Below are 46,176 nucleotides of genomic sequence, written 5' to 3'. Positions count from 1 at the left end.
CCCCCCCCCCCCCCCCGCCACTACCCTCAGACGTCGGCGTGGGCCAATGCGTGCAGCTTGCCTTCGCGCAGTTCCAGCACGCGGTCCAGCTTGCGCGCCAGGCTGCGGTCATGGGTGACCAGCACCAGCGAGGTATGCCGGGCGCGGTTGAGTTCCAGCATCAGCTCGAACACAGTGCCGGCGGTGCGGTCATCCAAGTTGCCGGTGGGTTCGTCGCCGAGCACGCAGGCCGGCTGGTTGACCAGTGCACGGGCCACGGCGGCGCGTTGGCGCTCGCCACCGGACAGCTCACCGGGCTTGTGCTGCAGGCGATGGCCCAGGCCGACCGACTCCAGCAGCTGCCTGGCGCGGTCATTGGCCGCGGCAACTTCACCACCGCCGAGCAGCACCGGCATCATCACGTTTTCCAGCGCGGTGAACTCCGGCAGCAGGTGGTGGAACTGGTACACGAAGCCCAGCGCGCGATTGCGCAGCAGGCCACGGGCGCCGTCGGACAGCGTAGACATCTGCTGGCCGGTAACGAACACCTCGCCCGCGCTCGGCGTGTCCAGCCCGCCCAGCAGGTGCAGCAGCGTGCTCTTGCCTGCACCGGAGGCACCGATGATGGCCACGGTTTCGCCGGCGCTGACCTGCAGGTCCAGGCCATCGAACACCGGCGTATGCATCCGGCCTTCGGCGTAGGTCTTGCCCAGCGCCTGCGCGCGGATCACTTCCTGCCCGGGGGAGAAAACCTCATTCATAACGCAGCGCCTCCGCGGGCTGGGTGCGGGCGGCGCGCCACGCCGGGTACAGGGTGGCCAGGAAGCTCATCAGCAGCGCCACCACGGTGATCACCACGATGTCGGCGGTCTGCATGTCGGTCGGCAGGCCAGTGATGTAATACACGTCTTCCGGCAGCAGCTTGACGTTGAACACTGCCTCGATGGCGCCGAGGATGCGTTCCAGGTTGAGGGTCAGGGTGATGCCGCCGATCACGCCGGCGACGGTGCCGATGATGCCGATCAGCGAACCCTGCACCATGAACACCCCCATCACCCCGCGTGGGGTCAGCCCCAGCGTGCGCAGGATGGCGATGTCGGCCTGCTTGTCGGTTACCAGCATCACCTGCGAGGACACCAGGTTGAAGGCGCCCATCGCGATGATCAGCGACAGCAGGATGCCCATCACCACTTTTTCCATCCGCAACGAGTGGTACAGGTTGGCGTTCTGCTGGGTCCAGTCACTGACCCGGTAGGCACCGCCCAGGCGCTGCGCCAGGTCCACCCCGACGGTGAGCGCCTGGTCCATGTCATGCAGCTTCAAGCGCACGCCGGTGGCGCCGTCGATGCGCAGCACGCGCTCCAGGTCCTTCATGTTGGCGAACGCGACGCCGCGGTCGATCTCGTTGTAGCCGGCTTCGAAGATGCCGCTGACGGTGAAACGCTTCATGCGCGGGATCGCGCCCATCGGCGTGCCCTGCACTTCGGCCAGCGTTGCCACCACCTGGTCACCGACGCCCACGCCCAGCCACGTCGCCAGCTCCTGGCCGAGGATGATGTTGTAACTGCCCTGCGTGAGGCTGTCGAAGCGGCCCTTCTTCATTTTCTCGGCAACCACCGAGACCTTCGGCTCCATCGCCGGGTCCACGCCCTGCACCAGCGCGCCCTGCACGCGGGGGCCGCTGATCATGGCCTGGATCTCGATGTACGGCGCGGCACCGGCCACGCGCGGATCCTGGTAGGCCACGTCCACGGCGCGCTGCCAGTCGCTCATCGGCTCGCCGTCGCGGGTGATGGTGGTGTGCGCGGACATCTGCAGCAGACGGTCGCGGATTTCCTTCTGGAAACCACTCATCACCGCCAGCGTGGTGATCAATACCGTCACGCCAAGCGCGATGCCGAGGATCGATGCCATCGAAATGAAGGAGATGAAGCCGTTGCGGCGCTTGGCCCGCAGGTAGCGCAGGCCGATGGACACGGGAATGGGTTTGAACATGCAGGTGCGCCAATAGATTCAGCGTATGGTGCCACCTACGGCGGCTTACGGGAAACCTGCCGTGCACGGACGGCCAGACGCAGTTCACGTCGTTGGCCGGGGGACAGCACATCCGGCCAGAAAAGCAGCACGCCGCGCCTTCTCCCCGGACCCTGCCAGCGCAGCTGCAGCCAAGGGCCGCGCACGTGCAGCGCGGGATCTTCCAGCTCCCTTCCGTCCAGCAGCAGGGGGCGAGGCGCGTCCTGCAACCACAGCACGCGACAAGGCGCACCCAGCCGCCGCCACAGCAGCAACGCCTGCACCAACCAGCACAGCAGCACGACCGGCGGCTGCAGCCGCACCGGCATCCCACTGGCGCCGATCAACCACGGTGCGGCCAGCAGCACCATCGCCTCGGCCACGGCCTGCAGCCGCGATGGGCGCCATTCAAGCCTTGAGGGTGCGGATCCGGTCGAGCAAGGGGACGGCGTGTGCATGCGGGCAGGCCTCGTAACCCATGAACCACCGCCACAACTTATCGTCCTCGCAATCGAGCAGGAACAGGAAAACCTCCCGCTCTTCGGCCGGGGCCGCAGCCCACTCGCGGTCGAGGTAATGCTCGAACAGCTGGTCCAGCTCACGCATGCCGCGGCGGCAACGCCAGCGCAGCTTCTTCAACAGGATCGCTTCGTCCATCGTCATTCCCGGATAACGCAACGCCGAGCAGGGCTCGGCGTCGCGGGGTACTTCACGGCAACCGCACCACTCAGGCGCGGCGGGCCATCATCAGCTTCTTGATCTCGGCGATCGCCAGCGCCGGGTTCAGGCCCTTCGGGCAGGTCCGTGCGCAGTTCATGATGGTGTGGCAGCGATACAGCTTGAACGGATCTTCCAGATCGTCCAGGCGCGCACCGGTGTCCTCATCACGCGAATCGATGATCCAGCGGTAGGCCTGCAGCAGGATCGCCGGGCCCAGGTAGCGCTCGCCATTCCACCAGTAGCTCGGGCAGCTGGTGGAGCAGCATGCGCACAGGATGCACTCGTACAGGCCGTCCAGCTTCTTGCGGTCTTCCGGCGACTGCAGGCGCTCGCGGTCCGGCGGTGCCGGGGTCTGCGTGCGGATCCACGGCTTGATCGACGCATACTGCGCGTAGAAGTGGGTCAGGTCCGGCACCAGGTCCTTGACCACGCTCATGTGCGGCAGCGGGTAGATCGGCACTTCGGCCTTGCCGCAGTCGGCGATGGCGCGGGTGCAGGCCAGCGTATTGGTGCCGTCGATGTTCATCGCGCACGAACCGCAGATGCCCTCGCGGCACGAACGACGGAAGGTCAGCGTCGGATCGATCTCGTTCTTGATCTTGATCAGCGCGTCCAGGACCATCGGACCGCACGCGTCGAGGTCGATCTCATACGTATCGGTACGCGGGTTGCTGTCGTCGTCCGGACTCCAGCGGTAGACCTTGAAGGTACGCAGGTTCTTCGCGCCGCTGGCGGCGGGGAAGTGCTTGCCCTTCGTGATCTTTGAATTCTTCGGCAGGGAAAACTCGGCCATGGCTGCTCTCGTTGGCTCAGGCGGCCCGCGCCGTCAAGGCGCGGATTGCATGGTAGGCGGGGGTCGCGATCAGTACACGCGCGGCTTCGGCGGCACCACGTCAACCTCGTCGGTCAGCGTGTACATGTGCACCGGACGGTAATCGAAGCTGCACTTGCCCTTGTCGTCGACCTTGACCAGCGTGTGCTTGTGCCAGTTGACGTCGTCGCGGTCCGGGAAGTCTTCGTGCGCGTGCGCACCACGGCTTTCCTTGCGCTGCTCGGCCGAGTTGATCGTCGCCACTGCATTGAGCAGCAGGTTGTTCAGCTCGTAGGTTTCGATCAGGTCCGAATTCCAGACCAGCGAGCGATCGCTGACCTTGACGTCCTGGAACGAATCGAAGATGCCGGCCATCTTCTCGCAGCCTTCCTTCAGCGTCTGGCTGGTGCGGAACACGGCGGCATCGGCCTGCATGGTGCGCTGCATGTTGTCGCGGATCACCGAGGTCGGCGTATCGCCCTTGGCGTAACGCAGCTTGTCCAGCAGGCCCAGTGCCTTGTCGCAGGCATCGGCCTGCAGCGGCTTGTGCGTAGCGCCCGGCTTGATCGTCTCGGCGCAGCGGTTGGCCACCGCGCGACCGAACACCACCAGGTCCAGCAGCGAGTTTGAACCGAGGCGGTTGGCACCATGCACCGACACGCAGGCCGCTTCGCCGATGGCGTACAGGCCCGGGATCACCGCATCGGGGTTGTCGCCGTCGATGCGCACCACTTCGCCATGGAAGTTGGTCGGGATGCCGCCCATGTTGTAGTGCACGGTCGGGATGACCGGGATCGGCTGCTTGTGCACGTCCACGCCGGCGAAGATGCGCGCGCTTTCGGCGATACCCGGCAGCTTGTCGTCGATCACGCCCGGGCCGAGGTGGGTCAGGTCGAGCAGGATGTGGTCCTTGTGCTCGCCGACGCCGCGACCTTCGCGGATTTCCACGGTCATCGAACGCGCGACCACGTCACGCGACGCCAGGTCCTTGTAGTGCGGTGCGTAACGCTCCATGAAGCGCTCGCCGCTGCTGTTGCGCAGGATGCCGCCTTCGCCGCGCACGCCTTCGGTGATCAGGCAGCCCGCCCCGTAGATGCCGGTCGGGTGGAACTGCACGAACTCCATGTCCTGCATCGCGATGCCCGCGCGCATGGCCAGGCCGCCGCCGTCACCGGTGCAGGTGTGGGCCGAGGTGGCGCTGAAGTACGCACGGCCGTAGCCGCCGGTGGCCAGCACCACGCCCTGGGCGCGGAACAGGTGCAGCGAACCTTCGGCCATGTCGATGGCCAGCACGCCGCGGCAGGTCCCGTCTTCGTCGAAGATCAGGTCCAGCGCGAAGTACTCGATCATGAAGCGCGCATCGTGCTTCAACGACTGCTGGTACAGCGTGTGCAGCATGGCGTGGCCGGTACGGTCGGCCGCCGCGCAGGTGCGCTGCGCCGCCGGGCCTTCGCCATACTTGGTGGTCATGCCACCGAACGGGCGCTGGTAGATCTTGCCCTCTTCGGTACGGCTGAACGGCACGCCGTAGTGTTCCAGCTCGATGATCGCCGGGATCGCCTCGCGGCACATGTACTCGATGGCGTCCTGGTCACCCAGCCAATCCGAGCCCTTGATCGTGTCGTAGAAGTGGTAGCGCCAGTCGTCCTCGCCCATGTTGCCGAGCGCGGCGGAGATGCCACCCTGGGCGGCAACGGTGTGCGAACGGGTCGGGAAGACCTTGGTCAGGCACACGGTCTGCAGGCCCTTGGCAGCCAGTCCGAAGGTCGCGCGCAGGCCGGCACCGCCGGCGCCCACCACGACCATGTCGTACTTGTGTTCGGTGATCTTGTAAGCGGACATCTACTCTGTATTCCTGTCTTGGTGCCTGGGTTCAGGCCGCGCCGAGCGCGATGCGGACCACAGCGAACACACTGACGATGGCACCGAGCACGGCGATGAACTTCACCGTGGTCTGCAGCGCGACGGCCAGCAGCGAATTATGGATGTAGTCCTCAAGGACCACCTGCAGGCCGATCTGGGCATGCCAGAACATGGCCACCAGGAACCCGACCACCAGGATCGCATTCCACGGCTTGGCGACGGCGGCCATGGCGGTCGCATGGTCGTCGCCCATCAGGCCGACCACGAACACCAGGAACCAGATCGACAGCACGACCAGCGCGGTGGCGGTCAGGCGCTGGTTGACGAAGTGTTCGGTGCCGGTCTTGGCGGCACCCAGGCCTCGCACGTTCTTCAGCGGGGTGCGGAAACGGCTCATGCGGCACCTCCGGCAAGCAGCACGTAGCCGAACACCAGGGCGGTGATCAGCAGCGAGCCGATCACCGAAATCCACGCGCTGCGCACGAACGAGGGAATGCTCATGCCGATGGCGAAGTCCTGGCACATGTGGCGGATGCCGTTGAGCAGGTGGTAGGCGAAGGCCCAGGTCCATCCGAACAGGATGAGCTGGCCGTACCAGGCACCGGCGTGGTCGGTGAAACAGGTCCAGGACGCGGGACCCATCATCAGGGCGAGCAGGCCGCCGGCAATGATCAGGGCGCCCACCGACAGGATGATGCCGGTGGCTCGATGCAGGATCGAGGCAACCATCTGGATCTGCCAGCGGTACACCTGCAGGTGCGGGGATAGGGGACGTTCTCTGCTCGCCATTCGCTGGGCTCGTTGTCTCGGCTGGGCGGCACAATGCCGCGTTGGCTCAATGCTGGATCAGAAATCGATGCAGCGTCCGTTTTTCTCCCAATCACCGTAGCGCACCGGATCAAGTCCGCCGCGGCCACCGTATTCCTTCTGCTCGGCAGGCATGCCTTCGGGCGCGGGCGCCGTCGGATCCAGCGGGGCTTCAGTTTCGGTGTCGGGAGTGGGGGTTGTTTGGCCTATCATCAGGATTCTCGCAACGCACAAATTCTAGACCTCGTTCACGTGCCTGACAACCTTTCCCCTGATTTAGTTGCATATGCCCTGCTGGAAGACCGCCAGCTGGTCTCCCTTTCCGGCCCCGATGCGGTGACGTTCGCGCAGGCGCAGTTCTCCAGCGATGTGGCCGCGCTGAGCGATTCGCATTGGCACTGGAGCGCGTGGTTGACCGCCAAAGGCCGCACGATCGCGGTGTTTCAGCTCATCCGGCTCAGCTCCGACGCGCTCCTGCTGGTCCTCGCTGACGGCGACGCAGATGCGATTGCTTCGCAGTTGCAGCGTTTTGTGTTCCGTCGGAAGGTGAAAATCACGCGCCGCGAGGATCTCCAGGTGCGGGCTGCTTTCGCTGCACCGCAGGCCGCGGTCGGCGCAACCGTGGCCGGTTCGCTGGAAGAAATGCTGGAACTGGACCTTGGCGGAACGAGTCTGCTGCGGGTGATGTGCATCACCCCGACGGAGGCCGACCTCAAGACGGCGGACGCCGATGCGGCATTGACCGCCGCGTGGCGCCAGGCCGACCTGCGGCTGGGCCTGCCCCGCCTGGTGCCGAACCAGCGCGAACACTGGACCCCGCAGCAGCTGGGACTGGATCGGCTGAACGGTTACAGCGTCCGCAAGGGCTGCTACCCCGGCCAGGAGATCGTCGCGCGCACGCATTTCCTGGGCAAGGCCAAGCGGGCATTGCAGCTGCTGCAGCTGTCGGCGCCCGCAGAGCCCGGCGCCAGCGTGGAGCAGGACGGCAGCGTGCTGGGCAGCATCGCCAGCGTGGCCGATGGGCTTGCACTGGCGGTGTTGCCGCTGGAAACCAGCGATGGGGCGCTCAGCGTGGGCGGCGCACCGGCGCAGCGGTTGCCGCTGCACGATGGTTTGGCGCGCTGACCGCGCTTGTAGTGCCGACCTTGGTCGGCGGCTTTTCCTGGTGAAGCGCGTGACGACCAACGGTCGTCACCCACCACCCAGCGGTCGTCACCCGCCACGGCCGTCACTACCGGAATCAGGCGCCCAGGCGTTCGCCGGTTTCCGCATCGAAGAAATGCAGCGCATTGGGCTGCACGGCCAGCTTCAGTGTTTCACCCACTGCCGGCAGCGCACGCGGCGCCACCCGCATGGTCAGCGCATGCTGGCCGCTGACCAGGTTCACGAAGATTTCGTTGCCTACCGGCTCGATGCCTTCGATGCGCGCATCGAAGGTCCATTCGGCACCGGCGTCGGCCGGCTGCAGGTGCTCCGGGCGCACGCCCACCGCGATCGGCTTGTCCAGCCAGCGCGGATCGATGGTCGCCTGGCCCAGCGGCGCCGTCCAATCGCCATCGCGCACCACCACACCGGCCGCACTGCCCTGCAGGGTGCCACGCAGCACGTTCATCGCCGGGCTGCCGAGGAAGCCCGCCACGAACAGGTTGGCCGGACGGTCGTACAGCTCCATCGGCGTGTCGATCTGTTGGATCACGCCGTCCTTCAGCACCACGATGCGCTGGCCCAGGGTCATCGCTTCGACCTGGTCATGGGTCACATAGATCATCGTGGTTCCCAGCTTGCGGTGCAGCTGTGCGATTTCGGTGCGCACGCTGTGGCGCAGCTTGGCATCCAGGTTGGACAGCGGCTCGTCCAGCAGGAACACCGCCGGCTCGCGCACCAGTGCGCGGCCCAGCGCCACGCGCTGGCGCTGACCACCGGACATCGCCTTGGGCAGCTTGTCCATCATGTCGGTCAGGCCAAGCGTCTGCGCCGCTTCACTGATGCGCTTGTCGATGGTGGCCTTGTCGTGGCCGCGCAGCTTCAGCCCGAAGGCCAGGTTTTCGGCCACGGTCATGTGCGGGTACAGCGCGTAGCTCTGGAACACCATGGCGATGTCACGGTCTTTGGGCGCCACGTCATTGACCACGCGCTCGCCGATGGTCAGCGTACCGCCACTGATTTCTTCCAGGCCTGCGATCATCCGCAGCAGGGTCGACTTGCCGCAGCCCGACGGGCCGACCAATACCATCAGCTCGCCATCGGCGACCTCGAAGGTAGCGTCCTTCACCGCGACCTGGCCGTTGTCGTAGACCTTGCGCACACCCTGCAACTGCACTTTTGCCATTTCACTCTTCCAGTCCGCCCGTCACCGGGGCTGTTGCACGTGGACTGCCTTCGGCCCTCCCGACGGCAGTGTTTTTGCCTCAGTGCCGCATGACGGCGCCAATGCAATCGAATACAGTTGCACATTCTGCCATGTAAACGTTTTCACGTGGCAGTATCCCTAGGTCGGAACGCATCATCTGCGTCACGATGTACGGACAGTACCCCGCCCGCCCGTGGTGGGTCGTATCGGCAGACGTCGGATGGCCCGTTGCAGCAGGCGGACAAAGCAATGCCAAACCTTCCCCGGAACCCAGCCAGGCAGCGATTGACAACGATGTCACCCGGATCTGAAACTCGAGCGATGCACGATACCCTCTTCCTGTTCGGCGCCACTGGCGATCTGGCCCAGCGCTATCTCTTCCCCTCATTGCTGCGCCTGCTTGGCGACGGCCTGTTGCCGGAAGACTTCAAGGTCCGCGCCCTGGCGCTCTCACCGCATGACACCGCGGCGTTCCGGGACATCCTGCGCCCGCGCCTGCAGCAGGCCATGCCACTGGCCACCGCCGAGGACATCGCCTCGCTGTTGCAGCGCATCGACTACCGTTCGGTGGACCTGCGCAACGCCGATTCGGTGGCCGAAGCGGTGTCCGACCTGGTCGACCGCCGCTGTGTCAGCTACCTGGCCATTCCGCCGGGCCTGTACATCTCCACCTGCGAAGGCCTGGCCAAGGGTGGCGCGCTGGCGGCACCGCACCGGCTGATGCTGGAAAAGCCGATCGGCAGCGACAGCGAAAGTGCCGAGCAGATCATCGGCACCATCGGCCAGTGGATCGACGAAGACCGCGTGTTCCGCCTGGACCATTACCTGGGCAAGGCGGCGGTGCAGAACCTGATCGCACTGCGCTTCGGCAATACGCTGCTGGAAGCAGTGTGGAACCGCAACTACATCGAATCGGTGCACATCCTGGTGTCCGAGAGCGAAGGCGTGGACGGCCGCGATGCCTACTACGCACGCTCCGGCGCGCTGCGTGACATGGTGCAGAGCCATATCCTGCAGCTGCTGTGCCTGGTGGCGATGGAGCCGCCGGCATCGCTGGAAGCCGATCGCATCCGCGATGAGAAGGTCAAGGTGCTGCGCTCGCTGCGTCCGCTGGATGCCAGGCACGCCGCGCGTGACAGCGTCCGTGGCCGCTATACCGCCGGCACCATCGACGGCCAGCCGGCGCAGGCCTATCAGCCGCCGGAAGGCAGCGACGTGGAGACCTTCGCCGGCGTCACCGCGCATATCGACAACTGGCGCTGGAGCGGCGTGCCGTTCCACCTGGTCACCGGCAAACGCCTGCCCGAGCGCACCAGCCGCGTGGTGGTGACGCTCAAGCCGGTCACCCACTGGCTGTTCGAACGCCCGCACCGTGGACAGGCCACGCCGAACCGACTGGTGTTCCAGCTGCAGCCACAGGAAAACATCGAACTGGGCCTGATGAGCAGCCTGGCCGGCCCGGAATGGGGCGCGCTGGAACTGCAGCCGCTGGAACTGGAGCTGTCCGTGCCGACCGGCCTGCACCGCCGCATCGCCTATGAACGACTGTTCCTGGATGCCTTCAACGGCAACCATGCGCTGTTCGTACGCGATGACGAAGTGCGCGCGGCCTGGCAGTGGATCGACAGCGTGGCCGATGCCTGGAAGGACGCCGCGCTGCCGCTGCAGCCCTACCCCGCCGGTACGTGGGGCCCGGACGCCGCGGCCGGCTTCCTGCCCGGCGATGTCGATGGCAGCACGGCCGGGGACAAGGCATGACGGTGCTGGCGCAGCCGATCCTGGTCGCCGACATCGGCGGCACCAACGCGCGCTTCGCGCTGGCGGACACGGCGCATGACACGCCCCTGCTGGAAGACAGCATCCGCGAATTCCCGGTGGTGGACTTCCCTTCGCTCGGTGATGCCGCCCGCCACTACCTGCAGGAAGTGGGCGCCGAAGCCAGCCGCGGGGTGTTCGCGGTGGCCGGCCGGGTGGACGGCGATGAAGCCCGCATCACCAATCATCCCTGGGTGATTTCGCGCAGCCGCACCGCCGCCATGCTCGGTTTTACCGAGCTGCACCTGATCAACGATTTCGCTGCCCAGGCGATGGCCATTTCGCTGCTGCAGCCCAAGGATGTGGTGCAGATCGGTGGCGCCAGCTGGAGCCCGCGACGCAGCGGTGCGCCGGCCAACTACGGCGTCATCGGCCCGGGCACCGGGCTGGGCGTCGGCGGGCTGGTGATCCGCCATGACCGCTGCTTCCCGCTGGAAACCGAGGGCGGCCATGTCAGCTTCCCGCCGGGCACGCCGGAAGAAATCCGCATCCTGGAAATCCTCTCGGAAACCTTTGGCCGGGTCTCCAACGAACGCCTGATCTGCGGCCCCGGCCTGGTCAACATCCATCGCGCCGTATGCGAGATGGCCGGTTTCGACCCGGGCCACCTGAAGCCGGCCGACGTCACCGCACGCGCCGGCGCGGGTGATCCGCAGGCGATGCGCGCGGTGGACCTGTTCTGCGCGATCTTCGGCGCCATCGCCGGCGACCTGGTGCTGATACAGGGCGCATGGGACGGCGTATTCCTGACCGGCGGACTGGTGCCGCGCATGCTGGAATCGCTGCAGCATTCCGGTTTCCGCCAGCGCTTCGAACACAAGGGGCGCTTCTCTTCGATCATGGGCCGGGTTCCGTCGCTGGCGGTGATCCATCCCAATCCGGGCCTGCTGGGTGCGGCGGCGTACGCCGTCGATGCCGAGTGCGCCGTCGCTGGAGCTGCTGCCTGATGCCTACCCCGTTCTCTTCTGATCGCGTCGAGTTCATCGCCCACCGCGAGGCCGACGGCTGGATCGAAGCGGTCGCCGCCGACATGGCGAAGATCCTCAACACCGACATCGCCGAACACGGCCGCGCGCGCATGCTGCTGTCCGGCGGCACTACGCCGGCGCCGGTGTACCAGGCACTGGCCGAACTGGACGTGCATTGGGACCGGGTGGAAGTGAGCCTGGCCGATGAGCGCTGGCTGTCGCCGCAGGATCGCGACAGCAACGCCCACCTGGTGCGCGAAAGCTTCCTGCAGCGCGCCGAAGGGGCTCATTTCGATCCGCTGGTGCGCATCGGCAAGCCGTTGCCGGAGTGCGTCTATACCGCCAACCTGCAGGCGCAGTACAGCCTGCCACCCAGCCTGGTGGCGCTGGGCATGGGCAATGACGGGCATACCTGCTCGCTGTTCCCGGGCTCGCGCGACCTGCAGCGCGCGCTGGAAAGCACCCTGCCCTATGCCGCACTGGACGCGACCGGTTGCCCCGGCTCGAACCAGTGGCCGCTGCGCATCACGCTGACCCCGCACGGCCTGCGTGCCTGCCGCCAGCGCCTGCTGCTGCTGCGTGGCAAGCAGAAACTGGAAGTCCTGCAGCACGCACTGGACAGCAACGATGTCCAGCAGTACCCGATCCTCGCCGCCATCGACCAGCCCGGCCCGCGCCTGCGCGTGCACTGGGCCGACTGATCCGACGTTCCCTCTCGCCACCTCTTCCACGCTGGTAGCCAATGAGTCTGCATCCGCAACTGCACGCCATCACCGAGCGCATCGTGCGCCGCAGCGCCGCTTCGCGCGCCGCTTACCTGGCCGGCATCGACGCCGCCCTGCGCGATGGCCCGTTCCGCAGCCGCCTGAGCTGCGGCAACCTTGCCCACGGCTTTGCCGCCTGCGGTGGCACCGACAAGGGCCGCCTGCGTGGCGGGGTGACGCCGAACCTCGGCATCATCACCTCCTACAACGACATGTTGTCGGCGCACCAACCGTTCGAGACCTATCCCGAGCAGATCCGTGAGATCGCCCGCGAATGGGGCGCGACCGCGCAGGTGGCCGGCGGCGTGCCGGCGATGTGCGACGGCGTGACCCAGGGCCGCGGCGGCATGGAGCTGTCGCTGTTCTCGCGCGATGTCATCGCCCAGTCCACCGCCATCGGGCTCAGCCACGACATGTTCGATGCGGCGATCTACCTCGGCGTGTGCGACAAGATCGTGCCGGGCCTGCTGATCGGCGCGCTGGCCTTCGGCCACCTGCCCTCGGTGTTCGTGCCGGCCGGCCCGATGACGCCGGGCATTCCGAACAAGCAGAAGGCCGAAGTGCGCGAGCGCTATGCCGCCGGCGAAGCCACCCGCGAGGAACTGCTGGAAGCCGAAGCGGCCTCCTACCACGGCGCCGGCACCTGCACGTTCTACGGCACGGCCAACTCCAACCAGGTGCTGCTGGAAGCGATGGGCGTGCAGCTGCCGGGTGCCTCGTTCGTCAACCCCGAACAGACCCTGCGCGGCGCGCTGACCCGCGAAGCGACCGTGCGTGCGCTGGAAATGACCGCGCTGGGCGATGACTACCGCCCCATCGGGCGGATCATCGACGAGCGCGCGATCATCAACGCGATCGTCGCCTTGATGGCCACCGGCGGCTCCACCAACCACACCATCCACTGGATCGCGGTGGCCCGCGCCGCCGGCATCGTGGTGACCTGGGACGACATGGACCAGCTGTCCCAGCTGATCCCGCTGCTGACCCGGGTGTACCCCAATGGCGAGGCCGACGTGAACCGCTTCGCGGCCGCAGGCGGCCCCGCCTTCGTGTTCGGCGAGCTGATCCGCGCCGGGCTGATGCACGGCGACATCGTCACCGTGGCACGCGGTGGCATGGCCGACTACGCGCGCGAGCCACGCCTGCAGGACGGCCAGGTGGTCTGGGTGGACGGCATCATCCGCAGTGCTGATGAAGACGTCGCGCGCGGCGTGGACAATCCCTTCGAAAGCCAGGGCGGCCTGCGCCTGCTGCGCGGCAACCTCGGTCGTTCGCTGATCAAGCTGTCGGCGGTGAAGCCGCAGTACCGCAGCATCGAGGCCCCTGCGGTGGTCGTTGATGCGCCGCAGGTGCTGAACAAGCTGCATGCGGCCGGCCTGCTGCCACAGGACTTCGTGGCCGTGGTGCGTTACCAGGGGCCGCGCGCCAACGGCATGCCGGAACTGCATTCACTGGCACCGTTGCTGGGCCTGCTGCAGAACCAGGGCCGGCGCGTGGCGCTGGTGACCGATGGGCGCCTGTCCGGCGCGTCGGGCAAGATTCCCGCGGCGATCCACATGACCCCTGAAGCGGCGCGCGGCGGCCCCTTGGGCAAGCTGCGCGAGGGCGACATCATCCGCCTGGATGGCGAAGCCGGCACCTTGGAAGTTCTGGTCGACGAGGCCGAATGGGCGGCGCGCACGCATGCGCCGAACACCGCACCGGCAGCCAATGATCTGGGACGCAACCTGTTCGCGGTCAACCGCCTGGTGGTGGGACCGGCCGACCAGGGCGCGATCTCGATTTCGTGCGGGCCGGCGGCCGCCGATGGCAGTGCGTGGGATTACGATGCGGAATATGAGCTGGGGCATGATGCCGCGGCGGCGGATGCGCCACATGAGGCGAAGGACGCCTGAGGCGCATTGCGCGGTGGGTTGGTCGGCTGGCGGTGGCGGCGGGAATGCCGCCGCCAGGACCCGCCGTGAACCCATCCATGGGGGCTCGCACTCGCGCGTCGTGCGCGAGAGCGGTCCTGCCGGCGGCATTCCCACCGCCACCTCGGACACACGTCGGCGCATCCACGCGCCGCAGACAAATAAAAAGGAAGAGCAGGGCATGAGCATTCAGCAGCATCAGGTGCGGGCGGCGGAAATGTTGACGGCGGCGGGGATCCTGCCGGTGGTGACGGTGCATACGCTGGATCAGGCGCGGGCGGTCAGTGCGGCGCTGCTGGAAGGCGGCCTGCCGGCCATCGAGCTTACCCTGCGTACGCCGGTGGCGATGGACGCGCTGGCGATGTTGAAGCGCGAGCTGCCGGGCGTGGTGGTCGGCGCGGGCACGGTGCTGACGGTGGAGCAGATGCAGCAGTCCATCGATGCCGGCGCGGATTTCCTGGTCACGCCGGGCACCCCGACGCACATGGCCGATGCGCTCGCCGCTGCGCCGCTGCCGGTGGTGCCCGGTGCGGCGTCACCGACCGAACTGCTGGCGCTCTACGCGCGTGGTTTCCGGGTCTGCAAGCTGTTCCCGGCCACGGCGGTGGGTGGGCTGGCGATGATCAAGGGCCTGGCCGGGCCGGTGCCGGACCTGAAGCTGTGCCCGACCGGTGGCATCACCGAAGACAGCGCCGCGGAGTACCTGGAGCAGAAGAACGTGGTCTGCATCGGCGGTTCGTGGATGGTGCCGGGCAACTGGATCGCCGACGGGGCGTGGGACAAGGTGCGCGATGCCGCCGCCGGTGCGGCGAAGATCGTGGCGCGGGTGCGCGGTCGCTGAGGGGTAGCGCCGAGCCATGCTCGGCGGGGTTAAAAATGTGACGACCAACGGTCGTCACCCACCACGACCAACGGTCGTTAACCCACCACCCATCGCGATCACATCGGGCGTGCCGGGTCCACCAGGCCGTACTGGCTGGCCATGCGGGCCAGTGCGATGTTGTCGTGGATTCCCATCTTTTCGAACAGACGCGCCTTGTGCGTGTTGATGGTCTTGGCGCTCAGGCTGAGCCGGCGCGCGATGTCTTCCTGACGCAGCCCCTGGGTCAGCAGCAGGGCCACTTCCAGTTCGCGCGGCGACAGGCTGTCGAATGGCGAGGCACTGCCTTCCACCGTGGACAGGGCCAGGTTCTGCGCGATGTTGCTGCCCAGGTAACGCCGCCCAAGTGACGCATCGCGAACTGCGCGCAGCAGTTCCTGCGCGTTGCAGCCTTTGCTGATGTAGCCCGATGCACCGGCTTCCAGCAGGCGCTTGGGCATCGGCCCGTCTTCCAGCACCGACACGATGACGACCCGCGTGGCCTCCTGGCCGCGCACGATCCGTTCGGTGACTTCCAGCCCGCTGACGCCCGGCAGGTGGAGATCGCACAGCACCACGTCCGGCTTCAGTTGCCGGATCTCGCGCAGCGCATCTTCGCCGCACTCTGCCTCGCCGATGACCTCCATATCGGTTTCGCCGGACAGGATCATCTTCATACCGGTGCGGACCAATGCGTGGTCGTCCACCAGATAGACACGAATCGTCATGCATCTTCCCCTTTCACTACCGCTTCCGACTTCCACGGTAGGTACCGGGAAGACGTCCCACAAGCGCAGTTCCCGACACCTTGTTCCGAATTGCGGCGGGAATCACATTGACCCGGCTCTGGCATTCCGGGGACCGCCATGATTGGTCCTTTGAGATCAATATAGCCTACTAACGGCCCGATCTTTATGATTCATTCACGCCACGGGAACATCTGTGCCTCCGCGCCAAGGCCGGCGCTGGCGGAACATCACCAGGTAACACCCCACCACCCAGACCAGCGCAGCGCACCAGCCGGCCAGGATGTCGGAAGGGTAATGCACGCCCAGGTAGACCCGCGACACGCTGACCAGCACCGCGAACAGCGGCGCCAGCACGGCAACCGGCCAGCGCCAGCGGGTGTTCCAGGCCAGCAGCACGGCCACGCAGGCGAAGGTCATCGACCCCATCGCGTGGCCACTGGGGAAGCTGTAGGTAGATTCCGGCGCGATCGATTCCCACAGGCTCGGCCGGTCACGCTGGAAGAACTGCTTGCTGCCCATGTTCAGCAGCGCCGAGCCGACGAAGCCGATGGCGGCAAAGGCGGCTTCACGCCATCGTTTGAACCACAACAGCGCCGCCACGATGACCACATCGGCCGGGATCAGGAACCACTCGTAGCCGAGCCGGGTGATGATCACCACCATCTGGTCCAGTACCGGCCCGTGCCAGCCATGCAGGCGCCACAACAACGGCGCGTCGAAATGGAAGGCCTCGAACTCGTGCACTTCATCGGCAAGCTCGACGAACACCGCCAGCGGCAACAGCACGCCGGCGAACAACAGCACGAACCGCCAGGCATTTCGCGAGAGCCAGTGCCGGACGCCGGCAGCCTCTTCCTCCGAGCCGGCCGTCATCCCCGACTTACCCGGCGCTTCGGACATAGTTCTGTTCGACGTAGTCGTCTATCAGCTTGACGAAATCCTGGGCGATGTTCTCGCCGCGCAGGGTGATCTTCTTCTCGCCATCGACGAACACCGGCGCGGCGGGCGCTTCCCCGGTACCCGGCAGCGAAATGCCGATGTTGGCGTGACGCGACTCACCCGGCCCGTTGACGATGCAGCCCATCACGGCCAACGTCATGTTCTCCGCACCGGGATGTTCGATCTTCCACAGCGGCATGCGTTCGCGTACGTGGTTCTGAACCACTTTCGCCAGCTCCTGGAAGAACTCGGAGGTGGTGCGGCCACAGCCCGGGCACGCGGTGACCAGCGGGGTGAACGCACGCTGCCCGGTGGTCTGCAGCAGCTCCTGGGCGACGATCACTTCCTGGGTCCGCGACTGGCCCGGTTCGGGCGTGAGCGAGATCCGGATGGTGTCACCGATGCCTTCCTGCATCAGCACCGCCAGCGCCGCCGCCGAGGCCACGATGCCCTTGCTGCCGATGCCGGCTTCGGTCAGGCCCAGGTGCAGGGCGAAGTCCGAACGCTGGGCAAGATCACGGTACACCGCGATCAGCTCCTGCACGCCACTGACCTTCGCCGAGAGCACGATGCGATCGCGTGGCAGGCCGAGTTCGACCGCGGTTTCGGCCGAATCCAGCGCAGACCGGATCAGTGCTTCGCGCAGCACGCGGCCGGCATCCCACGGCTGTTCGCGCTGGGTGTTCTCATCCATCAACCGGGCCGCCAGCGATTGGTCCAGCGAGCCCCAGTTGGCGCCGATGCGTACCGGCTTGCCGTAGCGGATCGCGAACTCGATCAGCTGCGCGAACTGCAGATCTTTCTTCTTGCCGAAGCCGACGTTGCCCGGATTGATACGGTACTTGGCCAGGGCTTCGGCACAGGCCGGCTCGGCGCTCAGCAGCTGGTGGCCGTTGTAATGGAAGTCACCGATCAACGGTACCTCGATGCCCATCATCGCCAGCTTGTCGACGATGCGCGGAATGGCCGCGGCGGACTCGGGGTTGTTGACGGTCAGGCGCACCATTTCCGAACCGGCCCGCCACAACTCGGCGACCTGCTTGACGCTGGACGCCACGTCGGCGGTATCGGTGTTGGTCATCGACTGCACCACCACCGGCTTGCCACCGCCCACCACCACGCCGCCGATGCGGACAGGCTGGGTCAGTCGGCGCGGCCAGGAGGTGGGCTCGGCGGGCGGTGTCGGTCGGGAAACGGCGTCATGCATCGCAATATTCTAGCGCTGCTGCGCGACCGTCGGGTGACTCCCATTCAGCCGCGGTGGCATGTGCGGCCGATTGTCGCAGGCGGTACACGCGGGCAACGCATACGATGGCCATCATGACATCCCCCGATGCCCCTTTCCTGCAGACCCTGTGCAGCCTGCGCTGGCTGGCCACCGCCGGGCAGGCGGCCACCATCCTGGTCGCCACCTGGGTGCTTGGCCTGCCCCTGCCGCAGGTTCCACTGTGGGCCGGCGTGGCCGTGCTGGCGCTGTTCAACACCTACGCCCAGCTGCGCGTCCACGGCACCGATACCGCCCCGGTGACCGCATTCGGGCACATCCTGGTGGATGTGACCGTGCTGACCTGGATGGTCGGCTGGAGTGGCGGCATCACCAATCCGTTCGGCTCGCTGTTCCTGATCCTGATCGCCCTGGCGGCGCTCGCCCTGCCAGCGCGCTGGACGCTGGCGGTGGCCGCTGCCTGCCTGATCGGCTACTGCGTCAGCGCAGCGTTCGGCCTGCCGCTGCCTGCAGGCGGCTACTTTGCGCCGGAAGTCCTGCAGCAATGGGGCGTGGTGGCGAATTTCCTGATTTCGGTGACGGTCGTGCTGGCGTTCTCCACGCGGCTGGCCATCGCCCTGCGCCAGCGCGAACACGAACTGTCGCTGCTGCGGGAGCGCTTCGCACGCAACGAAGGCATCGTCGCACTGGCCACCCATGCGGCCTCGGTCGCCCACGAACTCAATACGCCCCTGGCGACGATGACCCTGCTGGCCGACGACATCGCCGAACAGAACCAGAGCACCGACGTGCGCGACGACGTGGAAACCCTGCGCGAGCTGCTGGTGCAGTGCCGCGAACGGGTGTTGGCGCTGGCCGCGCCGGCGTCGCCGGATGCCCCCGGTCGCGGACCGTCCACCGCCCTGCAGGTGCTGGAACAGTGGCGCCTGGTGCGCCCGACCATCACCCTCACCCGCAACCCCGACGCCCCGCTGACCCGGCCACTGGATGCCGGCGTGGGCCACCTGCTGATGGTCCTGCTGAACAACGCCGCCGAAGCCGGCGAACAGGTCGGCCGCGCGGAAGTGGAGCTTTCGCTGCGCATCGAGGGCGATGATCTGGTCGGCGAGGTGCGCGACTTCGGTCCCGGCTTCGACACGCGCAAGGCGGTGCTGCCCGGCACCTTGTTCAGCTCCAGCAAGAGCGAAGGCATGGGCGTGGGACTGGCCCTGTCCCACGCCACCATTGAACGCCTGAACGGTGAAATGTGGATGCGTCCGGCGCAGGGCGCCGGCAGCCGCGTCGGCTTCCGCATCCCCCTGGTCCCCCGCGAGGAAACCCCATGAACAGGCCCTTCCCCACCCCGGCCTCGCTGCACGGTGATGGCCTGCTGGTCGATGATGACGAGCTGTACCTGCGCACCCTGCAGCGCAGCCTGGCGCGCAAAGGGCTGGAAACGCGTACGGCGCAGGATTCGGCCAGCGCATTGCTGCTGGCCCGGCAGCAGCCGCCGGCGTTCGCCCTGATCGACCTGAAGCTTGGCAGTGAGTCCGGACTGGCGCTGATCCAGCCGTTGCGCGCGCTGCGCGCGGACATGCGCATCCTGCTGGTGACCGGCTATGCCAGCATCGCTACCGCGGTGGAGGCGATCAAGCTGGGCGCGGACGATTACCTGCCCAAGCCGGCCACGGTGCCGATGATCCTGCGCGCACTGGGCGAAGAAGATGACGGTCCCGACGACGACGGCGAGCTGGACCTGCCCGATGCGATGACACCGATCAGCCGGCTGCAGTGGGAGCACATCCAGCAGGCGATGCATGAGACCGGTGGCAACGTGTCAGCCGCAGCGCGCCTGCTGGGCATGCACCGCCGTTCACTGCAGCGCAAGCTGGCCAAGCGGCCGAGCCCGGAGCCTTTGCGCTAGGCGGTAGCGCCGAGCCATGCTCGGCGAGCGCAGCGGCCGGGGCAACGGCAAGCGCGTGACGGCCAGCGGCCGTCACTACCGGGGGCCGCGCCCGGGTTTTACCTCAGCAGACCCAGCACTTCCAGGGTCAGCGGGTCGGTGATCTCCACCGCCTCGCCCTGCAGCGCCGGCAGCAGCTGGCCGGCAAGCTGCTTGCCCAGCTCCACGCCGAACTGGTCGAAGGCGTTGATGTTCCAGATCACCGACTGTACGTACACCGCGTGCTCGTACATCGCGATCAGCGCACCCAGCGCCTGCGGGGTCAGCGCATCGAGCAGGATCAACGTGCTCGGCCGGCCGCCGGGATAATCGCGGTGCGGATCGTCGCTGGACTGGCCATTGGCCAGCGCTTCGGTCTGCGCCAGCAGGTTGGCCAGCAGCGCTTGGTGGTTGACCGTGTAGGGATTGTCACTGCGGACGCAACCGATGAAATCGGCCGGGATCACGCTGGTGCCCTGATGCAGCGCCTGGAAGAAGCTGTGCTGCACATCGGTGCCCGCCCCGCCCCACCACACCGGCACGGTATCGCTGGCGACCGGCTGGCCATCACGCTGCACGCGCTTGCCCAGGCTTTCCATCACCAACTGCTGCAGGTAGGCCGGCAGCAACGCCAGGCGCTGGTCATAGGTCATCACCGCGTGCGTGGCATGGCCCAGCACGTTGCGGTTCCAGATATCGGTCAGGGCGTGCAGCACCGGCAGGTTGCGCTCCAGCGGCGCATCCAGTGCGTGCGCGTCCATCTGCGAGGCGCCTTCGAGCAAGGCTTCGAAACGCTCGAAGCCGATCGCCAGCGCGATCGGAAAACCGACCGCCGACCACAGCGAATAGCGGCCGCCGACCCAGTCCCACATCGGCAGCACGCGGCTGGAGGCGATGTCGAACGCCTTGGCGGCACGCTCGGGGTTGGCGCTGACTGCATACAGGCGTTCGCTGCCGCCCAGCCAATCGTGCAGGATCTGCCCGTTGAGCAGCGTCTCCTGGGTGCCGAACGTCTTGGAGATCAGCACGCCGGCGGTGCGCGCCGGGTCCAGCGTGGCCAGCGTGCGCTGCATGGCGGCGCCATCCACGTTGGACACGAAATGCACGCGCAGGCGGCTGCCATCCACCGGACGCAGGGCGTCGGCAACCAGCCGCGGACCCAGGTCCGAGCCGCCGATACCCACGCTCACCACATCGGTGACGCCGCTGCTTTCCAGCGCGCGCACCAGCTCGCCCATCCGCTGGCGGACCCCGCGCGCGGTGGCGTAGGCATCGGCAGCCACCGGCGCATCGACCACATCACCGCGCAGCGCGGTGTGCAGCGCGGCGCGGCCTTCGGTGAGGTTGACCTGCTCGCCGCGGAACAGACGCGCGATGGCGCCGCCGACATCGCGATCAGCGGCCAGCGACAGCAATGCCTGCAGCGCCGCGGCGTCGTATTTCTGCCGCGCGAAGTTGACGTACAACGGACCGACCCGCAGTGCCAGATCCTTTACCCGGCCGGGTTCGGCCGCGAGCAGGTCGGGGATGCGCGCGCCACGCAGGCGCTGGGCATGGGAGTGAAGCGTGTCGAGTCCGTTGTTCGTTGTCATGCGGCCTGGGTCGGGATGCTGTCGTTGGTATGGGAGATCTGGTTGTTGCCGTCCACATATACCAGCTTCGGCCGGAAGCTGTCTGCTTCCTGCTCGCTCATCGTGGCGAAGGCAGCGATGATGATGATGTCGCCGACCTGCACGTGACGGGCGGCGCCGCCATTGAGCGAGACCACGCCGCTGCCGGCTTCGGCACGGATGGCATAGGTGCTGAACCGGGCGCCGTTGGTGACGTCCCAGATATGCACCTGCTCGAACTCACGGATGCCCGTGGCCGCCAGCAGGTTGTCGTCGATCGCGATCGACCCTTCGTAGTTCAGCTCCGAATGGGTGACGGTGGCGCGGTGGATCTTGGTCTTCAGCAAGGACAGGTGCATGGCACAGGCAACGCGGTAAAGGAAAGTCGGGATTCTACCACCTGGGGGATTGGCGAAAGCGGCGTGCGACGCCAGTCAGACAGCGGTTCAGGTCCCGCCTGCCACGCACGATTCCCGCAAGCGCGACGGCTCAGCTTGCGGTGAACTGGGGATTCCATCCAGGAGCTGCCATGTTCGCCACCCTGAGCCGTGCCAAGGATTTCGACCAGCGTGTCCTCCGCTTCTCCGGCCCCACCCGGATCGGCGATGCCCCCGCAGAACCCCGGCGGAGACAGCTGCGCTCGGTTGCCGTACGCAACCTGGACCGACCGACGGCCGCGCCACAGCCGCGCCGCGTGGAGCGGCCGCCCGCGCGGCAGCCGGCCGCTGTGCCGGTCGCGGACAAGGCCAAGGCCAAGGCGGAAGAGCCGCTGCAGTTCCCCGCCACCGGCATCTATGCCGCGCACCCGATGCTGCGCAGGATCGCGAACCTGGAAGCCAGGCTGTCGCGGGCGGCCTGGGCCGAGGCCGAACAGGCGGACAAGGCAAGGTCGGTGGCCAGCGGCTTCCGCTACTGCGTGCGCGGTGCTGCCCGCGTTCCGGCGTCCGGCAGCGGGCAGGCCGATCCGCCGCCCGAGCCGACCCGCCTCGATCTGGAATCAACCAAGGCGATGGAGATCGCAGTGCAGATCCATGAAGCGCGGATAGCCTGCGGGCAGCCGGTCTACCCTGACAGAACCTGGTACCGCGAGGGCCTGGTCTGGCGGGCGCTGGAACAGCTGTAGAAAAAAGGGGTCAGGACCCCGTCTCGTCGCCTGGGGTCAGAACTCGAGGTTGTCGATCAGCCGGGTGCTGCCCAGCCGCGCGGCGATCAGCGCAACGCGTGGCCCGCCCTCGTGCGGTGGCTCGATCAGGTCCGGCGTACGCAGCGCCGCATAGTCCACCTGGAATCCCGCAGCCTGCAGGGCAGCGGCCGCATCGGCTTCGATGCGCTCACGCGACAGCCCGGTGATGTAGCCTTCGCGCATGCCCTGCAACACACGATGGATGGTCGTCGATGCCGGCCGCTGCACGCCGTCCAGGTACTGGTTGCGCGAACTCATCGCCAGGCCGTCGTCTTCGCGCACGATGTCCCCGCCGACGATCTGGATCGGGAAAGCCAGGTCGGCGACCATCTGGCGGATCACCGCAAGCTGCTGGTAGTCCTTCTTGCCGAAGGCGGCCACGTCCGGCTGCACCTGGTTGAACAGGCGTGACACCACCGTGCAGACACCATCGAAGTGACCGGGGCGATGCGCCCCTTCCAGCAGCCCGCTGATCCCCGGCACGCTGACATTGGCCGCCAGCTCCACGCCGAACGGATACATCGATTCCACCGTCGGCAGCCACAGCACGTCGCAGCCGGCCGTTTCCAGACCGCTGGTATCGGCCTCGGGCGTGCGCGGATAGCGCGTGAAGTCTTCGTTCGGCCCGAACTGGGTCGGGTTGACGAACACGCTGGACACCACGCGATCAGCGTACTGCCGGGCCAGCGCGACCAGCGAATAGTGGCCTGCATGCAGGTTGCCCATGGTAGGCACCAGCGCCACGCGCAGGCCTTCGCGCTTCCAGCCGCTGACGGTCGCGCGCAGCTGGGCAAGTTCTGTAATGGTCTGGATCATGAGGCGTAGGCGTGCTCGGTGTCGGGGAAGGTGCCGTTGCGCACGGCATCGGCGTAGGCGCGGGTGGCGCCGGCTACCGAACCGCCTTCGGCAAGGAAATCCTTGACGAATTTCGGCCGGCGATGGCCGCTGTCCAGGCCCAGCATGTCATGCATCACCAGCACCTGTCCGTCGCACTGCGGGCCAGCCCCGATGCCGATGGTCGGCACCGCAATGGCGGCGGTGACCTCGGCGGCAACCGGCGTGGGCAGGCATTCAAGCACCACCATGCTGGCACCGGCGGCGACCACGGCCTTGGCGTCCTCCACCAGCTGGCGGGCAGCATCGCCACGGCCCTGCACGCGGTAGCCGCCCAGGCGCAGCACCGACTGCGGGGTCAGTCCAAGATGCGAGCACACCGGGATTTCGCGCTCCACCAGGTGGCGGATGATATCCAGCTTGAAGCCGGCGCCTTCGATCTTGACCATCTCCGCGCCCGCCTGCAGCAACTGCAGCGACGCATCGAAGGCGCGTTCCGGGGTGGCGTCGGCGCCAAACGGCAGGTCGGCAATCAGCAGCGCACGCTGCAGCACGCGGGCCACCGCGCCGGTGTGGTAGACCATGTCGGCCACGGTCACCGGCAGGGTCGAATCGTGCCCCTGCACGACCATGCCCAGCGAATCGCCGACCAGGATCAGGTCGACCCCGTTGGCGTCGAAGGTACGGGCGAAACCGGCATCGTAGGCGGTCAACATGACCAGCTTCTGGCCATTGCGCTTGGCCTCGGCCAGCGCCGGGACGGTCCAGGGCTTGCTGTCTGCGTGGGTGCTCATCAGGAAATAACCGGGGGTGATAACGGCTCCATTATCTCCTTATCGGCACGATCCCGCTGGCCGTTACCTGCATCACTGCATCCCGCACGCGACCATGCCCGGGAATCACCAGGTCCGGCGCTACTTCAGCCAGCGGCACCAGCACGAACGCGCGCTGGTGCAGGTACGGATGCGGCACCTGCAGGCGCGGCAGGTCGATCACCTGGTCGCCATACAGCAGCAGGTCGAGGTCCAGCAGGCGCGGGCCCCAGTGCACGGCCGGATCACGCACCCGGCCGAAGCCGGCTTCCAGCGCCAGCAGGGCATCGAGCAAGGCGAGCGGCGGCAGCTCGGTCTGGACGCAGGCCACCGCATTGACGAACGGCGGCTGGTCCTGATTGCCCCAGGCCGGGCTGGCATACAGCAGCGAAGCGCGGGTCAGTTCGGTACCGGCCAGGCCATCCAGCGCCTCGATCGCCGCACTGACCGTGCTGGCGGCGTCACCGAGGTTGGCGCCCAGGCCGATCCATGCCCTGACCACCCCGCTTACTCGGCAGCCGGTGCGCCGGGAGCACCCGGGCGACGACGGCGGCGGCGACGCTTGCGCGGCTCCTCGCCCGCCTCTTCGACGTCATGCGTGTGCAGGTCGTCCAGCGCGCTTTCCAGCTCACGGCCGGACTGCTGCTGGGCTTCGCGCCAGAACGCCACGTCGCCTGCGTGTTCGCTGGAAGCCACCTGGCGCAGGATCAGGAAATCGAACGCCGCGCGGAACCGCGGGTGGGTCAACGTGCGGAACACGCGCTTGCGCTGGCGCGAGCCGAAGCGCGCCTGCAACAGCCAGATCTCCTGCATCGGCAGCGAGAAGCGCCGCGGCAGTGCGATGGTGGTCAGCTGGTGCAGGGTCACCCGGTCGGCGGCGCGACGCTGCGCTTCTTCCTCGGCCACACCCTGCTTGAGCAGCGTGGCCTGGGTGCGGCAGAACGCCGGCCACAGCAGCAACGCGAACAGGAACGACGGCGACACCGGCTCGTCGTTGGCCACGCGCTGGTCGGTGTTGGCCAGGCCTTCGATCAGCATGCGGCGCAGCGCGCCACTGCGGTTGGAACGCAGCGCCTTGCCACTTTCCGGGAACATCACATCGAACAGGCCGTAACGCTCCAGGCCTTCGAAGCTGGCCACGCCGTGTCCGCCCAGGAACAGCTTGAGCACTTCCTCGAACAGGCGCGCCGGGGCGGCCTCGTTGAGCAGGTTGGCAAGCTGCGGGATCGGCGCGGCGGTCTTTTCCTCGATCTGGAAACCGAGCTTGCCGGCCAGTCGCACGGCACGCAGCATGCGCACGGGATCTTCTCGGTAACGCTGTTCCGGATCGCCGATGAGCTTCATCAGGCGGGCCTGCACGTCCTCGAATCCGCCGGTGTAATCACGCACCGAGAAATCCTCGATCGCGTAGTACAACGCGTTGCAGGTGAAGTCACGGCGGATGGCATCGTCTTCGATGGAGCCGTACACGTTGTCGCGTACCAGCATGCCGTTTTCCATCTCGCGGTCGCCGCTGCCGTCATCGATGTTGGCGCGGAAGGTGGCCACTTCGATGATCTCGCGGCCGAATACCACATGCGCCAGGCGGAAGCGTCGACCGATCAGGCGGCAGTTGCGGAACAGCTGCTTGACCTGTTCGGGCGTGGCGTCGGTGGCCACGTCGAAGTCCTTGGGGTGGCCATTGACCAGCAGGTCGCGCACGGCGCCACCCACCAGGTAGGCGCCGAAGCCGGCATCGCGCAGGCGGTACAGCACGCGCACGGCGTTGGGGCTGATGTCCTTGCGCGAGATGGTGTGCTGGTCGCGCGGGATGACGCGCAGGCTTATCGGGGTTGTCACGGAGGGAATGATGTTGGCGCTTCCGGTTGAAGTTTCGGGATTGCCCAATGGCATCGAGATGCATATACTAGCGCGCCTGCCCCGGCAGTGACACTTCAAACGCTCCCTTCGTCTAGAGGTTAGGACGTGGCCCTCTCAAGGCTAAAACAGGGGTTCGAGTCCCCTAGGGAGCACCAGTCACTGCAGCAGGAAGCAAGAAACCCGCCATGAGCGGGTTTTTTTGTGCCTGTGCGTTGCGGGTCGAGGCCGGCCGCCGAAGGCCCGGCGCCGTGGCGCCGGACCCGCTCTGCACAGCTCAGCCTTCCATCTGTTCCAGTTCCTTGCCCTTGGTCTCGCGCACGTAGCGGAAGACGAAGAAGATCGACAGGAACGCAGCCACCGCATAGATGCTGTACGCACCGGCCAGGCCGATGCCGGCCAGCAGGATCGGGAAGGTCACGGTGATGGCGAAGTTCGAAGTCCACTGCGCCGCACCGGCCACGGCCAGCGCCGAACCGCGGATCTGGTTGGGGAACATTTCGCCCAGCATCACCCACATCACCGGGCCCCAGGACATGTTGAAGAACACCACGTAGACGTTGGCCGCCACCAGCGCCAGCCGTCCCATGCCATCGGACAACTGCAGCTTGCCATCGACCAGGCTGCCGCTGGAGAACGCCACCACCATCAACGCCAGCGACAGCGCCATGCCGACCGAACCCACCCACAGCAGCGGCTTGCGGCCGATGCGGTCGATCAGCACCACCGTCACCAGGCACGCACCGATGCTGAGCGCACCGGACAGCACGTTGATCAGCAGCGCATCGTTTTCGGAGAAACCCACCGCCTGCCACAGCACCGCGCCGTAGTAGAACACCACGTTGATGCCGACCAGCTGCTGCAGCACGGCCAGCCCGATGCCCACCCAGACGATGCCGCGCAGCTTGCCGGTGGCCTTGTCCTTGAGATCGGCAAACGAAGGCCGGTGCTGGTCCTGGGCCAGGCTGGACTCGATTTCAACGAGCTTGGCCTGCGCCTCCACCGCGCCGTACAGGCGCGTCAGCACCGACAAGGCGTCCGACCTGCGGCCCTTGGCCACCAGAAAGCGCGGGCTTTCCGGGATCACCAGCAGCAGCGCCAGGAACAGCAGCGAAGGAATGGCCTGCATCCAGAACATCCAGCGCCATGCCTGCTGTCCCAGCCACAGCACTTCGGTGGAGGCCCCGGCCGCGCGTGCCAGCAGGAAGTTGCTCAGGAAGGCCGCGAACAGGCCACTGATGATGGCGATCTGCTGCACCGTGGCGAGCTTGCCGCGATAGCGCGCCGAGGCCACTTCGGCGATGTACGCCGGGGCCATCACGCTGGCCGCGCCGACCGCGAATCCACCGATCACGCGCGCCGTGACAAACAGCCATGACGCGTGCGCGGCACCGGCCCCCAGCGCCGACAGCAGGAACAACACCGCCGAGATGATCAGCACGCTGCGCCGTCCCAGCAGGTCACCCAGCCGCCCGGCCAGGAACGCACCGATGGCACACCCCAACAGCATCGAAGCCACCTCGAAGCCAAGCGCGGCTTCGCTGGAATTGAACGCACTGCGAAGGCCGTCGACGGTGCCGTTGATGACGCCACTGTCAAAGCCGAACAGGAAACCACCAATGGTGGCCACGCAGCTGATCAGCACGATGAAGGCGGTGTTCTCGCCCTGCGTGCCGGAGGAAGCAGATATCGCTGTGGACATGGGTTTACCCGGTTGCGATGGACGCCTGCCGCTCAGCGCAGCAGGTACTGGTTGAGCAGGTTCTCATACGCTTCCTGCCGTCCGCTACGCTGGCCAGGCTCGCCGGCCTGCTGCGCGTGTGCACACAGATCCTGCAGAGTCAGCTGGCCATTGGCAAAGGCCGCACCGGCGCCACTGTCGAAGCTGGCGTAGCGCTCGCCGCGCCACTGCTCCAACGGCGACGCGGTGAGCAGGGCATGGGCGACCTCCAGTCCGCGGGCAAAGGTGTCCATGCCGCCGATGTGGGCGATGAACAGGTCCTGCGGATCGGTGGATTCGCGACGGACCTTGGCATCGAAATTGAGGCCGCCATCGCCGAAGCCGCCCTGCCGCAAGACCACCAGCATCGCGCCCACCGCGTCGTACAGATCGGTCGGGAACTGATCGGTATCCCAGCCGTTCTGCGGGTTGCCGCGGTTGGCATCGATGCTGCCCAGCAGGCCGGCATCGGAGGCTACCTGCAGGTCATGGGCGAAGGTATGCCCGGACAAGGTCGCGTGGTTGGCTTCGATGTTGAGCTTGAAATCCTGCTCCAGGCCATGCGCACGCAGGAAGCCCACCACCGTGGCGCTGTCGAAATCGTACTGGTGGTGCATCGGCTCCATCGGCTTGGGCTCGATCAGGAAGGTGCCCTGGAAGCCGATGCTGCGCCCGTAATCGCGCGCCGCCGCGAGGAACCGCGCAAGATGGGCCTGCTCGCGTTTCATGTCGGTGTTGAGCAGGCAGGCATAGCCTTCGCGCCCACCCCAGAACACATAGTTGCTGCCGCCCAGCGCCACCGTGGCATCCAGCGCCGCCTGCACCTGCACCGCAGCGCGCGCGACCACGGCGAAGTCCGGATTGGTCGCCGCACCGTTCATGTAGCGCGGGTGCGAGAACAGGTTGGCGGTCCCCCACAGCAGCTTGACCCCGGTCTGGCGCTGGCGCTCGCCGGCGATCCCGACCATGTGGCACAGGTTGTCACGGTACTCGCCGATGTCGTCCGCATCCGGCGCCAGGTCGACGTCATGGAAGCAGTAGTACGGCACGCCCAGCTTGGTGACGAACTCGAAGGCGGCATCGGCCTTGGCTTCGGCACGCGCCAGCGGCGTGGCGCCCTGGTCCCACGGATAGGCGCGCGTGCCAGGCCCGAACGGGTCGTGCCCTGCCCCACAGAAACTGTGCCAGTAGGCCACCGCAAAGCGCAGGTGCTCGGCCATGCTGCGTCCGCCGATCTGCTTGTCGGCGTCGTATACCTTGTAGGCCAGTGGATTGTCCGAGTCGCGGCCCTCGAAGGGAATACGACCGACACCGGGGAAGAACTCGCGCTGGCCAACGTAGAACGAAGAACTCATGGCAACATCCTCTGGGGGAAATCAGGGCAGGCGCTGGCGGTACAACGGCAGCGAGGCCTGCAGGTAATGGTTGAAACGCTGGTAGCCGCGCGCATACGCGGCACCGCGGACGGGATCGGGCTGCGCTGACAGGGCCGGGTCGAACACCACATGCGCATCGACCAGATCGGCCAGCGGCATGCGGGCGCCAGCGCAGGCCCAAGCCGCCTGCAGCGCCGCACCGAAGGCCGCGCCTTCCGCCTGCACCGGCACTTCGACCGGCAACTGGAACAGATCGGCGATCAGCTGGCGCCAGGCGCCGCTGTTGGCGCCGCCACCGGTGAGCACCACCCGTGCCCCCTGCAGGCCCGCCTCGCGCATCGCGTCATAGCCCAGTTTCAGGCTGTAGCTGGCACCCTCCATCGCCGCGCGATACAGGTTGGCCGGGGACAGGTTGTGCAGGTCCACGCCGTGCAGGGCGCCCTTGGCCAGCGGCAGGTCCGGGCTGCGCTCGCCGTTGAAGAACGGCAGCAGCACCAGCCCTGCCGCGCCGGGCTGGCTGGCCTGCAGCAGCGCCTCGGCCTGGCCGTGGTGCAGGCCAAGCAGGGTGGCCAGCTGGTTGGTGGCAACCGTGCAGTTCATCGTGCAGATCAGCGGCAGCCAGCCGCCATCGGAGGCACAGAACGCGGCCCAGCGCCCCTGCGGATCGATCTTCGGGCTGGCGCTCCAGGCAAACAGCGTGCCCGACGTGCCCAGGCTCATGCTCAGGCGCCCTTCGCGCACCGCACCGGTGCCGATCGCCGCCATCATGTTGTCCCCGCCGCCGACCGCCACCCGCACCCCGGCCGACAGCCCGAGGGCATCGGCTATTGCAGGCAGCAGGGCGAAGGTGGCATCCGCAGCGACCAGCGGCGGCAGCAGCGCGGCGAGATCGCGATCCGGATCGGTCGCCGCCAGCATCGTCGGCGACCACTGCCGCGTGCGGATATCCAGCCAGCCGGTGCCCGAAGCATCCCCGCACTCCATGAAGCGCGCGCCGGTCAGCCACAGGTTGAGGTAATCGTGCGGCAACGCGATGCCGTCCAACGCTGCGTAGGCCTGCGGCCGGTGCTGCCTGGTCCACGGCAGCTTGGAGGCGGTATAGCCCACCCGCAGCGGATTGCCGGACGCGGCGATACACGCGCTTTCACCACCGACGGCGGCGGTGATCGCATCGCACTCGGCGGTACTGCTGGTATCGCACCACAGCTTGACCGGTGCCAGCACCGAATCATCGGCGGCCAGCGCCACCAGGCCGTGCTGCTGGCCCGACACCGCCAGTCCCCTGACCCGCGCACGCACCGCTTTCGGCAGCCCCAGCACGCATTCCTGCAGGGCCCGGGTCCAACTGGCCGCGTCCTGTTCGCGACTGCCATCCTCGCCGCTGTCCAGCGCCAGCGAACGCGACTGCTGGCCCACCACCTGGCGTGCTGCCGGGTCGTAAGCCAGTACTTTCAGGCTCTGCGTCCCCGCGTCGATTCCCAGATAGACCGCCCCTTCCCCGCTGCTTTCCTGCCGCACCCGCCACTCCCACGTCGCGATGTCCACCGATGGACATCGAGTGTTGCCGCCCCGATCCCACGTGGCAATGTGCAGTGCATCAAATCCCACGGCCGGACCGCCTCCCGCACGGGGTCAGAGTCCTTTCGCTCCTCGAAAGGACTCTGACCCCTGCCTGTCTACCGCGTGGTTGCAGCACCCGGAACCTGTCAGAGGGTCGGGGGGGGGGGGGGGGGGGGGGGGGGGGGGGGGGGGGGGGGGGGGGGGGGGGGGCCGCCCGCCCCCCCCCCCCCCCCCCCCCCCCCCCCCCCCGACCCAGACACCGCGTCCACACAACCCGCCAGCCGCCAGCGGGTTCCACCGGTTCGACCACCCCCACCCCAACCTGTTCTAGAATTAGCGGCTTGAAAGACGGATCTACCTCCCCCCATGCCCTTTGTCGTCACTGAAAACTGCATCAAGTGCAAGCACACCGATTGCGTGGAAGTGTGCCCCGTGGACTGCTTCCACGAAGGCCCGAACTTCCTGGTGATCGATCCGGATGAGTGCATCGACTGCACCCTGTGCGAACCCGAATGCCCGGTCAACGCGATCTTCCCCGAAGACGACGTCCCGGCTGGACAGGAAGTGTTCGTGGGGTTGAACGCGGAACTGGCGAAGGAATGGCCGGTGCTGACCGTGCGCAAGGAACCGCCTGCCGATGCCGGCGACTGGGATGGCAAGCCGGACAAACTGCCGCTGCTGGAGCGCTGAACCCCGCGCACGGCAACGAAGAAGGGCGCCGGAGGGCGCCCTTCTTCGTTGCTGCCGCCAGCCCCGCCAAGGCGGGCGCGGGTCAGGGAGCCAGCTTGGCCTTCAACGCAGCGATCAGCTTGACCGGCGCATCGGCGGTAGCCGGCAGGCCACGCGGATCGACCGCCGACACGTACGAGCCGCCGTTGACCGCCACGACACGTACCAGGAAGTTGCTGCCTTCGAAGGCCACGTCGTAGGAACCCAGCAACTGGGCGCGGGTGGCGATGGTCAGCCCTTCGATGGCCTCCAGTGCGGTACCGACGTCGGTGAAGGCCTGGTCCTTGCCAGCGGTGACGTTGAAGCCGGACGCATTGTTGGCCGGCGCGGCCGGGGCCTGGCCCGCGGCAGCGGCCGGGGCCGGACGCGACGCCTGCGAGGCCAGCACCGAGCCGGTCTCACCGGTGGTGGCGGCCTTGCCGGCACCCGCCGGTGCGGTCAGGTCCGGCGGGACTTCCAGCGGGCGCACTTCCGGTGCCAGCGCGTAATCGCCGCGCGCACCCTTCTTGAAGCAGCCGGTGGTGGCCACGACGGTGCCCAGGGCAAGGATCGCGATGGACAGCACGCGGAAGGTGGAAACGGATTGACGCATGGGAATCTCCTGGAAAGCCACGAGGGGGTCAGTGGCTGGAAAGGGCTTCGAGCGCGGCGATGTCGCCGGCCAGATGCTCGGCCGCGGGCTGGTGTGCTGCCGACAGCGGCAGCAACGGCAGGCGCAGGTCATGGCCGATGCCGATCCGGCGCAACAACGCCTTGACCGGGATCGGATTCGGTTCGACACCACAGAAATCATGGAACGGCTGCAGGCGCGCGTCCCAGCTTCCGGTCGCATCATGATCGTGGGCGGCGGCAAGCTCGCACATGCGGCGGTAAGCACCCGGCAGCGCGTTGGAGCCTACCGAGATCAGCCCGTCCATCCCGGCCTGGATCGAGCGCGCGGCGGTGCCGTCATCGCCGCTGAGGATGGCGAAGTCGGCGCTGCGCAACGCCAGCAGCGCCTTCACCCGGCCGTTGTCACCCACCGCTTCCTTGATGCCGACGATGTTCGGATGGCCAGCCAGCTCGGCCACGGTTTCCGGCAGCATGTCGCAGCCGGTGCGGCCGGGCACGTTGTACAGCACCACCGGCAGGCCACCGTGGTCGGCCACGGCGCGGTAATGCGCGATCAGCCCGGCCTGGGTCGGACGCACGTAGGGCGGGGTCACCACCAGCGCGTGGGTCGCCCCGGCCGCGGCGGCGCGGCGGGTCTGTTCGATGGTCCTGGCGGTGCCGGACAAGCCGGTGCCGGCCAGTACCGGCACGCGGCCGGCGATGCGCTCGACCGCGCTGGCCAGCAGCTGGTCGTATTCCGTATCGGACAAGGTGGACGCTTCGCCGGTGGAGCCCGCCACGACCACGCCGTGCACGCCTCCTTCCAGCTGCAGGTGCAGCAGGCGCTGCCAACCATCGGTGTCGAGGGAGCCGTCGGCCCGGAAGGGGGTCGCCAGCGCGGTGATGAGGCCGGAAAGGGACAAGGCGTGCTGCTCGTGGCTGTAGGGGGGAGAAACCGGACGGCAGGGAGCACCGGCCGCCCTGCATGTTACTTGCGGCGCGAAAGCGCGGGCAAGTATGCTGGGCACCGGTGAATCCCCGCCCGTTGGGGGCATTCAGACTCACGCACGCATTACCCGGAATCGCCTTGACCGACACCACCCCGCGCCCTTCGCCCAGCGAAAACCATCTCCTGATCAACGCCTACACGACGCATCCGGAGTCCCCCCTGCTGCCCGTCACCCGCCGCATCGCTGACAGCGGCTGCAACCTGGTGGACGCACGCCTGTCCACGGTGGGCCGCGATGTTTCGGTCACCGCGCTGGCGACCGGCTCCTGGGATTCGGTGGCCAAGCTGGAGGCCATGCTGACCCGTCTGGAGCGCGAAGAAGGCCTCAAGCTGGTCTGGTACCGCACCGAAGCCAAGCAGGCACAGTCCAACCTGCTGCCCTACATCGTGGAAGTGATCGCCGCCGACAAGCCGGGGATCCTGTTCCAACTGGCCGATTTCTTCGACCGCCAGGGCATCACCATCGAAAGCCTGCAGAGCACCCGCTACCGCGCGATGCAGACCGGCGCGGAGATGTTCAGCGCGCAGGTCACCATCGGCGTTCCGGCGAACATGCACATCGCCGCGCTGCGCGATGATTTCCTGGAGTTCTGCGACCACCTGAACCTGGACGCGATCATGGATCCGATGAAGTTCTGACTGTTTTTTCGCACGTCCGTCACGGGCGTGCGATGTTTCATGAAACGGTAGCGTCGAGCGTGCTCGATGTACGCTCCACCCAGGCTCTGCAAGGACCCCATGAACAACGGCGACACCCTGGACCGCACCACCCTGTCCCTCCCGCTGGCACTGTCCGGCGGTGCCCACGCCACCCTCGGCGACTTCGCCGGCCAATGGCTGGTGCTGTACTTCTACCCGAAGGACAGCACCCCGGGCTGCATCACCGAAGGCCTCGATTTCAATGCCCTGCTGCCGCAGTTCGAGCAGGCCGGCGCGGTGGTCCTCGGTGTTTCGCGCGACTCGGTGAAATCGCACGACAATTTCTGCACCAAGCAGGGTTTCCGCTTCCCGCTGGTCAGTGACAGCGATGAGGCGCTGTGCAGCGCCTTCGACGTGATCAAGCTGAAGAGCATGTACGGCAAGCAGGTGCGCGGCATTGAACGCAGCACCTTCCTGGTTTCCCCGGAAAGCCGCATCGTGCAGTCCTGGCGCAAGCTCAAGGTCGCCGGCCATGCCGATGCGGTGCTCCACGCACTGAAGGCCGCCCAGGCACAGTGACTCCCATCGCCTACTTCGTCCGCCACCTCCCTGCCCGCGTGCAGGCCGGGGTGGTTTTCCCCTGCCCGTCCACCAGGAACCGATGATGACCCGAGGCAAGCGCATCTACGTGCTGGATACCAACGTGCTGATGCACGATCCCACCGCGCTGTTCAAATTCGAGGAGCACGATGTCTACCTGCCGATGCAGGTGATCGAAGAACTGGACAATGGCAAGAAGGGCACCTCCGAAGCGAGCCGCAACGCCCGCCAGGTAAGCCGTTTCCTCAATGAACTGGTACAGGCGTCCGGGCTGGACAACCTGGCCGAAGGCATCCCGCTGCAGCGACCGAACGGCCTGCAGCTGCGCGGCATCCACAGCGCCGGCAAGCTGCGCTTCCAGACCAGCCACTTCGACGCCGGCAAGAGCTTCGGCAAGGTCATCCCGGACAACGCCATCCTCGGCGCGATCCTCGCCCTGCAGGAGGAATCACCGGAGGTGCCGGTGGTGTTCGTGTCCAAGGACATCAACCTGCGGATCAAGGCGGCCATCGCCGGTATCGTGTCCGAAGACTACGAGAACGACCGCGCGCTGGATGATTTCAGCCTGCTGTATACCGGCGCCACCGAACTGCCGGAAGACTTCTGGAAGCGCCACGCAAACGACCTGCGCAGCTGGAGCGACAAGGGACGTTCGCATTACGAAGTGGAAGCGCACGAAGACGAGGACTGGTATCCCAACCAGTACGTCTACCTGCCCGGCGAGGACGAGGTGGAGCTGCGCGTCAGCAAGGTCACCGGTGACACGGTCAACCTGGCGCTGGTCGATGATTTCCGCCATGGCAGCCATGCGGTGTGGGGCATCAGCGCGCGCAACCGCGAACAGAACTTCGCGCTCAATGCGCTGATGGATCCGGACATCGACTTCGTCACCCTGCTCGGTACCGCCGGCACCGGCAAGACCCTGCTGGCACTGGCCGCCGGCCTGGCGCAGACCCTGGACCAGCAGCGCTACCGCGAAATCATCATGACCCGTGCCACGGTCAGCGTCGGCGAGGACATCGGCTTCCTGCCCGGTACCGAAGAAGAAAAGATGACGCCGTGGATGGGCGCGCTGACCGACAACCTGGAAGTGCTGACCCAGCCGCAGGAAGGCGGCTCGTGGGGCCGCGCCGCGACCAACGACCTGCTGGCCAGCCGGATCAAGATCCGTTCGATGAACTTCATGCGCGGGCGCACGTTCCTGTCGCGCTACCTGATCCTGGACGAAGCACAGAACCTCACCCCGAAGCAGATGAAGACCCTGATCACCCGCGCCGGGCCAGGCACCAAGATCGTCTGCCTGGGCAACGTGGAACAGATCGATACGCCCTACCTGACCGAAACCACGTCCGGCCTGACCTACGCGGTAGACCGCTTCAAGAACTGGCCACACAGCGCGCACATCACGCTGCGTCGTGGCGAACGTTCACGCCTGGCCGACTATGCATCGGAGGTGCTATGAACCGAGTGACGCGTGTGTTGTTGCCACTGGCTGCGGGTGCCCTGCTGGGCGCCTGCAGCACCGTGCAGGGCCCGCCCAGCATTCCCACGGCGGTCAAGACCGGACAGTCCTGGGTGGTGACCCGCCCGGTGGTGGCCGCGCAGGTACTGGACACCTGCTCGCGCCCCAGCCCAGGCCGCGATGCCGGCCGGGTGACCGGCTACTGGGCCCCCAGCCGCGTGCAGATCGAACAGCTGGAGGCCCAGCTGCCGCAGCTGGCGGGCCAGGTCAGCGCACCGCAGGACTTCGACCGGCAGTACGTGGGGATCGAGGCCGACGGCCGCGAGCTGATCTACGTCAATGCCTTCAAGCTGCCTGATGGCAGCGGCCTCAACCCGGCACGCGAGGCGATGCGCGCCTGCGATGGCGGGTCGATGTTCTGGGGCGCGGTGTTCGATCCGGAACTCGGCACGTTCTCCGAGTTCCATGCCAACGGCGGCAAACAGGGCTAGCAGCGGATGCCATCGAGCAGGCGGGCATGGCAGGGCCCTACAATCGCCCCATGAGCCCGAACACGCCCGCTTCCGCCCTCACCATCGCCGGATCCGATTCCGGCGGTGGTGCCGGCATCCAGGCCGACCTGAAAGCCTTCGCCGCGCACCGCGTGCATGGCCTTTCGGCGATCGCCGCGCTTACCGCGCAGAACACCCGCGGCGTCACCGCCGTGCATGTGCCACCGATCGCGTTCCTGCAGGCCCAGATCGCCGCCTGCTTCGATGATTTCGACGTGCATGCGGTCAAGCTGGGCATGTTGGCCAACGCCGAGGTGATCCACTGCGTGGCCGATGCACTGGAGAAACATCGCCCGCCGCACATCGTGCTGGACCCGGTGATGATCGCCACCAGCGGCGCGCGCCTGCTGGAAGACAGCGCGCTGGATGCGCTGCGTACGCGCCTGCTGCCGCTGGCCACGCTGGTCACCCCGAACACGCCGGAAGCCGAGCTGCTGGTCGGCCGGCGCATCCTCGACGGCGATGACGCCGAACACGCCGCGGCACTGCTGCTGGACCTGGGTGCGGGTGCGGTGCTGCTCAAGGGCGGCCACCTGCACGAGGGCAACCGGGTCATCGACCGCTTCTTCGACGGCGTGAGCAGCGAGACCTTCGTCCATGCCCGGCTGCCGGTGGACGCGCACGGCACCGGCTGTACGCTGGCGTCGGCGATCGCCGCCCAGCTGTGCAACGGGCTGAGCCTGGCCAACGCCTGCGAGGCCGCCATCGATTACGTGGCGCGCGCCCTGCAACAGGGCCATACGCCCGGCCGCAGCACGGTGCTGGTGCTGGATCACTTCGGCGCTGCGCCCCACGCATGACCCTGGACGCGCACAGCACGTCGCTGCGGGCGGCCGACGGACACGCCTTCGCCCTGCTGCACTGCCTGCCCGCGCAGCCGCGAGCGCGCCTGCTGTGGCTGCCTGCGCTGGGCGTGGCCGCACGCCATTACCTGCCGTTGGCCCAGGCGCTGGCTGCGCAGGGAATCGCGGTATACCTGCACGAGTGGCGCGGCAATGGCAGCAGTTCGCTGCGGCCTTCACGCGTGCAGGATTGGGGCTACCGGGAAATCCTCGAACAGGACCTGCCGGCCAGCCAACAGTTGCTGCTCCAGCATGACCAGCAGGACCGCGTGCTGCCGTGGATCGTAGGCGGCCACAGCCTGGGGGGGCAGTTGGCGTGCCTGCATGCCGGGCGCTTCCCCGCCGATTTCGAGCATCTGTGGCTGGTGGCGAGCGGAACGCCGTGGTGGCGCAGCTTCCCTGCCCCGCGCGGCTGGCTGCTGCCACTGGCCTACCGCTTCCTGCCCTGGCTGGCGCGGCGCAACGGCGTGCTGCCAGGCCGCCGACTCGGCTTTGGCGGCAATGAAGCACGCGGCCTGATCCAGGACTGGTCGCGCGTGGGGCTGAGCAACCGCTATGCCGCCGCAGGCATGGCCGAGGACCTCGAAAGCCAGCTGCGGCTCGTGCAGGGACAGGCGCGCGCCGTGCTGATGGCCGATGACTGGCTGGCACCCACGGGATCGATGCAGGCCCTGCTGGCCAAGCTGCCCGACGTGCAGGTCACGACCTCCGTGCTGGATGCCGCCATGCTGCGTACGCGTGCCGACCACTTCCACTGGATGAAGGCGCCGCAGGCGGTTGCACAGGCGCTGTTGCGTTCATTTGACTGAAATTCTTCACAAAGGCGTTGACGGATGCAGCGGTAATCCGCATAATTCCGCTCCTGTTGCAGGGCGCCCGTAGCTCAGTTGGATAGAGTACCTGGCTACGAACCAGGCGGTCGGGAGTTCGAATCTCTCCGGGCGCACCATCAACAGGAACACCAACCCGCCGTTGGTGTGAGTAACAGGAAAATCGCTGTCACATGCGCCCGTAGCTCAGTTGGATAGAGTACCTGGCTACGAACCAGGCGGTCGGGAGTTCGAATCTCTCCGGGCGCACCATCAACAGGAACACCAACCCGCCGTTGGTGTGAGTAACAGGAAAATCGCTGTCACATGCGCCCGTAGCTCAGTTGGATAGAGTACCTGGCTACGAACCAGGCGGTCGGGAGTTCGAATCTCTCCGGGCGCACCAATATTCGAAGAAACAGCAGGCCTCGGCCTGCTGTTTTTTTTTGCATGCGCCACCTACCGCTGCGCTCGCCGACCATGGGTCGGCGCTACCGGGCTCAGCGCATCGCGTGCCACCAGGCCTCCAGCGTGCCCGGCGTGCGTAGCCGTTCGCGCCACCAGCGCAGAGCCGCGCCATCTTCGCCCGTGCGCCATGCCAGCCAGAACGTTTCCTCCGGCTTGTGCTCTTGGACCTCACGAATCACCAGCTCACCCCGGTCCACCGCCGCACGCGCGCACGGCGCCGGCAGGAAACCAAAGCCGATGCCCTCGCGCTGCAGCCGCAGCTTGCTGGCCATGTCCGGCACGCTGAGGGTTTCCTGCCCCATCAGCAGGCCAACGGTGCGCGGCAACAGCCGACGCGCCGAATCGGAAACGGCGATCGCACAATGCTCCACCAGCTGCTCGCGACGCAGCACGCCAGGCACTGCCGCCAGCGGATGGCCCGGCGCGATCGCGAACACGAACTCGACACTGCCCAGCGGTTCCACCACGTAGCCCCCACCGCTGGGGCCCTCGCCCGCTGCGCCCACCAGCAGGTCCGCGCGACGATCCAGCAGCGCCTCCCAGGTGCCCGACAGGGCCTCGCCGATCAGCCGCAGGCGGGTCTGTGCCGCGACGTCACGGAAGGCCCGGATATCCGGGCCCAGCAGCCAGGTCGGGAACATCGAGTCCACCGCCAAGGTCAGTTCGGCCTCCCAGCCAGAGGCTACCCGGCGTACCCGCAGTTCCAGCTCGCGCGCCGCCCGCAGCAGGTGGCGGCCCTCATCCAGCAGCGCCCGGCCGGCCGGGGTCATCTCCGCGCGTGGCCCGACCCGATCGAACAACTGCACGCCCAGATCTTCTTCCAGCTTGCCCACGGTGTAGGAAATGGTCGAGGGCACCTTGTGCAGCGCCTTGCCGGCCGCAGCGAACGAGCCGCGACGGTCAATGGCATCCAAGATCTGCAGGGCGTCGAGGCTGAGCTTGAGCATTCGAAATTTTCGATGATGGCTTGCGAAACTATCCGTTTTTCAAAGTGCGAGGGCAAGCGGATACTTCTTCGCAACGGGAAACCACAGGCCTGCACGGCCGCCAGGTCCCACGTCGAAACCATCGAACAAGGAGCACCACCATGATCCAGATCCGTAAGAGCGCCACCCGCGGCAAGGCCGACCATGGCTGGCTGAACTCCATGCACACCTTCTCCTTCGCCAATTACTACGACCCGCGCTACACCAGCTTCGGCCCGCTGCGGGTGATCAACGAAGACAAGGTGATCGGCGGTCAGGGCTTCGGCACGCACAGCCACAGCAACATGGAAATCATTTCCTACGTGCTCGGCGGCGCGCTGGAACACAAGGATTCGATGGGCACCGGTTCGGTGCTGCGCTACGGCGATGTGCAGCGCATGAGCGCCGGCAGCGGCGTCAGCCACAGCGAGTTCAACCATTCAGCGGATGAGCCGGTGCATTTCCTGCAGATCTGGCTGTTCCCGGACCAGGAGAACATCGCGCCGTCCTATCAGGAAACCAACTTCAGCCCCGAGGACAAGCGCGGCCAGCTGCGCTTGATCGCCTCGCCGGACGGTGCCGCAGGTTCGCTGCTGATCCACCAGGATGCACGCATCTACGCCACCATCCTGGATGGCGCACAACGCCTCAACCACACCCTGGCGAGCGGTCGCGGCGCCTATGTACAGGTGGCGCGTGGCCAGCTGCAGGTCAACGGGATCACCCTGGAAGCGGGCGATGCGCTGCAGGTGCGCGACGAATCCCAGCTGACACTGGAAAACGGCAATGATGCCGAGGTGCTGGTGTTCGACCTGGCGCTGTAACGACCCGCATCGCCTGACCTCTCGTGGCCTGCAACACGGCACGGCGGCTCAGGCGGTCGCGCAGCATGGAGCCGACGAGGCGGCATCAAGAGCACAAAAAAAACGCCCGCAGACAGTATCTGCGGGCGTTTTCATATATGGCGGAGCGAGAGGGATTCGAACCCTCGATAGAGCTTTTGACCCTATACTCCCTTAGCAGGGGAGCCCCTTCAGCCGCTCGGGCATCGCTCCGGGGTGTTGCAACCGCTGGTGGAGAAGTACTCCGCAGCGGGGACGCGAATAATAGCTTTTTTCGCGGCCGGAGGTAAAGCCTTATTCAGCAGAATCTTCACTGCTGGTCGCAGCTTCATCACCGCGCTGGATGCGCTGGTAGATTTCCTCGCGATGCACGGCCACGTCCTTCGGCGCCGTGATGCCGATACGGACCTGGTTTCCCTTGACGCCCAGGACGGTCACGCTGACCGAGTCGCCAATCATCAGGGTTTCGCCAACGCGGCGGGTCAAGATCAACATTGTGGTAATTCTCCATGAAACCGTGTGGAAGGGTATCCCCCACCGGCCTGGCGCGCCGTAAAGGCCCGCCCCACTACGAAGGGAAAAAGATTGCCAATGGTACCGTCAGCCCTCCCGCAGCTTCAAGGCGCGGAAGGGCTGCGGTTCATCCCAGACGCGGACGGACCCAGTCGATCGCCGCAGCCAGGGCAGTCGCAAGGGCGGGCCCGTCCTCGCCACCACCCTGGGCGAGATCGGGACGACCACCGCCCTTGCCCCCGATCTGACTGGCAATGTGGGACAACAGTTCCCCGGCCTTGACCCGGCCCATTGCACTGCCGTTCACGCCAGCAACCAAGGCGACCTTCCCGTCCTGCGCACCGGCCAGCAGGATCACGGCATCACCCAACTGCTGTTTGAGACGATCCACCGCATCGCGCAGGGCTTTCGCGTCAAAGCCTTCCAACCGCGCGACCAGCACCTTCACCCCGGACACGTCCACGGCCTGGGTGGACAGGTCCGCGGTGGCACCGGCGGCGAGCTTGGCCTTCAGCGATTCCAGTTCACGTTCGAGCTGCTTCTGGCGCAGGATCTGGGTGCGGATCTTCTCCACCACGTCGCCCGCACTGCCGCCGAGCAGGCTGGCCGCTTCGGACAGGCGCGCTTCTTCGTCCGCGACGAAATCCAGCGCACCCTGGCCGGTGACCGCCTCGATGCGGCGCACGCCAGCGGACACACCGCCTTCGGAGGTGATCTTGAACAGGCCGATGTCACCGGTGCGGCTGACATGCGTGCCGCCGCACAGTTCGGTGGAGTAATTGCCCATTTTCAGCACGCGCACGTTTTCGCCGTACTTTTCGCCAAACAGGGCCATCGCGCCGAAATCGAGCGCTTCCTGCATGGCCATGTTGTGCACTTCCACGGCGTTGTTGATGCGCACCTGCTGGTTGACCTTGCGCTCGATGATCGCCAGTTCTTCGGCGCTGATCGGCTGGAAATGCGAGAAGTCGAAACGCAGGCGGTCCGGCGCGACCAGCGAACCCTTCTGCTGCACGTGGGTGCCCAGTACTTCGCGCAGGGCCGCATGCAGCAGGTGGGTGGCGGAGTGGTTGAGGATGGTTGCGCCACGGCGCTCGGCATCGACCTGTCCGGCCAGCACGTCACCGATCTTCAGGCTGCCCTCGGCCAGGGTGCCGACATGGCCATGGAACTGGCCGGCGAACTTCTGCGTCTCGGTCACGTCCACGCGCACGCCAGCGGCCGAGAGCACGCCGGTGTCACCGACCTGGCCACCGGATTCGGCGTAGAACGGGGTCTGTTCGGTCAGCACGATCACCGCATCACCGGCGGCGGCGGCCTGCACCGGACGGCCGTCCTTCAGCAGCGCCACCACGCGCAGGCCATCGGCCTGCAGCGCGTCGTAACCGAGGAACACGGTCGGCTTCAGGGTAGCGACCAGATCGGCCGGCAGGCTGACGCCGCCGCCGAACTTGCCCGCCGCACGCGCGGTTTCGCGCTGCTGTTCCATCGCCACGTCGAAGCCGGCGGTGTCCACGATCATGTCACGCTCGCGCGCGATATCAGCGGTGAGGTCCAGCGGGAAACCGTAGGTGTCGTACAGACGGAACGCATCCACGCCGGGAATGATGTTGTTGCTGGCCTTGCCCGCGATGTCTTCGAAGATCTTCATGCCGGCGTCCAGCGTTTCGGCAAAGCGCTCTTCTTCGGCCTGCAGGGCGCGGGTGACGGTGTCGGCGGTGGCCGGCAGTTCCGGATAGGCCACGCCCATCTGCTCGACCAGGGTCGGCACCAGCTTGCTGAAGAACGGCTGGCGCACGCCCAGCATCCAGCCATGGCGCAGTGCGCGACGGATGATCCGGCGCAGCACATAGCCGCGGCCTTCGTTGGACGGCAGCACGCCATCGACGATCAGGAACGAACACGCACGGATATGGTCGGCGATCACCCGCAGCGACTTGTTCTCCAGATCGGCCATGCCGGTCAGTTCGCTGGCCTTGCGGATCAGCGCCTGGAACAGGTCGATTTCGTAGTTGGTGTGCACATGCTGCAGGATCGCCGCCAGGCGCTCCAGGCCCATGCCGGTGTCCACGCAGGGCGCCGGCAGCGGCACCAGGCTGCCATCGGGCTGGCGATCGAACTGCATGAACACCAGGTTCCAGATTTCGATGAAACGGTCGCCATCTTCATCCGGCGAGCCCGGCGGACCACCGGCGATGTGGTCGCCATGGTCATAGAAGATCTCCGTGCACGGACCGCACGGACCGGTGTCGGCCATCTGCCAGAAGTTGTCCGAGGCGTACGGGGCGCCCTTGTTGTCGCCGATGCGCACGATGCGCTCTTCCGGGATGCCGACCATGTCGCGCCACAGCGCGTAGGCCTCGTCATCGGTCTGGTAGACGGTGACCAGCAGGCGCTCGGCCGGCAGCTTCCAGACCTGGGTCAGCAGTTCCCAGGCCCAGGCAATGGCGTCCTTCTTGAAGTAGTCGCCGAAGGACCAGTTGCCCAGCATTTCAAAGAACGTGTGGTGGCGGGCGGTGTAACCCACCTGGTCCAGATCGTTGTGTTTGCCGCCTGCGCGCAGGCAGCGCTGGACGTCGGCAGCGCGCACGTAGCTGCGCTTCTCCGCGCCCAGGAACACGTCCTTGAACTGGACCATGCCCGAATTGGTGAACAGCAGGGTCGGGTCGTTGCCCGGCACCAGCGGTGCCGATGGCACGATGGTGTGGCCCTTGCCCTTGAAGAACTCAAGGAAGTCGCTGCGGATCTGTGAAGTAGTGAATTTGGCGGATGCGGTCATGGGGGCTGGCAGTCTGCGTGCCGGAGGCGCCACCGCCTCCAGCCACACTGGCCAGGGTCGGGTTTCGGACCTCCGAAACGTTGAAGGGTAACAGGCCAGCGCCGCTCAGTCCTCTGCATCGAAGCGGGTGGCGCGGCGGATCGTGTCGCCGTCGAACCCGCGACGGGCCAGCAGGTCGGCGGCCTTGCGCCGCTGCGGCAGGTCCTGCGGTCCTTCCTCGCCAAACCGGCGGCGTACCAGGTCACGGGCGTTGTCGAGGAAATCGCCCTCGTAGCTGTCCATTGCGGCGCTTATGGCATCACTGTCCAGCCCATGGGTGCCCAGTTCGGCCTGGATGTGGCGCGGTCCATACCCGCCATTGGCGCGGTTGCGCACCAGGAACTCGGCGAAGCGCTCATCGTCCTGCCAGCCCTCGCTGGTCAGCTTGTCCACCGCGGCCTGCGCCAGCTCCGGCTCGATGCCGCGCGCGACCAATTTGCGGCCCAGTTCCTTGCGCGAATGATCGCGCCGCACCAGCAGGCCAAGCGCCCGCTGCACGGGCGTCAATTCGGGCCGGCGGCGTTTACGTGCGCCCGGTGGGGCATCGGATTCGTCGTGCATGCTCATCCTTCACTCAGCGCCGTCCCTGACGCCACGCCCTTGATCGGCGTGAAAATCCTGCGGGGCAGGACGACGTCACTGACGGCGCCGCCCTGCCCCACAGCATGTCTTACGCTTCGTCGGCGTCGTCTTCGTCGCCGGCTTCCTTCGGTGCTTCAGCCGGCTGGAACTTCTCGCGCAGCTCCGCTTCCAGGCGCTGGGCCACGGCAGGGTTGTCGCGCAGGTAGCCGCGGGCGTTGTCCTTGCCCTGGCCGATGCGCTCTTCGCCGTAGCTGTACCAGGCGCCGGCCTTCTCAACCAGCTTGGCTTCCACGCCCATGTCGATCAGCTCGCCCTCGCGGCTGATGCCTTCGCCGTACAGGATCTCGGTGATGACCTGCTTGAACGGCGGCGCCAGCTTGTTCTTGACGACCTTGATCTTGGTCTGGTTGCCGATGATCTCATCACCCTTCTTGATCGCGCCGATGCGGCGGATGTCCAGGCGCACCGAGGCGTAGAACTTCAGCGCATTGCCGCCGGTGGTCACTTCCGGGCTCTGGCCCGGCATCATCACACCGATCTTGTGGCGCAGCTGGTTGATGAACACCACCAGGGTGTTGGAGCGCTTGATGTTGCCGGTCAGCTTGCGCAGCGCCTGGCTCATCAGACGGGCCTGCAGGCCCGGCAGCTGGTCACCCATCTCGCCTTCGATTTCGGCCTTCGGGGTCAGCGCGGCGACCGAGTCGACCACCACGATGTCCACCGAGTTGGAGCGCACCAGCATGTCGGCGATTTCCAGCGCCTGCTCACCGGTATCCGGCTGCGACAGCAGCAGGTCGTCGACATTGACGCCCAGCTTGGCGGCGTAGATCGGGTCCAGGGCGTGCTCGGCATCGATGAAGGCTGCCGTGCCGCCCTTCTTCTGGCACTCGGCGATGGCCTGCAGCGTCAGGGTGGTCTTGCCCGAGGACTCCGGACCATAGATCTCCACGACCCGGCCCTTGGGCAGGCCGCCGATGCCCAATGCGATATCCAGCATCAGCGAACCGGTCGGGATGATCTCGACGGGCTCGACAACGCGATCGCCCATCCGCATCACCGAGCCTTTACCGAACTGCTTTTCGATCTGGCTCAGGGCGGCGGCCAGGGCACGCTTCTTGTTCTCGTCCATCGTCTTGGTCCTTGGGGAAGTGGTCATCTTTTTAATCGTGGTCAACTCGGGTTCGGGGGTGACTGTAGCGGCAGCGCATCGCACAGGATGAGACGCGCACCGGGCAAGTCGAACATTATCGCCGCAGACGTCAGCGGCAGCCGCCCCCGGGCATTCAACGGTTGGGTCGCAGCAGGCCGCAGTACAGGCCTTCAATGGCGAAATCCTGGTCCGGCAACACTTCGATAGGGGCGTAATCCGGATTGCGCGGCAGCAGGCGGATACGGTCCTTGCCGATCTTCAGCAGCTTGACGGTGATCTCTTCGTCGATACGCGCCACCACGATCTGCCCGGTACGGGCGTCGCGGGTACGGTGCACGCCGATCAGGTCACCATCGAAGATGCCTTCGTCGATCATCGAGTCGCCCTGCACTTTGAGCAGGTAATCCGGTGCCGGGGAGAAGAACACGCGGTCGAGCACGACGAAATCGTCCGAGCCGATGTCCGCGCCGATCGGCAGTCCGGCCGCGACACGCCCCAGCACCGGCAGGCGCAGCACGCTGTCATCCCGCGTCGGTTCGGCGACCTGCTTCAGCGGCGGCGCCTGCACCAGGCGGATGCCACGAGCCTGGCCGGGAACGCGGCGAATGGCGCCGGCCGCTTCCAGCGCTTCAAGGTGGTACTGCGCGGCGCGCACGCCCTTGAAGCCGAAGGCACGGGCGATTTCGGTCTGCGAAGGCGGTGCGCCTTCGGATTCGATGCGCTCGGCGATCAGCTGCAGGATGGCCTGCTGGGTTTCGGTCAGGTTCGTCGTGTCCATGTTAGTAGTAATACTACTAACTCTTTCGTGTCGCAAGTGCCGCGCAGGATTGCAGCGAACGGCTGAGCCCCTCGTGGTGGGTCGATGGAAGCGGTTTATTGGGTTTGGGCCGGGCGGTGGGGCTGGTCGGGGGACGGCAAGAGCCGCATCCTGCGGGCCTCGTTTCGCGCCATCCATGGC

Annotated in this window: 47 protein-coding genes and 5 tRNA genes; 21 read left to right on the top strand and 31 right to left on the bottom strand. The window is 66.7% G+C overall.

All coding sequences use genetic code 11. The features are described from left to right. Nucleotides 1-26: 26 nt before the first annotated feature. The 9 genes from lolD to H9654_RS17815 form a co-directional block, all read right to left on the bottom strand. Nucleotides 27-740: a lipoprotein-releasing ABC transporter ATP-binding protein LolD gene (lolD, locus tag H9654_RS13525; RefSeq protein ID WP_042614007.1), complete on the bottom strand. Its 714-nt coding sequence runs from the start codon at nucleotides 738-740 to the stop codon at nucleotides 27-29. Beyond that, nucleotides 733-1,974 carry a lipoprotein-releasing ABC transporter permease subunit gene (locus H9654_RS13520; RefSeq protein ID WP_191771258.1) on the bottom strand — a complete coding sequence of 414 codons (1,242 nt, stop codon included), beginning with the start codon at nucleotides 1,972-1,974 and terminating at the stop codon, nucleotides 733-735. Before H9654_RS13520 ends, lolD begins: the two co-directional genes overlap by 8 nt. Before the next feature lie 35 nt (nucleotides 1,975-2,009). Continuing rightward, nucleotides 2,010-2,450, bottom strand: a complete 441-nt coding sequence (locus H9654_RS13515) for a hypothetical protein (protein ID WP_191771257.1) — start codon at nucleotides 2,448-2,450, stop codon at nucleotides 2,010-2,012. Next, the gene (locus H9654_RS13510) at nucleotides 2,401-2,649 is read right to left on the bottom strand and encodes an FAD assembly factor SdhE (protein WP_101099873.1); all 249 of its coding nucleotides are present in this window, start codon (nucleotides 2,647-2,649) and stop codon (nucleotides 2,401-2,403) included. Before H9654_RS13510 ends, H9654_RS13515 begins: the two co-directional genes overlap by 50 nt. A gap of 70 nt (nucleotides 2,650-2,719) precedes the next feature. Next, nucleotides 2,720-3,505, bottom strand: coding sequence for a succinate dehydrogenase iron-sulfur subunit (locus H9654_RS13505; RefSeq protein WP_101099863.1), 786 nt, complete (start codon nucleotides 3,503-3,505; stop codon nucleotides 2,720-2,722). Nucleotides 3,506-3,574: 69 nt separating this feature from the next. Then, nucleotides 3,575-5,365, bottom strand: a complete 1,791-nt coding sequence (gene sdhA, locus H9654_RS13500) for a succinate dehydrogenase flavoprotein subunit (RefSeq protein WP_191771256.1) — start codon at nucleotides 5,363-5,365, stop codon at nucleotides 3,575-3,577. Nucleotides 5,366-5,396: 31 nt separating this feature from the next. Further along, nucleotides 5,397-5,783: a succinate dehydrogenase, hydrophobic membrane anchor protein gene (gene sdhD / locus H9654_RS13495; RefSeq protein ID WP_042614013.1), complete on the bottom strand. Its 387-nt coding sequence runs from the start codon at nucleotides 5,781-5,783 to the stop codon at nucleotides 5,397-5,399. Then, entirely contained in the window at nucleotides 5,780-6,175 is a 396-nt protein-coding gene (sdhC, locus tag H9654_RS13490; RefSeq protein WP_042614014.1) for a succinate dehydrogenase, cytochrome b556 subunit, read from the bottom strand. The genes sdhD and sdhC overlap by 4 nt, the downstream gene beginning before the upstream one ends. A gap of 57 nt (nucleotides 6,176-6,232) precedes the next feature. Further along, nucleotides 6,233-6,406, bottom strand: a complete 174-nt coding sequence (locus tag H9654_RS17815; RefSeq protein WP_080335156.1) for a DUF1674 domain-containing protein — start codon at nucleotides 6,404-6,406, stop codon at nucleotides 6,233-6,235. Between the two features lie 39 nt (nucleotides 6,407-6,445). On the opposite strand from H9654_RS17815, the gene ygfZ reads away from it, so the two are divergent. Then, a complete protein-coding gene (gene ygfZ, locus H9654_RS13485; protein ID WP_318241142.1) occupies nucleotides 6,446-7,318 on the top strand; it encodes a CAF17-like 4Fe-4S cluster assembly/insertion protein YgfZ in 873 nt (290 codons plus the stop codon). 115 nt (nucleotides 7,319-7,433) lie between these two features. Here ygfZ and H9654_RS13480 read toward each other — a convergent pair whose 3' ends face one another. Then, entirely contained in the window at nucleotides 7,434-8,522 is a 1,089-nt protein-coding gene (locus H9654_RS13480; RefSeq protein WP_191771254.1) for an ABC transporter ATP-binding protein, read from the bottom strand. A 342-nt stretch (nucleotides 8,523-8,864) separates the two neighbouring features. On the opposite strand from H9654_RS13480, the gene zwf reads away from it, so the two are divergent. The 5 genes from zwf (at nucleotide 8,865) to eda (ending at nucleotide 14,844) form a co-directional block, all read left to right on the top strand. After that, complete coding sequence (gene zwf / locus H9654_RS13475) at nucleotides 8,865-10,301, top strand: glucose-6-phosphate dehydrogenase (protein ID WP_191771253.1); 1,437 nt, start codon at nucleotides 8,865-8,867, stop codon at nucleotides 10,299-10,301. Next, a complete protein-coding gene (glk, locus tag H9654_RS13470; protein WP_101099858.1) occupies nucleotides 10,298-11,305 on the top strand; it encodes a glucokinase in 1,008 nt (335 codons plus the stop codon). The genes zwf and glk overlap by 4 nt, the downstream gene beginning before the upstream one ends. Beyond that, nucleotides 11,305-12,027, top strand: a complete 723-nt coding sequence (gene pgl / locus H9654_RS13465) for a 6-phosphogluconolactonase (protein ID WP_191771252.1) — start codon at nucleotides 11,305-11,307, stop codon at nucleotides 12,025-12,027. Before glk ends, pgl begins: the two co-directional genes overlap by 1 nt. Before the next feature lie 41 nt (nucleotides 12,028-12,068). Further along, entirely contained in the window at nucleotides 12,069-13,985 is a 1,917-nt protein-coding gene (gene edd / locus H9654_RS13460; protein WP_101099856.1) for a phosphogluconate dehydratase, read from the top strand. A 199-nt stretch (nucleotides 13,986-14,184) separates the two neighbouring features. Further along, a complete protein-coding gene (eda, locus tag H9654_RS13455; protein WP_191771251.1) occupies nucleotides 14,185-14,844 on the top strand; it encodes a bifunctional 4-hydroxy-2-oxoglutarate aldolase/2-dehydro-3-deoxy-phosphogluconate aldolase in 660 nt (219 codons plus the stop codon). A gap of 98 nt (nucleotides 14,845-14,942) precedes the next feature. Here eda and H9654_RS13450 read toward each other — a convergent pair whose 3' ends face one another. The 3 genes from H9654_RS13450 to ispG form a co-directional block, all read right to left on the bottom strand. Beyond that, nucleotides 14,943-15,590 carry a response regulator gene (locus H9654_RS13450; RefSeq protein ID WP_042614023.1) on the bottom strand — a complete coding sequence of 216 codons (648 nt, stop codon included), beginning with the start codon at nucleotides 15,588-15,590 and terminating at the stop codon, nucleotides 14,943-14,945. A gap of 195 nt (nucleotides 15,591-15,785) precedes the next feature. Further along, complete coding sequence (locus H9654_RS13445) at nucleotides 15,786-16,511, bottom strand: phosphatase PAP2 family protein (RefSeq protein ID WP_191771250.1); 726 nt, start codon at nucleotides 16,509-16,511, stop codon at nucleotides 15,786-15,788. Beyond that, nucleotides 16,492-17,757 carry a flavodoxin-dependent (E)-4-hydroxy-3-methylbut-2-enyl-diphosphate synthase gene (ispG, locus tag H9654_RS13440; RefSeq protein WP_191771249.1) on the bottom strand — a complete coding sequence of 422 codons (1,266 nt, stop codon included), beginning with the start codon at nucleotides 17,755-17,757 and terminating at the stop codon, nucleotides 16,492-16,494. The genes H9654_RS13445 and ispG overlap by 20 nt, the downstream gene beginning before the upstream one ends. A 113-nt stretch (nucleotides 17,758-17,870) precedes the next feature. Between ispG and H9654_RS13435 the strand changes: the two genes are divergently transcribed. Together H9654_RS13435 and H9654_RS13430 are read left to right on the top strand one after the other, a co-directional pair. Continuing rightward, nucleotides 17,871-19,100 carry an ATP-binding protein gene (locus H9654_RS13435; protein WP_191771248.1) on the top strand — a complete coding sequence of 410 codons (1,230 nt, stop codon included), beginning with the start codon at nucleotides 17,871-17,873 and terminating at the stop codon, nucleotides 19,098-19,100. Then, the gene (locus H9654_RS13430) at nucleotides 19,097-19,678 is read left to right on the top strand and encodes a response regulator transcription factor (protein WP_191771247.1); all 582 of its coding nucleotides are present in this window, start codon (nucleotides 19,097-19,099) and stop codon (nucleotides 19,676-19,678) included. Before H9654_RS13435 ends, H9654_RS13430 begins: the two co-directional genes overlap by 4 nt. A 98-nt stretch (nucleotides 19,679-19,776) precedes the next feature. On the opposite strand, the gene pgi is transcribed toward H9654_RS13430, so the two are convergent. Next, nucleotides 19,777-21,288, bottom strand: a complete 1,512-nt coding sequence (pgi, locus tag H9654_RS13425) for a glucose-6-phosphate isomerase (protein ID WP_191771246.1) — start codon at nucleotides 21,286-21,288, stop codon at nucleotides 19,777-19,779. Next, nucleotides 21,285-21,665 carry an aspartate 1-decarboxylase gene (gene panD / locus H9654_RS13420; RefSeq protein ID WP_042614028.1) on the bottom strand — a complete coding sequence of 127 codons (381 nt, stop codon included), beginning with the start codon at nucleotides 21,663-21,665 and terminating at the stop codon, nucleotides 21,285-21,287. Before panD ends, pgi begins: the two co-directional genes overlap by 4 nt. A 170-nt stretch (nucleotides 21,666-21,835) precedes the next feature. Here panD and H9654_RS13415 point away from each other — a divergent pair, with 170 nt between their 5' ends. Next, nucleotides 21,836-22,429, top strand: a complete 594-nt coding sequence (locus tag H9654_RS13415) for a hypothetical protein (RefSeq protein WP_191771245.1) — start codon at nucleotides 21,836-21,838, stop codon at nucleotides 22,427-22,429. Between the two features lie 36 nt (nucleotides 22,430-22,465). Here H9654_RS13415 and panC read toward each other — a convergent pair whose 3' ends face one another. Genes panC through pcnB form a run of 4 tightly spaced genes read right to left on the bottom strand, consistent with a single transcriptional unit; the run spans nucleotide 22,466 to nucleotide 26,022 of the window. Continuing rightward, nucleotides 22,466-23,305: a pantoate--beta-alanine ligase gene (panC, locus tag H9654_RS13410; RefSeq protein WP_191771244.1), complete on the bottom strand. Its 840-nt coding sequence runs from the start codon at nucleotides 23,303-23,305 to the stop codon at nucleotides 22,466-22,468. Beyond that, nucleotides 23,302-24,117 carry a 3-methyl-2-oxobutanoate hydroxymethyltransferase gene (panB, locus tag H9654_RS13405; RefSeq protein ID WP_191771243.1) on the bottom strand — a complete coding sequence of 272 codons (816 nt, stop codon included), beginning with the start codon at nucleotides 24,115-24,117 and terminating at the stop codon, nucleotides 23,302-23,304. Before panB ends, panC begins: the two co-directional genes overlap by 4 nt. 31 nt (nucleotides 24,118-24,148) lie before the next feature. Then, on the bottom strand, nucleotides 24,149-24,637 hold the full coding sequence (gene folK / locus H9654_RS13400) for a 2-amino-4-hydroxy-6-hydroxymethyldihydropteridine diphosphokinase (protein ID WP_191771242.1): 489 nt from the start codon (nucleotides 24,635-24,637) through the stop codon (nucleotides 24,149-24,151). Between the two features lie 5 nt (nucleotides 24,638-24,642). Further along, nucleotides 24,643-26,022 carry a polynucleotide adenylyltransferase PcnB gene (pcnB, locus tag H9654_RS13395; protein WP_191771292.1) on the bottom strand — a complete coding sequence of 460 codons (1,380 nt, stop codon included), beginning with the start codon at nucleotides 26,020-26,022 and terminating at the stop codon, nucleotides 24,643-24,645. A 53-nt stretch (nucleotides 26,023-26,075) separates the two neighbouring features. On the opposite strand from pcnB, the gene H9654_RS13390 reads away from it, so the two are divergent. After that, nucleotides 26,076-26,150, top strand: a tRNA-Glu gene (locus H9654_RS13390). A 119-nt stretch (nucleotides 26,151-26,269) separates the two neighbouring features. Here the strand turns inward: H9654_RS13390 and H9654_RS13385 are convergent. From H9654_RS13385 to xylB, 3 genes are read right to left on the bottom strand one after another with little or no spacing between them, the layout of a single operon-like run. After that, the gene (locus H9654_RS13385) at nucleotides 26,270-27,694 is read right to left on the bottom strand and encodes a sugar porter family MFS transporter (protein WP_191771241.1); all 1,425 of its coding nucleotides are present in this window, start codon (nucleotides 27,692-27,694) and stop codon (nucleotides 26,270-26,272) included. A 32-nt stretch (nucleotides 27,695-27,726) separates the two neighbouring features. Beyond that, nucleotides 27,727-29,067: a xylose isomerase gene (gene xylA / locus H9654_RS13380; RefSeq protein ID WP_191771240.1), complete on the bottom strand. Its 1,341-nt coding sequence runs from the start codon at nucleotides 29,065-29,067 to the stop codon at nucleotides 27,727-27,729. A gap of 21 nt (nucleotides 29,068-29,088) precedes the next feature. After that, nucleotides 29,089-30,627 (bottom strand): xylulokinase, encoded by a 1,539-nt coding sequence (xylB, locus tag H9654_RS13375; protein WP_318241143.1) that lies wholly within the window; start codon nucleotides 30,625-30,627, stop codon nucleotides 29,089-29,091. Between the two features lie 387 nt (nucleotides 30,628-31,014). On the opposite strand from xylB, the gene fdxA reads away from it, so the two are divergent. Continuing rightward, on the top strand, nucleotides 31,015-31,338 hold the full coding sequence (gene fdxA, locus H9654_RS13370; RefSeq protein ID WP_191771239.1) for a ferredoxin FdxA: 324 nt from the start codon (nucleotides 31,015-31,017) through the stop codon (nucleotides 31,336-31,338). An 82-nt stretch (nucleotides 31,339-31,420) separates the two neighbouring features. Here fdxA and H9654_RS13365 read toward each other — a convergent pair whose 3' ends face one another. After that, nucleotides 31,421-31,969 (bottom strand): hypothetical protein, encoded by a 549-nt coding sequence (locus H9654_RS13365; protein ID WP_191771238.1) that lies wholly within the window; start codon nucleotides 31,967-31,969, stop codon nucleotides 31,421-31,423. A gap of 28 nt (nucleotides 31,970-31,997) precedes the next feature. Beyond that, the gene (gene dapA / locus H9654_RS13360; RefSeq protein WP_191771237.1) at nucleotides 31,998-32,891 is read right to left on the bottom strand and encodes a 4-hydroxy-tetrahydrodipicolinate synthase; all 894 of its coding nucleotides are present in this window, start codon (nucleotides 32,889-32,891) and stop codon (nucleotides 31,998-32,000) included. Between the two features lie 164 nt (nucleotides 32,892-33,055). On the opposite strand from dapA, the gene H9654_RS13355 reads away from it, so the two are divergent. The 9 genes from H9654_RS13355 to H9654_RS13315 all read left to right on the top strand — a co-directional run bounded on the left by H9654_RS13355 (nucleotide 33,056) and on the right by H9654_RS13315 (nucleotide 38,286). Next, on the top strand, nucleotides 33,056-33,616 hold the full coding sequence (locus H9654_RS13355; protein ID WP_042615184.1) for a glycine cleavage system transcriptional repressor: 561 nt from the start codon (nucleotides 33,056-33,058) through the stop codon (nucleotides 33,614-33,616). Between the two features lie 99 nt (nucleotides 33,617-33,715). Further along, nucleotides 33,716-34,195, top strand: a complete 480-nt coding sequence (locus H9654_RS13350; protein WP_191771236.1) for a peroxiredoxin — start codon at nucleotides 33,716-33,718, stop codon at nucleotides 34,193-34,195. An 85-nt stretch (nucleotides 34,196-34,280) separates the two neighbouring features. Continuing rightward, entirely contained in the window at nucleotides 34,281-35,678 is a 1,398-nt protein-coding gene (locus tag H9654_RS13345) for a PhoH family protein (RefSeq protein ID WP_191771235.1), read from the top strand. Further along, entirely contained in the window at nucleotides 35,675-36,169 is a 495-nt protein-coding gene (locus H9654_RS13340; RefSeq protein WP_101099839.1) for a hypothetical protein, read from the top strand. Before H9654_RS13345 ends, H9654_RS13340 begins: the two co-directional genes overlap by 4 nt. Nucleotides 36,170-36,219: 50 nt before the next feature. Continuing rightward, nucleotides 36,220-37,029: a bifunctional hydroxymethylpyrimidine kinase/phosphomethylpyrimidine kinase gene (gene thiD / locus H9654_RS13335; RefSeq protein WP_191771234.1), complete on the top strand. Its 810-nt coding sequence runs from the start codon at nucleotides 36,220-36,222 to the stop codon at nucleotides 37,027-37,029. Continuing rightward, nucleotides 37,026-37,880 carry an alpha/beta hydrolase family protein gene (locus tag H9654_RS13330; protein WP_191771233.1) on the top strand — a complete coding sequence of 285 codons (855 nt, stop codon included), beginning with the start codon at nucleotides 37,026-37,028 and terminating at the stop codon, nucleotides 37,878-37,880. The genes thiD and H9654_RS13330 overlap by 4 nt, the downstream gene beginning before the upstream one ends. 63 nt (nucleotides 37,881-37,943) lie before the next feature. Further along, nucleotides 37,944-38,020 (top strand) — tRNA-Arg (locus H9654_RS13325). A 56-nt stretch (nucleotides 38,021-38,076) separates the two neighbouring features. After that, nucleotides 38,077-38,153: transfer RNA gene (locus H9654_RS13320), tRNA-Arg, on the top strand. A 56-nt stretch (nucleotides 38,154-38,209) separates the two neighbouring features. Then, nucleotides 38,210-38,286 (top strand) — tRNA-Arg (locus H9654_RS13315). A gap of 94 nt (nucleotides 38,287-38,380) precedes the next feature. Here the strand turns inward: H9654_RS13315 and H9654_RS13310 are convergent. Next, nucleotides 38,381-39,295, bottom strand: a complete 915-nt coding sequence (locus H9654_RS13310; RefSeq protein WP_191771232.1) for a LysR family transcriptional regulator — start codon at nucleotides 39,293-39,295, stop codon at nucleotides 38,381-38,383. A gap of 140 nt (nucleotides 39,296-39,435) precedes the next feature. On the opposite strand from H9654_RS13310, the gene H9654_RS13305 reads away from it, so the two are divergent. Next, complete coding sequence (locus H9654_RS13305; RefSeq protein WP_191771231.1) at nucleotides 39,436-40,137, top strand: pirin family protein; 702 nt, start codon at nucleotides 39,436-39,438, stop codon at nucleotides 40,135-40,137. Nucleotides 40,138-40,275: 138 nt separating this feature from the next. Here H9654_RS13305 and H9654_RS13300 read toward each other — a convergent pair. The 6 genes from H9654_RS13300 to lexA all read right to left on the bottom strand — a co-directional run bounded on the left by H9654_RS13300 (nucleotide 40,276) and on the right by lexA (nucleotide 45,996). Continuing rightward, nucleotides 40,276-40,368 (bottom strand) — tRNA-Ser (locus tag H9654_RS13300). A gap of 81 nt (nucleotides 40,369-40,449) precedes the next feature. Next, nucleotides 40,450-40,650, bottom strand: coding sequence for a carbon storage regulator CsrA (gene csrA, locus H9654_RS13295; RefSeq protein ID WP_042615469.1), 201 nt, complete (start codon nucleotides 40,648-40,650; stop codon nucleotides 40,450-40,452). A gap of 145 nt (nucleotides 40,651-40,795) precedes the next feature. Then, entirely contained in the window at nucleotides 40,796-43,447 is a 2,652-nt protein-coding gene (gene alaS, locus H9654_RS13290) for an alanine--tRNA ligase (protein WP_191771230.1), read from the bottom strand. Between the two features lie 105 nt (nucleotides 43,448-43,552). Next, a complete protein-coding gene (gene recX / locus H9654_RS13285; protein ID WP_191771229.1) occupies nucleotides 43,553-44,047 on the bottom strand; it encodes a recombination regulator RecX in 495 nt (164 codons plus the stop codon). A gap of 109 nt (nucleotides 44,048-44,156) precedes the next feature. Next, nucleotides 44,157-45,197 carry a recombinase RecA gene (gene recA, locus H9654_RS13280; protein ID WP_042615466.1) on the bottom strand — a complete coding sequence of 347 codons (1,041 nt, stop codon included), beginning with the start codon at nucleotides 45,195-45,197 and terminating at the stop codon, nucleotides 44,157-44,159. Between the two features lie 154 nt (nucleotides 45,198-45,351). Beyond that, nucleotides 45,352-45,996 carry a transcriptional repressor LexA gene (gene lexA / locus H9654_RS13275; RefSeq protein ID WP_191771228.1) on the bottom strand — a complete coding sequence of 215 codons (645 nt, stop codon included), beginning with the start codon at nucleotides 45,994-45,996 and terminating at the stop codon, nucleotides 45,352-45,354. Between the last annotated feature and the right edge of the window lie 180 nt (nucleotides 45,997-46,176).

It is taken from the genome of Stenotrophomonas lacuserhaii (assembly GCF_014836545.1).
Classification (GTDB): Bacteria; Pseudomonadota; Gammaproteobacteria; order Xanthomonadales; family Xanthomonadaceae; genus Stenotrophomonas; species Stenotrophomonas lacuserhaii.
Note: the sequence above shows the minus strand (reverse complement) of the source record. Positions and strands in the feature narration are given on the sequence as shown.

Excerpts from the sequence above, each read along its gene's own strand:
- H9654_RS13305 (WP_191771231.1), top strand. The coding sequence starts at position 39,436 with ATGATCCAGATCCGTAAGAGCGCCACCCGCGGCAAGGCCGACCATGGC.
- xylA (WP_191771240.1), bottom strand. The coding sequence starts at position 29,067 with ATGAGTTCTTCGTTCTACGTTGGCCAGCGCGAGTTCTTCCCCGGTGTC.
- sdhC (WP_042614014.1), bottom strand. The coding sequence starts at position 6,175 with ATGGCGAGCAGAGAACGTCCCCTATCCCCGCACCTGCAGGTGTACCGC.
- H9654_RS13415 (WP_191771245.1), top strand. The coding sequence starts at position 21,836 with ATGTTCGCCACCCTGAGCCGTGCCAAGGATTTCGACCAGCGTGTCCTC.
- sdhD (WP_042614013.1), bottom strand. The coding sequence starts at position 5,783 with ATGAGCCGTTTCCGCACCCCGCTGAAGAACGTGCGAGGCCTGGGTGCC.
- H9654_RS13430 (WP_191771247.1), top strand. The coding sequence starts at position 19,097 with ATGAACAGGCCCTTCCCCACCCCGGCCTCGCTGCACGGTGATGGCCTG.
- glk (WP_101099858.1), top strand. The coding sequence starts at position 10,298 with ATGACGGTGCTGGCGCAGCCGATCCTGGTCGCCGACATCGGCGGCACC.
- H9654_RS13385 (WP_191771241.1), bottom strand. The coding sequence starts at position 27,694 with ATGTCCACAGCGATATCTGCTTCCTCCGGCACGCAGGGCGAGAACACC.
- sdhA (WP_191771256.1), bottom strand. The coding sequence starts at position 5,365 with ATGTCCGCTTACAAGATCACCGAACACAAGTACGACATGGTCGTGGTG.
- H9654_RS13310 (WP_191771232.1), bottom strand. The coding sequence starts at position 39,295 with ATGCTCAAGCTCAGCCTCGACGCCCTGCAGATCTTGGATGCCATTGAC.
- H9654_RS13450 (WP_042614023.1), bottom strand. The coding sequence starts at position 15,590 with ATGACGATTCGTGTCTATCTGGTGGACGACCACGCATTGGTCCGCACC.
- lolD (WP_042614007.1), bottom strand. The coding sequence starts at position 740 with ATGAATGAGGTTTTCTCCCCCGGGCAGGAAGTGATCCGCGCGCAGGCG.
- recA (WP_042615466.1), bottom strand. The coding sequence starts at position 45,197 with ATGGACGAGAACAAGAAGCGTGCCCTGGCCGCCGCCCTGAGCCAGATC.
- pgl (WP_191771252.1), top strand. The coding sequence starts at position 11,305 with ATGCCTACCCCGTTCTCTTCTGATCGCGTCGAGTTCATCGCCCACCGC.
- ispG (WP_191771249.1), bottom strand. The coding sequence starts at position 17,757 with ATGCATGACGCCGTTTCCCGACCGACACCGCCCGCCGAGCCCACCTCC.
- H9654_RS13330 (WP_191771233.1), top strand. The coding sequence starts at position 37,026 with ATGACCCTGGACGCGCACAGCACGTCGCTGCGGGCGGCCGACGGACAC.
- zwf (WP_191771253.1), top strand. The coding sequence starts at position 8,865 with ATGCACGATACCCTCTTCCTGTTCGGCGCCACTGGCGATCTGGCCCAG.
- lexA (WP_191771228.1), bottom strand. The coding sequence starts at position 45,996 with ATGGACACGACGAACCTGACCGAAACCCAGCAGGCCATCCTGCAGCTG.
- fdxA (WP_191771239.1), top strand. The coding sequence starts at position 31,015 with ATGCCCTTTGTCGTCACTGAAAACTGCATCAAGTGCAAGCACACCGAT.
- H9654_RS17815 (WP_080335156.1), bottom strand. The coding sequence starts at position 6,406 with ATGATAGGCCAAACAACCCCCACTCCCGACACCGAAACTGAAGCCCCG.
- H9654_RS13505 (WP_101099863.1), bottom strand. The coding sequence starts at position 3,505 with ATGGCCGAGTTTTCCCTGCCGAAGAATTCAAAGATCACGAAGGGCAAG.
- H9654_RS13365 (WP_191771238.1), bottom strand. The coding sequence starts at position 31,969 with ATGCGTCAATCCGTTTCCACCTTCCGCGTGCTGTCCATCGCGATCCTT.
- pgi (WP_191771246.1), bottom strand. The coding sequence starts at position 21,288 with ATGACAACGAACAACGGACTCGACACGCTTCACTCCCATGCCCAGCGC.
- H9654_RS13445 (WP_191771250.1), bottom strand. The coding sequence starts at position 16,511 with ATGTCCGAAGCGCCGGGTAAGTCGGGGATGACGGCCGGCTCGGAGGAA.
- panD (WP_042614028.1), bottom strand. The coding sequence starts at position 21,665 with ATGCACCTGTCCTTGCTGAAGACCAAGATCCACCGCGCCACCGTCACC.
- H9654_RS13480 (WP_191771254.1), bottom strand. The coding sequence starts at position 8,522 with ATGGCAAAAGTGCAGTTGCAGGGTGTGCGCAAGGTCTACGACAACGGC.
- H9654_RS13520 (WP_191771258.1), bottom strand. The coding sequence starts at position 1,974 with ATGTTCAAACCCATTCCCGTGTCCATCGGCCTGCGCTACCTGCGGGCC.
- panB (WP_191771243.1), bottom strand. The coding sequence starts at position 24,117 with ATGAGCACCCACGCAGACAGCAAGCCCTGGACCGTCCCGGCGCTGGCC.
- H9654_RS13350 (WP_191771236.1), top strand. The coding sequence starts at position 33,716 with ATGAACAACGGCGACACCCTGGACCGCACCACCCTGTCCCTCCCGCTG.
- H9654_RS13340 (WP_101099839.1), top strand. The coding sequence starts at position 35,675 with ATGAACCGAGTGACGCGTGTGTTGTTGCCACTGGCTGCGGGTGCCCTG.
- H9654_RS13435 (WP_191771248.1), top strand. The coding sequence starts at position 17,871 with ATGACATCCCCCGATGCCCCTTTCCTGCAGACCCTGTGCAGCCTGCGC.
- recX (WP_191771229.1), bottom strand. The coding sequence starts at position 44,047 with ATGCACGACGAATCCGATGCCCCACCGGGCGCACGTAAACGCCGCCGG.
- H9654_RS13515 (WP_191771257.1), bottom strand. The coding sequence starts at position 2,450 with ATGCACACGCCGTCCCCTTGCTCGACCGGATCCGCACCCTCAAGGCTT.
- edd (WP_101099856.1), top strand. The coding sequence starts at position 12,069 with ATGAGTCTGCATCCGCAACTGCACGCCATCACCGAGCGCATCGTGCGC.
- H9654_RS13345 (WP_191771235.1), top strand. The coding sequence starts at position 34,281 with ATGACCCGAGGCAAGCGCATCTACGTGCTGGATACCAACGTGCTGATG.
- H9654_RS13510 (WP_101099873.1), bottom strand. The coding sequence starts at position 2,649 with ATGGACGAAGCGATCCTGTTGAAGAAGCTGCGCTGGCGTTGCCGCCGC.
- csrA (WP_042615469.1), bottom strand. The coding sequence starts at position 40,650 with ATGTTGATCTTGACCCGCCGCGTTGGCGAAACCCTGATGATTGGCGAC.
- thiD (WP_191771234.1), top strand. The coding sequence starts at position 36,220 with ATGAGCCCGAACACGCCCGCTTCCGCCCTCACCATCGCCGGATCCGAT.
- alaS (WP_191771230.1), bottom strand. The coding sequence starts at position 43,447 with ATGACCGCATCCGCCAAATTCACTACTTCACAGATCCGCAGCGACTTC.
- panC (WP_191771244.1), bottom strand. The coding sequence starts at position 23,305 with ATGATCCAGACCATTACAGAACTTGCCCAGCTGCGCGCGACCGTCAGC.
- eda (WP_191771251.1), top strand. The coding sequence starts at position 14,185 with ATGAGCATTCAGCAGCATCAGGTGCGGGCGGCGGAAATGTTGACGGCG.